Genomic DNA, 57,671 nt, shown 5'->3' with positions numbered 1-57,671 from the left:
GCCGGCAGCTATGGCGACGCCGGTAGGCATGGCGACGCCCGCACCTGGCGCGAAACGCACACGCACCCTCGGCCCCCGCCTGACGCCCGCACGCAAGACGACCCCCACGCACGCCTCGGCCGCCACGGCGCCTGGTTGCGCGGCGAGCCGCACGCACGCCCTGGCCGTCGCCCCGGCGTCTGGATGCGCGCCGAGCCGCACGCGCACCCCGGCCGCCGCCCCGGCGCCTGAATGCGGGGCGAGCCGCGCACACACCCTGGCCGTCAGCCTGACGCCCTCGCCCATGGCGAGACGCGGAACCGCACGGAGAGCGGCGCACCGGACGAAAACCTTCGCGGGCGTGAGAAGCATCGCGGGCGCCGGGGCGGGGACCTTCGCGAGCATGGAGACGTCCACACACGCGGCCACCGTCGGGAGCGCGAGGTACAGCAAACGGACCGGCCCCCACTCACCTGACCCGATCCTGACCCGGTTCCCGACGCTCACGCCGTTCCAGATCCCTATCCCTATCCCGATCCCGATGACTGACGGGGAGGCATGGTGAGCGGCGACACAGCGGTCATCATTCCCGCCAAGGACGAAGCCGGGCGCATCGGCGCCACCGTGACCGCCGCCCTGGCGTTGCCAGGTGTGGACCTGGTGGTGGTCGTCGACGACGGATCGTCCGACCAGACCGGCAAGGCGGCGCGTGCGGCGGGGGCGCGGGTGGTGCGCCACAGCCGCAACCGTGGCAAGGCCGCCGCGATGGAGACGGGCGCCGAGGCCGTGCGCCTGCTCGACGACGGCACCCCGCGCCACTTACTGTTCCTGGACGCCGACCTCGGGGACACCGCCCGCGCGGCGGCTGCCCTGATCACCCCCATCCGCGAGGGCAAGGCCGACATGTCCATCGCGGTGTTCGCCACGCGCGTCAAGCTCGGCGGCCACGGCGTGGTGGTCCGGCTCTCGCGTGACGGCATCCGGCGCGCCACCGGCTTCACGGCCGCCCAGCCGCTCAACGGCCAGCGCTGCCTGACCCGCGACGCCTTCGAGGCGGCCCGGCCGCTGGCTCACGGGTTCGGCGTGGAGACGGGACTGACCATCGACCTGCTGCGCAAGGGGTATCGCGTGGTGGAGGTCGAGGTGGAGATGAGCCATCGCGCGACGGGCACCGACTGGCGCGCCCAGCTCCACCGCGCCCGCCAACTGCGCGACGTGGCACTCGCACTCGCGGCGCGCGAGCCCCTAATCACCCAAAACCTCAACAAGCTCCGCCCCAACCGCTGACCCGCCATACGCAAACCCGGTCGATCCCCCGCACCCCCTCCACGTCCCGCCAAATCCCCGCACGAACACCCCCCGACCGGGCCCTTCGCCCGGCAGTTCTGCTGGGACGAGGAGCGTCTTGCTGGGAGAAAAAGAGGCGCCTTCGCCCGACTTGTCCGCCAAGGGCGAGGGGCCCGAGGTGAGGGGCCTGAGGTGAGCGGCTTGAGGTGAGCGGCGTCTTCGGCCGATGTCGCCGCTGAGCCGGGGGTCCCTTGCGTCCTCGACCGGCTTCCCGCCCGAACGGCTGTCCGGCTCCGGCGACTGGTCGGTCCTGTTCGCCGCACCCGCGCAGAAGCACCGTTCGCCACACTGGGGGAATCAGGACCGCCCGGAGCAAGCAGCTCGAACCCGCCCAGAATCAAGCATCCGACAGGACCGAAACCGATCCGGACGGTCCCAGACGGCCTAGAGCGCCCTCCCCACCCCCCTTCATCCACCAGAAACGCGAAGTTATCCACAGCCTGGGGACAGACGGACCAGATGCTCGGACCGGTGTGCTGGAATTTGCGGGTGACTTCGGAGAACGAGAGCGGAAAGCCGGCCCACCGGCTTCCGAGGCCGGCCATGATCGCGATCATCGCATCCATCCTGCTGACGATCGCCATCGGCCTCCTCGGTCCGTCCGCCATGGTCCCTGACCTTGGCGGTCCGGCCTGGCTGCCGCCGTTCTCGCTGGACGTCCGGCCCGACCCCCACCTGGTGATCGGCATGGCCGTGGCCGCCATCGTCCTCGGCGGCCTGGGCCTCTTCACCGGCCTGACCGCCACCCGCCACGTCTCGCGCCGTCCCTCAGCCGTCCCCGCCCACGTACAGAGCGCCCCTCACGCTGCCGCCAACGCGTCCCATCCCGCCACAGGCGGTGCCAACGACGTGGAGAGCGCTGTCACCGACCGCACAACCGCCGGCAGTCCCCCGGGGCACCGCACCGGCATTGGCGAACACGCGGAAGGCACCGCACCAGACCACATCACAGAAGATTCCAACCACGCAGAAAAGAGCACTTCGGGCCCCGCCGCCACAGCACACCGGTCAAGCCGTGACGGCCTGTCAGCCGCCGCCCGCCTCCTCGTCGTCGTCGGCTGCATAGCCGCCGGTCTGCTCGCGCTCCTGCCGCCCTCCGGCTCCGGCGATCACCTCAACTACGCCGCGTACGGCCGCATGGTCGTGCTGGGCGTCAACCCGTACACCCACGGCGCGGTGGACCTCCCCGGCGATCCCATCGCCCGAGCGGTGGAGGAGCCGTGGCGCGAGGAGCCCAGCGTGTACGGCCCCGTCGCGACCGGCGCGCAGGCGCTGGCGAGCTGGGTGGGCGGAGACTCGCTCAGGCTGACCATGTTCGTGCTGGCTGTGCTGAATTCCGCCGCGTTCGTCGGCACGGGCCTCCTGATCGACCGTTCCACCAGGCGTGATCCCGGCAGACGGCTCCGGGCGGCGTTGCTGTGGACGGCCAATCCGCTGCTGCTGTACCAACTGGTCGCCGGCATGCATGTGGACACCCTGGCCGTGGCCTGCATGATCGCGGCGCTCCTCGCCCGTGGCCGTCCGCTCCGCGCTGGGGCGTTGCTGGGGCTGGGTGTGGCGATCAAGGTCAACGCCGGGCTCGTGGCGCTGGGTCCCGCATGGGAGCTGCGACGCCGGCCGGGGCGGCTCGCGCTGATGGCCGGCGCGGCGCTGGCCGTGGTGATCGCCGGATACGCCGTCGTGGGCACGGACGCCATCGAGCCCGTGACCCGCACCAGCAAGGCGATCTCGCACGCCTCCTACTGGAAGCTCGTCCAGGGCTGGCTGCAGACGCTGGTCGGTCCGGGGAGCGCCTACCGGGGCGAGATCCAGATCGGCTCTCTGCTGGTCCTGGTCCTCGTCGCGTGGTCCCTGTTCCGCCTGTCGCACCGGCTCAATCCAGCGGGGACGCCGCCTGCCGGACCGGTACGGCCTCAACGAACACGAGCGCGCTCCCTGATACCGCCGTCACCGTCGCCCTCGTCGTCGGCGGTGGCGGCGTCGCCCTCGTCGTCGCCCCTGTCGTCATCGTCGCTGTCGCATGCGCCGAGCGCCGGGCAGGCCGCGGGTCTCCCGGCCGAGGTGGTGGCCGCCGTGCTGGTCAGCGCGTACGTGTTCGCCACCCCGTACATCCTGCCCTGGTACGACGGGATGGCGTTCGCGCTGCTGGCCCTGGTGGCGGCCACGGCGTTCGACGGCTTCCTGGTCGCGCACCTGCTGGCGCTGTCCCTGGCCTACCTCCCGGCGCGGGTGATCGTCCTCCCGGACGACCTCGGCTGGCTCAGGGACGTGGTCAGGCCCCAGATCGTTCCGTGGGTGCTGCTTGCTCTGACGGCTGCGCTGGTGTGGTGGGCCTGGAGAGCTGCAAGGCCCGTACGGACGCGGCCAGCGCCAGCGGGACGGCCATCGTGAGCGCCATGGCGGGGATGGCGATCCCCGAGTCGTTGATGAGGAACCCGATGAACGCGCACGTCAACGCCCCGAACAGCCCAGCCCGCAGGGGCGGGGCGAGCGCGTACGCCTGGCCGAGCGCCGAGGCTCCCCAGCGAGACGGGCGGTCCAGCACCAGGAAGAGGAAGGCCAGCGCCACCACCGACAGCAACGTCAGCGACCAGTTCCCGACGGTCACCCCGATCATGGCGCCGAATTTGCGGCCGACCACGGTCAACGCCTGGCCGTCGATGATCTGCTGGACGAAGTTGCCCAGATGGGTGCGCTGCGCCGCCGGCCGTAGCCAGTCGAAGAACGCGATGGCGCCGATCAGCGCGGCGCCCGCGAGCGCCACCAGGAACAGCTTCACGACGGAAACCCGGCGACCCGCGAGCATGATGAGGAAGACGGCCAGTCCGATCACGAAGGCCGGCACGCCGCCGAAGTCGGCTCCCCACGCCGGCCACCCGTCCGCGAAGACCGCCAGGCCCCCGTAGGCGGCGCAGACCAGCAGCGTCACGAGCCGTGGCACGCCCCTGCCGAGAAGCCAGTGGGCGATCCCGGCGAGGCCGAGGATGGTGCCGGTCGCGTAGACGGCGAAGGCGATGTTGCTGAAGCCGTAGAACCGGCCGCCGGTGACGGGCTCGTACCCGGTGACGGCGTTCACCTGGAGCGTGGAACCGGTCATCACGTCCGCGAGCAGAGCCACCGAGGTGACGGCCGCGACCACGGTCAGCGGCCCGAGCACGTGCGTCCGCCACGGCCCGCCGAACGCGACCCCGCTGATCAGCACGGCGATGCCCAGGATGGTGCCTATCACGCCCGCCATCGGCATCGGCAGGCTCCACCAGGGCACGAGCTGCGCCAGGAACGTGGACACGGCGATGGCTCCACTGACCACCGCCACGACCTGCACGACGCTCAACAGGCGAGACTCCCCGGCAACGTCACCGGCAGATCCCGCCCATCCCGCCGCGGTCAGGTTGGGGGTTGCTTTCGGGTCATGTGGTGACTGCAGGTTCTGGGGTGACCTTTGGTTGCTTGGTGAGCTTGGTGAGCTTGGTGAGCTTGGGGTGCGGGGTGAGGTCGGGTTCGGGCGTGGTGTTGGGCTAGAGGTCGGGGCTTCCCCTTGCTTCGCCTCCGCAGGAGGGACTCCCGTGGAGGCGGCCTCTACAGGCAGGATCTCCGTAGGAGTGAGCTCCGCAGCCGGGTTCTCCGTGGGAGTGAGCTCCCCGGGCGGGATCTCCGTGGGAGTGGCCTCCACGGCGTGGGTCGCCCCAGTCTCCGCGGCGGCCTGCACAGGCTGCGTCTTTGCTCGCTTGGCCTCCACAGGCTCGGTCTTCGCCGGGTTGGCGCTCACAGCGCCGGTCTCTGGAAGGTGGCTCTGTGCTTTCGGGGTGCCGTCTGCGAGGGAACGGGCTCCGTTGCCGGGGGACTTGCGGCGGCGGCGGAGGGCCAGGGCCGCGAAAGCGTAGAAGAGGAGCTGCACCGAGACGAAGACCGCGAAGAACGGGCCACGCACTTCGCGCAGCACCTGACTGGCCAGGTCGGCGTCCGCCAGTTCCGCCACCGTCTCGGCGGTCGTGGCGGGGGCGGGACCGCCGTTCTCCCAGACGCGGCCGACGACCTGGCGCGGAGGCTCCAGCCCGAGCGCCCCGATCGCCGTGGCCGTCAGGTCGGTGATCGTGACGAGGGCGTCCTGGCGCGTGGAGGTGGCGGTCAGGTGGCCGTGGCGGTAGGTGTCGGCAGAGCCGCGGCTCTGCTCGGCCGCGCTGGCAGAGGTGTGGGCCTGGTGAACCACGCCGGTGGCACCGTGGGTTTGGTCGCTCGCGCCGGTGAAGTCGTGGCTCTGGCCGGCCATGTCGGCGGCGCTGTGGGTTTGGTCGGTCGCGCTGATGGGGTTGTGGGTCTGGGCCGCGGTGTGGTCGGCGGAGAGAAGGGCCGCGCTGGGGTCGGCCAGCCGAAGGGCCGCGCTGGGGGCGGCTGGGGAGAGGGCCGTGGTGGGGTCGGTGGTGGCGGTTGGGCCGGTGGCGAGGGCCACGTGGAGGTGGGCGTTCGGGGTGACGTCCGAGATGCCTGCCACCAGAGTCGTCGTGCCCGCCGGGAGCCGGGACAGGAGGGTCCCGATCTGGCGGTCGGCCTGTGCGGCGGCCTGCCGTCTGGTGTCGGCCGGCATGGGCGTCGGCACGCCGTACTCGTCCAGGGGCCGGCGGAGCCAGGCGTCGGCCAGAGAGGAGACGTCCTGAACGATCAGGTGATAGGACGACAGGTCGGGCAGGGCTTCTGGGGTGTCCGCGTATGTGGTGATATTTCCGGCCTTGTCAGCGGCGGCCAGGGCCGCGCCCGGGCCGATGGCCGCGACCCGGCCCCCTCCCTCGGCCACCACCTGGCCGAGGGTGCCGAGCTGCGCGTCGTACCCGGTCTCCGACTGGTACGCGGCCAGCGCCGCCCATCCCGGGACACTGGCCCCCTCGCCGTTCCGCTGCGGCTTGGGCGCGGCGGGGCAGCCCCGGCCGGGCGTTCCGGAGCGCTGACCCGCCGAGACGGTCAGCCAGCCCGCCATGGGGCAGGTGATGCCGCGGTCCGGGGGCGGGACGGCGCGCGTGGACAGTGACGCGGAGCCGGCCTGTCCGGCGAGTTTCCACAGGTTGGGGGTGCGGGAGGGGTCGAGGTCGCTCCATTCGAGGCCGGGTACGCCGATGAGGGCCACCCTGCCGGTCAGTTCGCGCCGCGCTGCTTCGCCGGTCGATTCGTGCCGCGCTGCTTCGCCGGTCAGCTCGCCTCGCGCGATTTCGCCGGTCAGCTCGCTCCGTGCTGCTTCGCCGGTCCTGGCCTGGTTCGTTCCGCTGGTCCTGGTGTGCTGCGTTGCGCCGCTTGCGGCGTATGCGGTCCGGGTGGTCGGGAACGACACCGTCCCAAGGGCGCTCGTCCCACCACTGGGAGCGTGCCGCGTATCGCCGCCCGCCGTGAGGTCGGTCCTCTGGGCGGCCGTGGCGAAGGAGGGGGCGGCCGTCGCGGTCGCGGAGGCGGGCTCGGCGCCGAGGGGGAGGGCCCGGGCGCCCGGGTGACTCAGGAAGGCGGTGGTCGCCACTGCGCTGAGGGCGACGGCCGTGACTCTGGAGGCGGCGGACAACCACAGGGACCGCTGGGCACGTGAGCGCGCGCTGAACGTGGCATGCGGCATGTACGGGACCCCCGGTGTCTGACCCTCGATGGCAACAGCCACGGTAACGTGCCACACCGTGACAGGTGGCGAGACGTCGGTGCGCCGGCGGCAGTGGTGGGCGTGGGCCGTGGCGGCGGTCGTCGTGGCGTGGGCCGTGGCCCCCCTCGTGCTGCACTGGCTGACGAACCCCGACGACCAGCGCCTCGTCGACCTCGATGTTTACCGTACCGGCGGCCAGGTGCTCCTGGACGGCGGCGAGGTATACCAGTACTTCACCCCGGCGCCCCAGCTTCTCCCGTTCACCTATCCGCCGGTCGCGGCGATGCTGGCCGTGGCGCTGGCGGAGATGTCCTGGGGGACGGCCCAGTGGGTGTGGACGGCCGGGATCTTCGTCTCGCTGGCCGTGACGGTGGGATTCGCCTTCCGGGACGTGCTGACGCGGCCCCTGGCAAGCGCCCAGGGAGTAACCGGTGCGGACGTCCGTGAGGAGACGGGTGCACCGGGTCTTCCGGAAGCGGTCCGGCGGACCCGGGTCACGCTCCGGCGCGTCCTGACCGGCGGCACCCGGCACGCCCCCTGGCTGTTCGCGTTCCTGATGGTGGCGTGCACGTACCTGATGCCGATCCGCGACCAGGTGCGGTTCGGGCAGGTGGACATCATGCTGGTGGCCCTGTGCCTGGCCGACTGCGTGGCGCGGCGGCCGTGGTGGCCGCGCGGGTTCCTGATCGGGCTGGCCACCGCCGTCAAGCTCACCCCCGGCGTCTTCCTCGTCTACCTCCTGATCACCCGGCAGTGGCGGACGCTGTTCATGGCGTCGTTCGTGACGGCGCTGCTCACGCTGCTGCCCTTCGCGGTGATCCCCCGGGACGCGGCCGGCTTCTGGTTCTCGGCGCTGTTCGACCCCAACCGGCTCGGCTCGAACGCCGGCACCACCAACCAGTCCATCCGCGGCATGCTGATCCGCCTGTACATGAACGACACGTTCACGGCGGTCCTGTGGGTGGCGCTCGTGGCCGTGGTCGGCTGGTACGGCTTCCGCGCCGCCCGCGACGCGTACCGGGCGGGCGATCACGTCGCTGCTGTCGCGCTCGTCGGCCTGATGGCGGTGCTCCTGTCGCCCGTCGCGTGGATCCACCACCTGGCCTGGGTGGTGGTCGTGCTGGGCGCCCTGGTGGGCGACGGCCGCGATCCGGTACGGCTGCGCGTGGCCGCCGGCGTGTGGCTGTACTACGTGCTGCCCATCCCCTGGTGGGGAGTGGCGCTGAAGGCGGCCGAGGTTCCGGTGCTCAGTCCCGTGCTGGGCAAGATCGTGCAGAACGCGTACGGGCTCGGCGCGCTGGCGCTGGTCTGGCTGCTGGCGTCCTGGCTGCCGAAACGGCGGGCCGTCCAGCCCTCGCCAGGCGCCTTGCCCGCCCATTACCCTCTGTAGCGTGCTGATTGCCGTGGGGATGTGCCTCGCCGCCGCGACGGGCGGCGTGGTCATGGGCTACCTGACGCTCCGGCGGGCTCGCGAGGAGATCGACGACTGCCGCCGCATGCTCGTACGGCAGGCGTCCGCCGCCGCCGGCGACCTGAGGGCGATCCGCGACGTGGCCGTGTGCCGGTACGACGCGCTGGAGGAGATGGCCGGCCGCCTGTCGTTCTCCGTCGCGATGATCAACGGCCTGGGCGACGGCATCGTGCTGACCTCGATCAACGGCTGCTCCGAGACCCGCACGTACGTGCGGTGCGTGGTGGGCGGCAAGGGCGAGCAGCCGCTGTCGCCGGAAGAGGAGGAGGCGGTGCGGGCCGCCCGGCTCGGACTCGGGTCGGTCGCGGCAAAGCCGCGCGCAGCCCGACAAGCTGCGGATACTCTGTAGTCATGCCCAGACTCGCCTATCTCGGGCCCGAAGGAACCTTCACCGAGGAAGCCCTGCGGCTCCTCGACCCCGTCGCCGAGCGGCTGCCCTGCGCGACCGTGAGCGCCGCGCTGGCCGCCGCCCGCGGTGGCGAGGCCGACGGCGCCGTCGTGCCGCTGGAGAACTCCGTCGAGGGCGCGATCACCACGACGCTCGACGAGTTCGCCTGGGGCGAGCCCCTGCTGATCGACGCCGAGCTGCTGCTGCCGGTGCGCTTCTCGCTGCTGGCCCGGCCCGGCACGGAGATCCCGCACATCAAGCGCGTCTACACCCATCCCGCCGCGATCACGCAGTGCCGCGCGTTCCTCTCGCGCGAGCTGCCCGACGCGGTCGTGGTGGCGGCGCCTTCGACGGCCGCCGCGGCCCAGGAGGTGGCGCTGCCCGGCTCCCCGTACGACGCGGCGATCGCGGCGCGCATCGCGGGCGAGCACTACGGCCTGGTGGAGCTGGCCGGCGACATCGGAGACCGCACCGACACGGTGACGCGGTTCGTCAAGGTGGCCCGTCCCGGCCGTCCGCTGCCCGAGCCGACCGGCTCCGACCGCACCACGCTCGTCGTCTTCCTGGCCGACGACCACCCCGGCGCGCTGCTGGAGATGCTGACCGAGTTCTCCGTGCGCGGCGTCAACCTGACGCGCATCGAGTCGCGGCCCACCGGCGACGGCATCGGCCGCTACTTCTTCCACTTCGACTTCGAGGGCCACGTCGCCGACGCCCGGGTCGGCGAGGCCATCGCGGGGCTGCACCGCATCTGCGGCGAGGTGCGCTTCCTCGGCAGCTACCCGCGGGCCGACGGGGTCGCGCCGCGGGTCAAGCGCGGCACGACGGACGAGGAGTTCGCCGAGGCCGGCGACTGGCTGGCCAGGATCCGCGCCGGCCAGGTCTGACGCCGGTCCCGGGGGTCCAGGGCTGACGCACGTCCCGGACGCCAGGGCTGACGGCCGTCCCGGGCCCGGGTTCGCGCGGGTCAGGCCGGGTGCCGTTCACGGCGCGGGACACGGTAACGGGTAATCGAGAGGCGAGGAGACGCCTCGCGCCGGTAGCCTTTTCCTTGTGATTGACCTGCGTACCCTTCGTGAGGACCCCGACCGGCTCCGGGCGTCGCAGCGTGCCCGCGGTGAGGACGACGCCGTCGTCGACACGCTGCTCGACCTCGACGAGCGCCGACGCTCCGCGCTGACCAGGTTCGAGTCGCTGCGCGCCGAGCAGAAGAGTTTCGGCAAGTCGGTCTCCAAGGCGCAGGGCGAGGAGAAGGCCGCGCTGCTGGCCCGGGCCAAGGAGCTCGCGGCCGAGGTCAAGGCCGCCGAGGCGGAGGCCGAGGCGCTCGGGGCCGAGCTCGACGAGCTCATGCAGACCGTGCCCAACATCGTCGACGAGGACGCCCCGCACGGCGGCGAGGACGACTACGTCGTCCTGGAGACCTGCGGCCAGCCGCGGCGGTTCGACTTCGAGCCGCGCGACCACCTGGCGCTCGGTGAGCTGCTCGACGCCATCGACATGGAGCGGGGCGCCAAGGTGTCCGGCTCGCGGTTCTTCTTCCTCAAGGGCGTCGGCGCCCGGCTCCAGCTCGGCCTGCTCAACATGGCGCTGCAGCAGGCCATCGCCAACGGCTTCACGCCCATGATCACGCCGGTGCTGGTCAAGCCGGAGACCATGCAGGGCACGGGCTTCCACGTGGCCCACGACAAGGAGATCTACCGCCTCCCCGAGGACGATCTCTACCTGGTCGGCACCTCCGAGGTGTCGCTGGCGGGCTACCACGCCCAGGAGATCCTCAACGCCGACGAGCTGCCGCTGCGCTACGCGGGCTGGTCGTCCTGCTTCCGCCGCGAGGCGGGCTCGTACGGCAAGGACACCAGGGGCATCATCCGGGTCCACCAGTTCGACAAGGTCGAGATGTTCTCCTACGTACGGCCCGAGGACTCCCGTGAGGAGCACCGGCGGCTGCTGGCCTGGGAGAAGGAGATGCTCGACGCCCTGGAGCTGCCCTACCGGGTCATCGACACGGCGGCGGGCGACCTCGGCATGTCGGCGGCGCGCAAGTTCGACTGCGAGGCGTGGATCCCCAGCCAGGGCCGCTACCGTGAGCTGACCTCGACCTCCAACTGCACGGAGTTCCAGGCCCGGCGGCTGGCGGTGCGCTTCCGCGACAAGGACGGCAAGCCGCAGCACGTGGCGACGCTCAACGGCACGCTGGCCACCACGCGCTGGATCGTCGCCATCCTGGAGAACCACCAGCAGGCCGACGGCTCGGTCGTGCTGCCCAAGGCGCTGCGCCCGTACGTGGGCCTTGAGGTGCTGGAGCCGCCCAAGTAGCGGGACGCGCGGCCTGGGCACGTGACAGTCGTGCCCGGGCCGCGACCCGTCGTCCCCACCTGACGGGGGCTGCGTGAGGTGCGGTCCGCCTCGGAACGCGTCTCACAGTGGGGTGTCTCCCGGCGGGCGGCGCTCGTCGGGGCAGAAGCCCGGGACCGAGCGGTCCGTCCACAGGTTGAGGCCCGTGTGGAGCAGCCCGGCGCTCGCGATCGCGGCGCGGAGGGCGTAGGCGACGTCGAGCCGCCGCATCGCGGCTCCGCGGCGCCCAGCAGCACGACGAGGGCGACGGCGTACGCGGCCCTGCGCCCAGGGCCCAGCAGAGCCCACAGGTCCACCTCGAGCCCCTGGGACGCGCCGAGCCTCGCGCCGGCCGGTGGGACGACGCCCGGGACGACGCCGGCGGTGGCGGCCACGGCCGGCACCGCGAACGGCGCGGTCACCAGCACCCGTACGCGCCCCGGGCCGGCGTGGAGGGTGCGCCGCCGTGCCCACGCCCCAGGCGAGGGCGAGCGCGGGCAGGCGGCCAGGACGTCCGCGAGGTCGTCCAGGACGCGCGACGGACCCGCCACGAGGGTGAAGACATGGGAGGCGGCCTCAGCGCCCGTCTGCGTCGTCTTGACGAGCGCGCGGAGCACACCGGTGAGCACGGTGGCCGCCAGCTCGGCCCGTCCCCAGAACAGCAGGGCGACCGGCGGCGGCGCGACCACGAGCCCCGCGACGTCACTCAGCTTGCCCATGACGAACCCGAGGCCAGGCCTGCTTGAGCACGGGTCGTTGATGAGCGCGCCGCGGCCCGGGCGCAGCGGGTTCGGCGATCCGTGAGTTGAGTCACATTCGTGATCAGGAAGCCGGGCGGCCCCGGGAACGCGAAAGGCCGGGGTTCGCTGGAAGCGAACCCCGGCCTATCTCGCTGCTACAGGTCAGATGGAGCGGACCTGAGAGGCCTGCGGCCCCTTCTGGCCCTGGGTGATCTCGAACTCGACCCGCTGGCCGTCTTCAAGGCTGCGGTAGCCGTTGCCGACGATCTCGGAGAAGTGCACGAACACGTCCGGCGCACCGCCGTCCGGGGCGATGAAGCCGAAGCCCTTCTCAGCGTTGAACCACTTGACGGTTCCCTGAGCCATAAAAGCTCTCCCTCAGGATGTGAATCTATGGGACCCGCACCTCGCGAGTCCCGGTGTGTCGTACAGCAGGCACCCGGGGTGGCTCAGACAATGTCATGCTGGTTTTCACTACGGGATCAGCTAATACAACGCCTCCACATCTAACACCATTCTGGCGCGTCGGTGTTCCCGTCCCTGGGAAGATTTCTGGCCGGCGGCATCACCCGGCAAACTGGAACGTGTTATGCAGAGTCTCCCCGCGCCGCGTCTCGTGGCCACCGACCTCGACGGCACCGCCCTGCGCGCCGACGGAACCATCTCTCCCCGCACGGCCGCGGCGTTCGCCAGAGTCGAGGAGGCGGGCGCCATGCTGGTGTTCGTCACCGGCCGGCCGCCGCGGTGGATGAGCGGAGTGGCGGGTGCGCTGCGTCACCGGGGGCTGGCGATCTGTGCAAACGGGGCCCTGATCTACGACCTGCATACGGAACGCATAGTCGAATCACACCTGATCGAGGTGGATGTACTGGAACAAGTCGTCGCTCAGCTAAGAGCGAACGTGCCCGAACTCGCATTTTCGGTCGAGTATGAGGGGGGATTTGCGCATGAGTCCCAATTCCCGCTCGGCGGTTGGGACAGCAAGGCCGTCGGAGGTCTGCGGGTCGGCGCCGGCACGCTGACGTCGCAGCCCTGCGCCAAGCTGCTCGCCCTCCACCCCCGCATGGACCCCGACACCCTGCACGCGACCGTCCACGAGCTCGTGGGGCACCTCGTGACGGCCACGCACTCCAGCGGCCGCAGCCTCATCGAGATGAGCGCTCACGGTGTGACGAAGGCCACGGCGCTGGCCGTGCTCGCGGAGCGGCACGAGGTCAAGCCGTCGGAGGTGGTGGCGTTCGGGGACATGCCGAACGACCTGCCCATGCTGAGCTGGGCAGGCACGTCGTACGCCGTCGCGAACGCGCATCCCGACGTGCTGGCCGCGGTCGATCACGTGACGGCGGCCAACGACGACGACGGCGTGGCCCGCGTGCTGGAGCAGCTCTACGGGCCGCGCCCCTTGGACTACAGGTAGGGGCCGGAGCCGCCGGGCGGGACGTCGCCGTGCGGCACGCCGGGCAGCGCCCTGCGCATCTGCTCCAACTGGGCCCGGGCCGCCATCTGCTGCGCGAACAGCGTGGTCTGGATCCCGTGGAACAACCCCTCAAGCCAGCCCACGAGCTGCGCGTGGGCGATGCGCAGCTCCGCGTCGCTCGGCGGCGTGCCGTTGTCGTCGGTGAACGGCAGCGACAGCCGCTCCAGCTCGTCGACCAGCTCGGGTGCCAGGCCGTCCTCCAGCTCCTTGATCGAGGACTGGTGGATCTCCTTCAGCCGCTTGCGGCTGGCCTCGTCCAGAGGGGCCGCGCGGACCTCCTCCAGAAGCTGGCGGATCATGCTGCCGATACGCATGACCTTGGCGGGCTGCTCGACCAGGTTGGTGACCGAGCGCTCCTCTTCACCACTGTCACTCTGACCCTGGAAGTCGGGACCGACCACCACGATGCGAGAGGTGTTGTTGTCCTCAGCACTCATAGGTTTCACCGTACTAGCAGGATCTTGCCGATGTGTTCGCCGGAATCCAGCATGCGGTGCGCCTCGGCCGCGTCGCTCATCGGCACCCGCGCGTACACCACGGGACGCACCGCCCCCGCGCCGACCAGCGGCCAGACGTTGTCGGCGACGCTGCGGACGATGACGCCCTTCTCCTCGACGGGGCGGGCGCGCAGCGTGGTGCCGTGGACCGACGCCCGCTTGGTCAGCAGGACGCCGAGGTCGATCTCGGCCCTGGCGCCGCCCTGGAGGGCGATGATCACCAGCCGGCCGCCGGGGTTGAGCGCCTTGAGGTTGCCGGCCAGGTAGGAGCCGCCGATGATGTCGAGGATCACGTCGGCCCGCACCAGTTCCGAGAAGTCCTGCTCGCGGTAGTTGATGGTCTCGTCCGCGCCGAGCTCCCGCAGGCGCCGCAGCTTGGCCTCGCTCCCGGCCGTGGCCACCACCTGGGAGCCGAGCGCCTTGGCGAGCTGCACCGCGAACGTGCCGATCCCGCTCGCCCCGCCGTGGACCAGCAGCGTCTCGCCCTTGCGCAGCCGGGCCAGCATGAACACGTTGGACCACACCGTGCACGCCACCTCCGGCAGCGCCGCCGCGTCCACCAGCGGCACGCCCTCCGGCACCGGCATCACCTGCTCCCACGGCACGGCCACCCGCTCGGCGTAGCCGCCGCCGGCCAGCAGGGCGCACACCTGGTCGCCGGGCGCGAAGCCCGGCACACCCGCGCCGACCTCCGCCACCACGCCGGAGACCTCCAGCCCCGGGTACGGCGGGGCGCCGGGAGGCGGATCGTAGAAACCCTTGCGCTGCAGGACGTCGGCTCTGTTGACCCCGGCCGCGGCCACGTCGATGACGACCTGGCCCTGCTCGGCACGCGGGTCGGGCACCTCGCGCCACTCCAGGACCTCTGGGCCGCCCGGCCGGACGATCTCGATGGCTCGCATGGCACCACCGTAACCGGGCAAAGAAGTTGTGGGTTGGCTGCGACCATGGGAACACATGGCGTTAATCTTCAGAATATTTGCTGCCCCTTTACACCCACCCGAGGGGGAACACGGTGGCGAGACACGATCGCGAGGAATCGCTCGAGGAGCAGCTTGCCTGGCTCGACGCGATCAAGGAGACGGAGGAGGCGTCCGTCCCGGGCGGTTCCGCCGGCTCCGGTGACGAGCGGTCCGCCTCGCCGTACCCGCAGGACCCCTGGAGGTCGGTGACACCGCCGGAGGCGCCGCCGCAGCCGCTGTTCCGCGCCGCGGCCGGCTCGCTGTACGGCCCCGACCTGCCGTCCGGCGCGGGGGCCGGCGCGGACCAGGAGGCAGGGCGCGAGAGCGACGCCTCCACGCAGTGGCTGGAGCCGCCGTCGCCGTTCGGCCGCACGTCGCCCGGTTACGAGGAGACCTCCGGGTACGAGCAGACGTCGGGATACGAGCGGACGTCCGGGTATGAGCAGGCGTCCGGATACGACCGGTCCGGATACGGTGCGGAGCCCGTCGGGCGGCCCGGCGCGTTCGGCGAGGCGTCGGCCTTCGAGACGCCCGCGGCGCCGTTCGACGCGCAGCCACGGGACGTACGCGACGACCTGACGCAGGCCGGGCCCGACGCGTTCCTGGAGCCGCTCAAGCCGCTGCCCCGGGCCGACGACGCCGACACGTACCCCTCGCTGCCCGAGCCCCGGCCGGCGCGCGACGGCGACGACCCGGCGGCCGGCGGACGGTCGGCGGACGAGCGTGCCGGGTGGCCGGAGCCGCTGGAGTGGCCGCTGCCGCCGGAGCGCTTCAGCGCCTTCGACGCGCAGACGTCCGAGACCCATCCCTCCCTGACGCCTCCCTCCGCCGAGTCGGGCCCTTCCACGGGTTCCGCGGCTTCCCCGATGTCCGGCCTCGGCGAGACCTCAGGCCCTTCCGCGCCATCGGGCCCTTCGGCGACGTCCGGCCCTTCCGCGACGTCCGGCCCGTCCGAGGCGTCCGGCTCTGCCGAGACGCGGGCGCCCGAGGCGGGCTTCGCGGAGGCCCCTTCCGTCGCCGGCCACCCCTCCGAGGCGCGCGGCCGGGAAGAGGCGGGCGGCTCCGAGACGGCGCGCTCCGAGACGGCGGGCTCCGAGGCGGCGGGCGCGGCCGCCGATCAGGACTCCCCGGACGCGACCTCGCCCAATGTGCGGCCCCCGTCCGCGTGGGACCCCCGCCCGGTACCGCCGTCCGACACCCCGCTGTTCGCCCCCCGCCCGCCGGAGGGCCGCCCGTCGGAGGCTCGCCCGTCGGACGAGACGCACCAGTCCAGTGAGGTGCGTCCGTCCGGAGAGGTGCGTCCGCTGGGCGAGGGCCGTCCCGCCGACGAGGTACGCCCGTCGGACGACGCCCGGACCGCCGACAGCACAGGGCCCACCACCGACACACGGCCCACCACGGAGACGCGATCCGCCGCGGACGCACGTTCTGCCGCGGACGCACGTTCCGCCGAAAGCGCGACGACCGCCGCCGACGTGTGGTCCCTGGAGGACGCACACGCTCCCGAGGGCGGAGGAGTCGCCGACGACACCCGGCCCGCCCTGTCCCGCTTCCGTGACGAGCGCGCCCCATCCCGCCCCCGTGACGACGAGGCCGAGTCCGGCCACGCCGCGGGCCGCCTTCACGACGACGAGGACGGGCACACCGTCGATGTCAGGCCGCTCGCCCACCCGCCCGCGTTCGGCGCGCCGTCCGGCCGCCGGGCCGCGCAGGGCAGCGCACTGGACCGTCCCGAGCCGCCGGAGTACCCGGAACCGGCGCCGGACCGCTCCCGGCCGCCCGCGGCCTCTCAAACGCCTGCCGCCTCTCAGCCACCCACGGCCTCTCAGCCGCCCGTGCAGCGAGCCGAGCCGCCCGTGCAGCGAGCCGAGCCGCCCGTGCAGCGAGCCGAGCCGCCGGCGCCCAGGCCGCGCCGCCCCGCCCCCGTCCCGGTCTTCAGCGCGTCCCCGCGCCCGCCGGTCACCGGCAAGCCGACCGCCGAGAGCCTCGACCCCGAGACCCTGCTGCGGGGCCGCCGCAACGCCCCCTCCAAGGGCTGGCGGCGCCTGATCTACAAGGCGTCGGGCGGCTGGATCAAGCCGGGTGAGCCGCCGGAGGTGCGCCGCCGCCGCGAGCTGCTGTCCAGGGCCCGCACGCCGGTCGCCACGGGCCACCACCGCGTGGCCGTCCTCAGCCTGAAGGGCGGCGTCGGCAAGACGACGACCACGGTCGGCCTCGGCGCGACGCTCGCCTCGACGCGCGGCGACCGCGTCATCGCCGTGGACGCCAACCCCGACCGCGGCACCCTGTCCGACAAGCTGGTGCTGGAGACCTCGGCGACGGTCCGCGACCTGCTCAACGAGCGCGAGCAGGTCAAGAGGTACGTGGACATCAGGGCGTTCACCTCGCAGGCGCCCTCGCGGCTGGAGGTGCTGGCCTCCGACCGTGACCCGTCGGTGTCGGAGGCGTTCAGCGGCGCCGACTACCAGGCCGTCTCGCAGGTGCTGGAGAACTTCTACTCGATCTGCATCACCGACTGCGGCACCGGCCTGCTGCACTCGGCGATGGGCGGCGTGCTCGGCCTGGCCGACCAGATCGTGCTGGTCAGCTCGCCGTCGGTGGACGGCGCGCGGGCGGCGTCGGCGACGCTCGACTGGCTGGAGGCGCACCACTACGGCGACCTGGTGCGCAACGCCACCGTCGTGCTGTGCAGCGTCCGGCCGCGCACGAAGTCGGCGGTCGACATCAACAAGCTGGAGGCCCACTTCGCGGCCCGGTGCCGGGCGGTGATCCGCGTGCCGTACGACCCGCATCTGGAGGAGGGCGCGGAGATCGACCTGGACCGGCTGCAGGAGCCCACCCGCGACGCCTTCCTGCAGCTCGCGGCGTACGTGGGCGACGGTTTCGCCGGGACGAGGGAGGCGATGGCCGGCGCGCGCGACTAGGCCGCCCGAAGGCGGGAGGACCGAGCGGAGGGTGTGGGATTCGAACCCACGAGGCCATCGCTGACCTGGCCGCTTTCAAGGCGGCTGCACTCGTCCACTATGCGAACCCTCCAGTGCGCACACCACCTTAGCGGCTGCCGTGGCGCCGGGGTACCGGAGCGGCGGCTCCTACCGGTCGAGCTGTGACAGCAGCCACCTGGGGCCCACGGTGGTGGCGCCGAGGTCGGTGACGCGCTCCTTCAGGCCCCGGTCGGCGGTCACGACGAGCACCCGCTCCCACGGCCGCGCCCGGCGGACGACCTCCACGATGGCGTCGTCGCCGCTGCCCGTGGCCGCCACCACCTGGACGCCCGGAACGTCGGGCACCTCGCGGGCGCCGCCCTCGACGACGGCCACGATCCGCGGGTACCAGCGCTCCAGCACGGGGTGGGTCAGGCCGAGCCGTGACACGTCCTCCAGCAGGCGGGTGGCGGCGCCGAGCCGGTCCTTCCACCAGCCGTGCTGGGCGCGGGCGCCGACGATGTTGGCGACGTCGAGGACCAGCGTCTCGGGCCGCAGCTCCTCCTGGACCTCTCCCCAGGTCTCGGCGAAGCCGGGGTGCAGCCGCATCGCCGAGATCTCGGGCAGGCGCAGCCAGCGCAGCTCGACGCTCTCCCGGTTGGCGGGCACGGCGGGCAGCAGCTCGGACGCCTCGGCGATCACCGTCTCGAACGCCCACCCGCCGTGGTCGTCCACGTACACGCCCTTGACCCGCAGGGCGTCGCCGGGGACGGCCGCCTCCTCGCGGGCCTCGCGCAGCGCTCCGGCGACGGCGTCCTCGTGGCTGTCGAGCGCGCCGCCCGGCAGCCCCCACGTGCCGCCGTGGTGGCTCCACCACGAACGCTTCTGCATGAGCACGTACGGCACGCCGTGCGCGTCGTGGTGGACGGCCAGCAGCCCGGAGGCGCCGTGCAGCCCCCAGTGCCGGTGGCCCCGCCCGCACTCCGTCCACCCGTCGCCGTCGCCAGCCGCCATGGTCTTCGTTCCCCCTGTTCACGCCGCTCTCGTGGACCCCCAGGAACCCTCAGCCTAGGCGGACGCGGAGCCATCGGCCGCGGGGCGAGGTCATGTGTCCGTCAGCCGGGAGCGGCCGTGCTCGCGCGTACGACGAGGGTGGTGGGCAGCTCCACCCGGGCGGGGGCGTCGGCCGCCAGCAGGGCGGTCAGCGCGGCGGCGCCCAGGCCGTTCCAGGGCTGGCGGACCGTGGTCAGCGGGGGCGTGACGTGCGCCGCCGCCACGGAGTCGTCGAAGCCGACCACGCTGACGTCGGCGGGCACGCGGTGGCCGCGCTCGGCGAGCGCCTGCACCACCCCGGCGGCCATCGCGTCGGAGCAGGCGAACACGGCGGTCGGCGGGGCCGGCAGCCGGTCGAGCAGCTCGTGGGTGGCCCGCCGGGCGTCCTCGCTCCGGAAGTTGCCGCACGCCTCCCAGCGCGGGTCCGCGGGCAGCCCCGTGCCGGTCATGGCCTGCCGGTACCCGGCCAGCCGCTCGGCGGCGCAGGGCACGCCGGGACGGCCGGTGACGACGGCGATGCGCCGGTGGCCCAGGCCGATGAGGTGCTCGACGGCCGACCGGGCGCCGGCCTGGTTGGCGGAGACGACGACGGGCACGCCGGGCGGGGGATCGCGGCGCGGGTCCACGATCACCGCCGGGATCCCGCGGTCCTTGAGCCAGGAGCGCTGGGAGGCGGTCGGCGCGGTCCGCACGAGCAGGATGCCCGCGCTGTCGCGGGCGCTCATCCGGTCCAGCCAGGCGGCCGGCGGCTGGCCGTTCCTGGTGCGGCCGGTGGCGGCGGAGACGACGACGTCGACGCCCAGCCGCCAGGCCGCCGCCTCGACGCCGCCGAGGACCGCCAGCGCGTACGGCGAGTCCAGGCCCTGGAGCATGACGTCCACGAGGCTGCCGCGGCGCCGCTTGAGCCGCTGCCTGGGGTAGCCGCGGCGTTCCAGCACGTCGGCGACCAGACGGCGGGTGTGCGCGGAGACGTCGGACCGGCCGTTCAGAGCTTTGGAAACGGTTGCGACGGACACTCCGGCCTCGCGGGCGATGACTGCCAGCTTGGGCAACCGGGGTGGCGTGCTTTCGGCCGTCATGTCCCAACTGTGCCTGTAGCCTCGCGTCCAGGCCACCCCTGCGAGCGCGAAAATTTCGAGGTTCGGGCGTTTCCGCTGCTCGGCGCGGCGGGGGCGGTCGCGAGCCGTTGACGTCGCCCCGGCGCTCGCGCATCGTTCATGCAACCGGTTGCACCATTTTTTTGGCCCTGATCGACCCAGGAGACTTCCACCGTGGCGCCCCTCTACCGCAACCCCGTGCTCAACGCGGACTGGTCGGACCCCGACGTGATCCGCGTGGGCGACGACTTCTACCTGACCGCCTCCAGCTTCACCAAGGTGCCGGGGCTGCCGATCCTCCACTCCCGCGACCTCGTCAACTGGACGATCATCGGCCACGCCGTGACCCGGGGATACGACGACGTGCGACCCGGCTGCGGCGTGTGGGCTCCGTCACTGCGTCACCACGACGGCCGTTTCTGGATCTTCTACGGCGACCCCGACGTGGGGATCCACCAGGTGAGCGCCGTGGACCCCCGAGGCCCGTGGACCGAGCCGCACCTGGTCAAGCCCGGTCTCGGCCTCATCGACCCGTGCCCGCTGTGGGACGCGGACGGCCAGGCGTACCTCGTGCACGCCTGGGCCAGGAGCAGGGCGGGAGTGAGCAACCGGCTGACCCTGCACCGCATGTCGCCCGACGCCCGCGAGGTGCTCGACGAGGGCACCCTCGTCGTGGACGCCGACCTCCTGCCCGGCTACCGCACGCTGGAGGGGCCCAAGCTCTATCGGCACGACGGCCACTACTGGATCTTCGCCCCGGCCGGCGGCGTGGCGACCGGCTGGCAGTCGGTGTTCCGGTCCCGTTCGATCTTCGGCCCGTACGAGGACCGGATCGTGCTGGAGCAGGGCGGCACCGACGTGAACGGGCCGCACCAGGGCGGATGGGTGGACACGCCGTCCGGTGAGCACTGGTTCATGCACTTCCAGGACCGCGGCCCGTACGGGCGGGTCGTCCACCTCCAGCCCATGCGGTGGCGCGACGGCTGGCCGGTCATGGGCGCGAACGGCGTGCCGGTGCCGGGCGGCCCCGTGCCGGTGCCCGGCGGGCAGCCGGCCGCGCCGGCCACGTCCGACGACTTCGCCGGGCCCGGGCTCGGCCTGCAGTGGAGCTGGCAGGCCGAGCCCGACCCGTCCTGGTGGGAGCTGCGCGACGGGACGCTCCGGCTGACCTGCGTGCCCGGCCCCGCCGACCTGCGGGAACGCCCGGCCGTCCTCACGCAGCGGCTGCCCGGCGACCCCTGCACGGTGACCACGCGGGTCGTGCTCAAGGGCGCGGGCCGGGCCGGGCTGGCCGTCGTCGGCCACACCTCCGCGTCCGTGGCGGTCGAGCCGGCGCCGGACGGGTCCGCCGTCGTGCGCGCGGGCTCGGCCGAGGTGACCGTGCCCGGGGGGACGGCCGTCACCCTGGGCGCGCGCGTGAGCGAGGGCGCGGTGGTCACGTTCCTGGCCGACACCGGGGACGGTCCGCGCCCGCTCGGCGAGCCCTTCCACGCCACACAGGGCCGCTGGGTGGGGGCCGTGCTCGGCCTCTTCGCCGAGGGCGACGGGACGGGGCAGGCGATCTTCGAGGAATTCACCGTGCACATCGCAAGGTAGGCACCTCCGGTCAAGGCAGGCACCTCCGGTCAAGGCGGGCACCTCTGGTCAAGGCGGGCACCTCCGGTCAAGGAGCGCTCATGAGGTCCGTCCTCGCACTCGCGGCGGCGACACTGGTCGCCACCTCAGCCCTCACCGCCCCGGCCGCGGCGGCGGACACCGCCGCCCGGCGGGACCTCGTCGTGGCCGCCGACCGCCCCCAGCTCACCGCCGCCCAGGCGGCGACCTTCACCCCGCGGCGCTACCTCGCGGGAACGGACGGCTGGAACCCCCTGACATAAGATCGCGGACCGGCTGCAACCTTTCGCCCGCCGGGTGGCGTTGGCAACGGGCGAGAGGAGATCACCTTGGATCGTCACGACGGCTTCCGCGAGTTCGTGCTCGCCCGCCAGCAGGCGCTCATGCGCACCGCGTACCTGCTGACGGGCGACGCCCACCTCGCCGAGGACCTGCTGCAGAGCGTCCTGATGAAGGTGGTGCGGCAGTGGCACAAGCTGTCGAAGGACGGCAACCCCGAGGCGTACACCCGCAAGGCGCTGGTCAACCAGTACATCTCCTGGAAGCGGCGGCCCCGCCCCGAGGTGCCGAGCGGCGAGCCGCCCGAACGCGGCGTCTCGCACGACGACGCCACGCTCGACCGCATGGTGCTGCGCCAGGCCCTGGACAGGCTGGCGCCCAGACAGCGGGCCGTGATCGTGCTGCGCTTCCGTGAGGACCTCAGCGAGGCCCAGACGGCCGAGCTGCTCGGCTGCTCCGTCGGCACCGTCAAGAGCCAGACCCATCACGCGCTGGCCCGGCTGCGCGCCGTGGCGCCCGAGCTGGCGCACCTGCTGTCCGAACCGGAGATCGTGGAGGTGGCCCGATGACGCGGCTGCGGGAGACGCTGAACGACATCGCCGACGAGGCGCCCCTGGTGAACCTGGCCGACGTGGCCATCGCCGGCTACCGCAGGCGCCGCCGCTTCACCACGGGCGCGGCGGCCCTGGGCACGGCCCTGGTGCTGGCGGCGGCGACGGCCGCCACCACGGTTCCCTGGCAGCGCCAGCAGCCGGTCGCGTCCCAGGGCGCCGGCACGGTGCCGGACCTGCCGGCCGGGAAGGTCGGCCCGCTCGGTCACGCGTACCAGACGCGGTGCAAGACAGTCGGGCAGCACCTGAACTGCGACGATGTCGAGTGGCGGGTGGTCACCGCCGCCGGCGCCACGTACCGCCTGCCGCAGGCGCTCGCCTGGACCACCAAGGAGGGGAGGGCGCCGGTCTCGATCAGCCGGGACGGGCGCATGCTCGCCTACTACAGCCGACAGGCGCAGGCCCACGTGGTCCGTGACCTGATCATGGGCACCGAGGTGACCTCTCCCGTCACGATCAAGGAGGACCGGATCGGCATGGGCTCTATGCTGGTGGTCTCCGACGACGGCCGGTACGTGGCCTTCGACCCCCGCGAGGGCAGCAAGGACCCCGGAACCCTGATCGACATGCGCACGGGCAGGACGGTGCCGCTGAACGGCAAGTACGAGGTGGTCAGCGTCAGGGGCGGCGTCGCCGAGCTGGTCCGGTACGCCAGGACGGACCTGTGGCTGATGCCCGTCACCGGAGGCGGCGAGCCGGTGCGCTTCAAGGGGCCGTACATCATGTTCAACGAGGTGGGGCCCGACGGCCACACGGTGGTCGCCGTGCGCTGGGACCGGCGGAACCGTGACCTGGCGACCGGCACCGTGACCATGCTCGACGTCAGGACCGGACGGGTCGCGCGCAGGCTCCCCATCCGTGGCCTGCCGAAGGGCAAGTACGCCAGCCTCATGAGCACGGGTCCCTGGACGAGCGGGCACGAGTTCACGGTGGTGTACGCGACGAAGGGGAGCGTGGCCACGTACGCGGTGGACGCCGGTACCGGGCGCGCCCGGCGGCTGGCCGGCTACCAGGGAACCTTCGACGGACTGGTCCTGCCGGGCGTCGCCGAGCCCGTCCGATAGCGCGGGCCGCTCACCCTGAGGGGGGTGAGCGGCCGGAATCGCCGAGAGGCGACAAGGCTCGTCGTCGAGCCCCAGCCCACCACTGACCCGCGCTGAGTGGCCTCGGGAGCGGGCCGCGATCTCGGCGTCTCGTGGGAGCCGGGCCGTTTCGGTGCCGATGTCCCGGTTGATGCCCTTGGCGTACCACCTCATGGAGATCGGATCCGGATTGAGCGCAATGAGGAGCGACATCCGGTGCCCCGCGGCGCGACCTCGATCGTGACCGCGCCGGCCGCGTGCTGGGCGGCTTACGCCAGGGCATCGCCGGAACGGTCGCGTCGCAGCAGCGTGCGGAACATCAACCGGGTGCGCTGCCCGGACCGGATGCAGATCAGCCCGGCAAGACCCACCCGCCCATTCCCCTTGCCGGTGACCCTGACGGCGGCGAAGCTGCAAAGCGACAAATGGTATTTAAAGCCACAGCAACCGTTGGAGCGGAAGGCTTAATTCTGACAATCGGCACAGATTGACATCAAATAATCACTATGAGTGAAATTAGCCGACAAAACGATGCGAAACTATTGATCTACTTCTTTTCTGGCTTCTATGATCAAGGCGGCCACGAAGCCGTGCGACACACTCACGTCAGGGAGAGGGCTATGCTGCAAGTCATTGCAAAAACCGCCGACAGGCTGCTGTCCGCACTCGCCCCCAAGGTCGAGGCCGAGGCGGCCTGCATTTACCTCGGCCGATCCTGCAGCTCGGGGAGTTGCAACCAGGTGTGCTGTGACTACTACGACAACTGCCCTGCGAACAATTGTGAAACCAGGTGGATCTGCTAATCCGGGACTCCGTCATCGAGTTCGGTCGTCCTGGGGGTCACCTGGTGTCGAGTCTTTCGACGCCGAGGCGGGCAGCGAGGTCAATGTGCGGCGAAACGGGATAGGTATTGTTCCACGCCTTCCATGACGGTTCATGAGTCGGCCATGGGTCGGCTCATGAACTCGGCGTGGACGGACTTGATGTGAGGATGATGGTGTTCAGGGTTTCGCTCGCCGGCTTACGGCACTCGTGGCGGCGAGCGTTCTTTCTCGGTCTTGGAATCCTCGTAGCGAGCAGCAGTTTTCTGCTGCTGACGGCTGCCGTCCGGACAAGCCGGCTGGAAACTGTTGGCCTAGTGCAGGGAAATAGCCGGTCGGCCTACGATGTGCTGGTCCGACCGAGGGGATCTCAATCCGCGCTGGAGAGAAAGCGCGCGCTGGTTCAGGCTAATTACCTTTCTGGCATCTTCGGTGGCATCACGCTGGACCAATACCGCGCCCTGAAGCGTCTTCCGGGAATCGATGTCGCCGCGCCCGTCGCGAACCTCGGCTACATGCTGGTAGACGGTCGGCTCCGTATGGACGTCACACCGTTTCTCACCAAGGCGCCTCGCCAGCTTTTCCGGCTGAAGCCGACATATGTCGTCGGCTCCGGATTGCGCACCTATCCCGAGCAGAACCTCTATCTGTATGTCACTGAGAGTCCATTGCGCGAGGATCGCGGTATTCCGGCTCTCGAACCGAGCAGCCGCCTGGTCGAATCCGGAAAACACCAGGTCTGCTGGTACTTCAATCAGAACCCATCCGGAGGCGATGACAAGCCGACAGACCGCACGCTCAACCCGTTCGGGGTCCTCAGCCAGGCATCGTCGCCTTTCGACCCGAAAGTCCGGTCGACCATGACGTGCCAGTCGCTAAACGGGGACGGGAGGCCAGCGCGACCTATGGTGCTCGAGATTCCCGTGACCTATCCCGTTCTGCTCTCCGCCGTCGACCCGGAGCAGGAGGACCGGCTCGTCGGGCTGAGTACGGCGCGGGTCGCCGGCCGCGCCCTGACGGGGAACGACACGGTGAAGGCGACCGTCGACCCGGCCTTCCCCGACATCGTGGACCTGAAGGTACCCGTCCAGATGAGCGTCCGCCCGCCTGTCGACGGGACGATGACGGCCGAAGTGGAGAGGCTGGAGATCGGGAGCCCCGGCGCTGTCCCCGCGAAGCTCGGTTCACCGTCGGCCAGACGTTGGGCTGAGCACTTGACGGGCGAGGTGGTCGGCCGTCAGAAGGTGTCGATCACCCAAGGTTATCCAAGGATCGACGACTCGACCGCGCGGCAGTGGCGAAGTCAGTACTGGACCGTAGGACCCGTCTCCTACCGGGAGAGTGGTCAGAAGCTGACGCTCACCACACAGGCGGCACAAAACCCCGCCATCTGGTCCGTCGGTGAGATCGACAAAATCTGGGAGACCGCGGTCCCCGTCGAGAACACCGGTGTGCAGGCCCGAACCGTGACGCGGAACGGACACGCCAGCGACTCTGGCGCGCGACGGTGGAAGGACACCAAAGGTATTCCGTTCCCCCATGTGGAACTGGTCGGCGCCTTCGATCCGCAACGGCTGAAGGGCTTCTCGTCGCTGACCAAGGTGCCGTTGGAGACTTACCGCTCTCCCGACGTCGACGGCGCGGATGCGGCGAGCCGGAAGGCATTGGGAGACCGGCCGCTAAGCCCGGACCGCAATCTCGGTGGCTACCTGGCCCAGCCGCCCGGCCTGCTGACCACACTCGCCGCGATCGACGCGTTCACCAAGACACGCGTGGACAGGAACACCCTCCAGGAGCGAGCTCCGATCAGCGCCATCCGGATCCGCGTGGCGGACGTGAACGGTGTCGACGAGCTGTCAAGAGCACGGGTCAACGCGGTGGCGACGAAGATACGCCGAGCCTTCCCCGACCTGGACGTCGATGTCACGATGGGTAGCTCGCCCGCGCCGCAGACGGTGGAACTGCCCCCCGGCGTCGCGGTTGACGGAACGGCGATCCGGGTGAACGAGTACTGGGTGAAGAAGGGGGTGGCGCTCCAGCTCGTCAGTTCCGTCGACCGCAAGAGCCTCATGCTCAACCTCCTGGTGCTGACTGTGTGCGCGCTCTTCCTGGCCCAGGCGGCGTTCGCCTCGGTTCGAGCGCGGCGCCAGGAGATCGCCACCCTGCGCTGCCTGGGGTGGAGCAAGGGACGGGTCTTTTTGCTGATCTCCTCCGAACTGGTCGTCGTGGCATCCATCGCCGGCGTCGCCGGCGCAGCCCTGTCTCCCCTCATCGGTGCTGTCTTCGGTGTCGAGCCGTCATGGAAGCGGTCGGTTTCGGTCGTCCCGCTGGCATGGGGCCTCGCGGTGCTGGCCGGGGCCTTCCCCGCGTGGCGGGCGGCGCGCATGACGCCGATCGAGGCTCTCACCCCGCCGGTGTCGCCCTCGGGATCGGGACGGAGCATTGGTTCCGTCGCGGGCCTGGCGATGGCCAACCTTCGACGGGTACCGGGCCGTACCGCGATGGGCGCACTGGGCCTGGCCCTCGGGGTGGCCGCGGTCACGATCCTGTTGGCCATCACGTTCGCCTTCCGCGGGGAGGTCATCGGCTCGATGCTCGGCGACGCCGTCGTCGCGCAGGCGAGGACCGTCGACTACATCGCGATCGTCTTGACGGTCCTTCTGGGCGCGGCGGGGGCGTTGGACCTTTTGCTGATCAGCCTTCGCGAGCGGGCCGGCGAACTGGCCGCGCTACGGGCCCTGGGGTGGAGCCGTGGCGATCTGGTGCGGCTGGCTTCGCTGGAAGGTGCGGGCATCGGTGCCTTCGGCGGGGTGCTGGGAGCGATTGCGGGGGTCCTGGTCGTGTGGTCGTTCAGCGGAGCAGTACCCGGGGACGCGCTCGTCGTCGCGGGCGTGTCCGGGATCGCAGGCTTCGTCTTGCTGATGGTCATGCTGGCGCTTCCGGTGTGGCGATTCGCGGGGCTGGAACCGGCGGTTGCGCTCTCTGGAGAGTGAAGTGAACGGGTGGAACGAGGGAAACCGTGATGAAACAGGCGCCGATGACAGGTCGGATCGAGCTACGCCAGGTGACGAAGGTGTACCGGCGTGGCACAGACCAGGAGGTTCGCGCGCTGGACGCGGTCGACGTGAAGATAGACCCGGGATCATCGGTCGCCGTGACCGGACCTTCAGGAGCGGGAAAGTCCACGATGCTCCACCTGATCGGTGCGATGGACCGCCCCGACAGCGGCGAGGTAGAGGTGGACGGCGAACGGCTGGAATTGATGCGGGACCGGCAGTTGGATGACTACCGCCGCAGGATCGGTTTCGTGTTTCAGAGATTCCATCTTCTGCCCGCGCTCACGGCCCTGGACAACGTGCTCGCACCCGTCATCACCGACCGCCGACGGGCCAAGGCAGCCAGAGCAAGGGCCACGGACCTGCTCCGGCTTGTCGGGCTGCGGGATAGGGCTGCCTCGCTTCCCTCCCAGCTGTCCGGCGGTCAGATGCAGCGCGTCGCCATCGCCCGAGCCCTGATCGGAGCCCCTCGGTTGCTGCTCGCCGACGAGCCCACCGGCAATCTCGACAGTGACACGGGCAAGGAGATTCTGGAGCTGCTGCTTTCCCTGTGTGAGTCCGAGAACATGACCCTGGTCATGGTCACGCACAACGACGAAGTCGCAGCCGCCTGCCAGCGGACCATCGTGTTGCGCGACGGCAGGATCACCTCTGACACCCGTGGATCCGGTGGCTAGCTTTCGCGATTCTTCGAAGTCCTGGTTCAGTCCGCGTTGGAATCGAATAATCCCTGAGGCGGTACGTGGTGCCCTATCTCGTCGTTGCCGTTGCCCTGGTCGGCGTCCTCTGCCTGCTGAACCTCCTGCTTCTGTTCGGGGTGATCCGTCGGCTGCGGGAGCAGTCGTCGATGCTCGAACCGCCTTCACTGACGCTGCCCGTGGGGGGAGCCGTCGGTGACTTCTCCGCCGTCACCACGACGAGAGAAACGGTGTCCATGGATTCACTGGGAGACGGCACCCTGGTCGGCTTTTTCTCATCCACGTGCCAACCGTGCCATGAGAAGCTTCCCGAGTTCGTGGCGTTCGCCGAGACCACCGCGGCGCGCTCCCTGGCAGTGGTGGCCACCGCACCCGACGAGGGAGCCGAGATGATCTCCGCGCTGGAGTCGGTGGCAGACGTCGTGGTGGTCGAGTCGCTCGGCAGCCCCGTAGCCAAGGCGTTCGATGTTCGAGGCACACCGGCTTTCGTAACGGTCGAGAGAGGCAAGGTGTCGGCGACGGGGCTGCCGGCCAGTCATTTGCGGGCCTGACTCATGTCGACGCGCATCTCTGTCCGCGGCTCGTCGTCCTGGTTGAAGGGAGTCCTGTCGGCCACGGGCCTGGCGTGGAAGGCCGGCCCGGATTCTGTGACCCTCCTGACGCTGCTCACCGTTATGGCGGCTGTGCTCCCCGTGGGCATGGCCTGGCTGACGAAGATGACGATCGACAGCATCGTTGTCGGTGATGACGTGATTCCGCTGGCCGTCGCTCTGGCCGTCGCTGGGTTGCTGTACGGGCTGGTACCGAATGCCAACCGCTTTCTGCGGGCGGAGTTGGAGCGCGCCACGGGTGTGCTGGCTCAGGGGCGGTTGTACACGGCAGTCAACGCTCTCCCCGGTCTGGCTCGTTTCGAGGATCCTGCTTTCCTGGACCGGCTACGGCTGGCAAGCCAGTTCGGAGGGCGGACCCCCGCCCAGTTACTGGACGGCACCTTGGGCCTGTTCGGAGGAGTTCTCACGATCAGCGGCCTCCTCGGCTCCTTGTTCACCCTCTACCCACTTCTCGCGGGAGTGGCGCTGACTGGGACCGTGCCGATGCTCATCGCGGAGATCGCTCTGGCCCGTCGTCGAGCGGCTCTGATGTGGGGACTGGAGCCGGCGCAGCGGCGGGAGTTCTTCTACGGTCAGCTGTTGTCGGATGCCGAGGCCGCGAAGGAGGTCCGCCTGTTCGGGCTAGGGGCTTTCCTGCGTGACCGTATGCTGTCCGAACGGAGGCAGGCCGACGTTCAGCGGCGCCGTCTGGACCGTCGTGAACTTCTCGTGCAGAGCGTCCTCGCGGCGCTGGCGGCTGCTATTTCCGGTGCTGGAGTGGTATTCGTCGTGGCCGCGACCACGGCCGGCGGTCTCGGCGTAGGAGACGTTTCGATGTTCCTACTCGCGATGACTGGCGTGCAAAGCGGGGTGGCCGGTCTGGTCGCGCAAGCGGCCGGTGCTCACCAGCAGTTGCTTCTGTTCCGGCATTTCCAGGACGTGGAGACGGTCGAGCCGGATCTCGCTGCTCCCGAGCGTCTCACTGTCACCCTTCCGCTGCAGACCGCTATAGAATTGCGCGACGTCTGGTTTCGATACAGCCCAGAACACCCGTGGATCCTGCGCGGAGTGAACCTTGTCATTCCTCGCGGCAAGGCGGTCGCACTGATAGGACGAAACGGTTCAGGGAAGAGCACCATCGTGAAGCTTCTCTGTCGATTCTACGATCCGGAGCGGGGTAGCGTTTTCTGGGACGGTACGGATATTCGGATGCTGGACCCAGCAGAACTACGGAAGCGCATCGGGGCTGTCTTCCAAGATTTCATGGCCTACCACCTCTCCGCTGCCGAGAACATCGGATTGGGTGACCTATCGCTGATGGCGGACCAGGAGCGCATAGAGGAGGCCGCCAGGCGCGCGGGCGTGCACGACGAGCTGAGCGCTCTGCCTCGCGGCTACGACACATTGCTCACGAGAATATTCGCCGATAACGCGGACAAGGACGACCCCACCACAGGTGTTTTCCTCTCCGGAGGCCAGTGGCAGCGGGTCGCACTCGCTCGCGCGATGCTCGGCGAGGATCACGACTTGCTCATTCTCGATGAACCCAGTTCGGGCTTGGACGCGGAGGCTGAGCACGAGATCCACGTGATGTTGAAGGAACATCGGCGCGGCAGGACGAGCCTGCTGATCTCCCACCGGCTGGGTGCGGTCAGAGACGCCGACTCCCTGGTCGTGCTGGACGGCGGGCAGGTCGTCGAGCAGGGCACTCACGACGAGCTCATGAGGAAGGGCGGGGTCTACACACGCCTCTTCACGCTTCAGGCGTCTCGTTACCAAGGAGAACAGATGGAGGTCGGCTGATGTGGACGTGGATCGCGGCCGGAGGCGTCGTGGTCGTGGCCACCGCGCTGTTGACCATCCGGCTGCACCTGCTCATCGCCTCTGTGAGCGGGCCGAGCATGCTTCCCGCGTACAAGGACGGGGACAGGTTGCTCGCCGTGCGTCTACGCCGTCCGGCTCGGTTCGTCGTGGGAGAGGTCGTAGTGCTGCGCAATCCACGGCTCGCCGGGATACGAGGATCGTCCAGGACACCTCTTCTGGTGAAGAGGATCGCGGCGGTCGCGGGTGAGGCCGTCCCAGTGGGGATTCCCGGCGATGTGGTCCCACGAGAGCATGTGGTGGTCCTCGGGGACAACCGTGAGCAGAGTCTCGATTCTCGGCACCTCGGGGTCATTCCGGTCGATCACATCGTCGCTCGCGTTGTTGGCCGGCTGGATCGCTGATGGGCTACGTCTGCTACCGCAGGCCTGGATGTGGAGTCGGAGTACTGGCGATTGTTGCTGTCCGGCGTGGGAACGGCCGAGGCGCGTCGAGCCACTTCCGGTCCTCGGCCACGCCCTTTCGCTTCACTCGTGATCAAGTGCTCAGGGCAGGGACCGTTGCGAAGCCGTCGGCGAGATCGGCCATGGAGGAGACGGCCACCGCGTCGGGGGGAGCGGCGAGGTGCTTGCGGGGGCCACGCTTGTTGACCACTCCGAGAGAGCGGATCCCGGCGAGCCTGGCCACGAGCGTGGACTCCGGGCTCAGGGTGACCAGGGCGCAGTCGGCGGGCTTGGCGTCGAGCGCGTGCGCGGCCTTCTTCAGGAGGGTCTCGCCCGTCCGGTCGCCGGCGGGCAGTGGGAAGAGGCTCTCGCGGCCGACGACCGCTCCGACGAACTGCCGGAGGCCGTGCAGGTCCAGGTAGGTTTCCATCGCGTGGGAGGAGGTGTCGCCGACCACCGCGATGCCTCTGCCGCTGGCGTGGCAGGCGTGCAGCGCTTCGCGCACTCCTGGTACGGGCATGGCCGTGCGTGCGGCCGCGATCTCGGCGTCGCGCACGAGCCGGGCCGCTTCGGTGCCGATGTCGCGGTTCACGTCCTGGGCGTACCACATCCTGGCGATCGGGTCCAGGTTGAGGGTGACGAGGAACGGCATCCGGTGCCCCGAGGCGAGGAGCCGGTCATGGATCTCCCAAGCGATCGGTGCCGGGTCCATCTGGTGAGAGAGGCCACAGACCGCGTCGTCGAAGACGAAGAGGGCGGCACGGGTCTGCTCCAGGACTCGGGCGACATGGGGTCGGGGCGTCCTGACTGTCAACCGGACTCCTCACCGAGTCATGCCGCGATGCACCGGATCGGGTTTCCGGCCGCCTGTGTACTGGAAGGTATCGCAAGCACCTCCGGCGATACCTTCCAGGCGCAGGGCACAACGAGGGCACACGAGGGTGTGAGGCGACCGGAGAAGCCGAGAAACGGTGAGTGACCGCACCGCAGGTCAACGGCTGGGTCGCGGCATCGCCCCAGCTCTCAACGCCCGCTGCGGGAGAAGTGCTGGTAGTCCTTGGTGCCGGACCAGGAGCCGCCCCAGCCCCAGCCCACCGAGGCGAACGCGCGCACCACGCGGTCGCCCGGGTTGATGACGCCCTCCCCGCGCATCGGCCGGTGGGCGTACTTCTTGGCGTTGGCGTGGGCGGTGCCGCCGGAGGCCGTCACGTACGGGTTCTCGCGCGGGTTGAGGTCCACGGCCTCCCCGTACGCGTGGTTGGACCAGTTGCTCGAACCCGTGGCGGCGCGGCAGTTGAAGGCCGAGGTGTTGTCGGCGTCGATGGAGTCGTAGTCGTCGCCCTTGTAGACGTCCACGAGCCGCATCTGCCTGATCGGGTAACGCATGGCGTACAGCTTCTTGAAGACGGTCACGACGTCGTCGGTGACGGTCTTGCGCACGACCAGCTCGCCGGTGTGGGCGCGGTCGTCGAAGCCCCAGTACGTCATCGTGATCAGGCGCAGGTCCCGGTAGGAGACCGGGCAGCCGGGACGCCAGGAGTACGGCAGGCGCTTGCGGGCGATCGGGGTGACCTTGGCGGTGAACGGCGGCGGACCGGTTCTCGTGGGTGACGGGGTGGGTGCCGGTGTGGTGGCGCCCGCCCCGCTGGCCGAGGACGTGGGAGCGGCCGGCGGGCTCTGCGTGGACGGAGCCGCCGAGGACCCGGCCGGGGCCTGCTGGCCGCCGCCGCACGACAGGGACGCGAGCACCACGAACGCCATGGTGGCAGCACCTTTCATCTGGCCACCCTACGCGAAGCCGGTCAGGAGCCCCACTCGGGAGACGACGGCCCGGCGGGAAACAGGCAATCCCCTACCAGGTGACCGCAAACCGGTATTGACATCCGCATTCCGCACCCGCACTCTGTTGCGTATAGCGCTAGACGTTGCTCTTTGTGAAACCGGGGTGTGCCACGATGATCCCAGCGTGCCCTCTCGCGTCACTGCCGCGAGGCGAGGCCCTCCGCCTCGACGTCGATCCGCCCATCGCCGTCTTCCACACCGACGACGGTGAGATCTTCGCGATCGACGACACCTGCACCCACCAGGACGCCTCGCTGGCGGACGGCTGGCTGGAGGGCTGCGAGGTCGAGTGCCCGCTGCACGCCTCGCGCTTCGACCTGCGGACCGGGCAGGTGGACGCTCCGCCCGCCAAGCGGCCGGTCCGCACCCACGAGGTCGTGGTCGAGGACGACACCATCTACGTCGTGCCGTCGGACGCGCCGCCCAACCTCCCGCCCGGCGTCACCCTGAAGGGGCAGGCGTGAACACGGTCTGCGTGGTCGGCGCCTCGCTCGCCGGGCTGCTCACCGCCCGCGCCCTGCGCAGCCAGGGCTACGGCGGACGGCTCGTCGTCATCGGCGAGGAGCCGCACCGGCCCTACGACCGCCCCCCGCTGTCCAAGGACTTCCTCAAGGGCGCCATCGGCGAGGCCGACCTGGCCCTGGAGGGCGAGGACGAGGAGCCGGGCATCGAATGGCGGCTCGGCGTGGCCGCCACCCGCCTCGACGCGACCGCCCGCCGCCTCACGCTGAGCGACGGCACCTCCCTCGCGGCCGACGGCGTCGTCATCGCGACCGGCGCGTCCGCGCGCACGCTGCCCGGCACCGAGGGGCTGGCCGGGGTGCACACGCTGCGCACCCTGGACGACGCCCGCGCCCTGCGCGCCGACCTCGGGACCGCCAGGCGGCTGGTGGTGATCGGCGGCGGCTTCATCGGCGCCGAGGTCGCCGCCACCGCCCGCGAGCTCGGCCTCGACGTCACGCTCGTCGAGTCGGGTCCGGCGCCGCTGGCCGGCGTCATCGGCCTCACGATGGCGCAGGCCCTGGCCGGCCTGCACGAGCAGCGCGGCGTCCGGCTGGTCCGCGGCGTCCAGGTGACGGAGGTGACCGGCGCGGACCGCGCCGACGGCGTGCGGCTGTCGGACGGCACGCACCTGCCCACCGACGTCGTGGTCGCCGGGATCGGGGCCGTGCCCAACATCGCCTGGCTGCGCGGCAGCGGGCTGGAGCTGGGCGACGGCGTGCTCTGCGACGAGGGCGGCGGCACCTCCGTCCCCGGCGTCGTGGCCGTCGGCGACTGCGCGGCCTGGTGGGACCCGGCACGTGGCAGCCACCACCGGATCGAGCACTGGACCGGCGCCCGCCAGCGGTCCGTCGTCGCGGCGGCGAGCCTGCTGTCCGGCGGCACCGCCCGCCCCGAGCCGGCGCGGCCCGCCTACTTCTGGTCCGACCAGTTCGACGTGAAGATCCAGTTCATCGGGCACGCCCGCGACGCGGACACGGTGACCGTGGAGGAGGGCGACCCGGCGGGCGGCAGCTTCCTGGCCGTCTACCGGCGGGGAGACCGTCCGGTGGCGGTGCTGGGCGTCAACCAGGTCCGGCTGTTCACCCGCTGGCGCCGCCACTTGGAGACCGCGCCGGTGCAGGCCGGCTGAGACAGGAGTGAAGCATGGCTCATGAAGTACGCGGAGTGGTCGCGACGGGCAAGGGCAAGCCGGTCAGCCTGGAGACGATCCTGGTGCCGGACCCGGGTCCGGGCGAGGCGCTGGTCAAGGTGCAGGCGTGCGGCGTCTGCCACACCGACCTGCACTACCGCGAGGGCGGCATCAACGACGACTTCCCGTTCCTGCTCGGCCACGAGGCGGCCGGCGTGGTGGAGGCCGTCGGCCCGGACGTCACCGAGGTCGCGCCCGGCGACTTCGTCGTCCTCAACTGGCGGGCGGTCTGCGGGTCGTGCCGCGCCTGTCTCAGGGGGCGCCCGCAGTACTGCTTCGCCACCCACAACGCCACCCAGAAGATGACGCTCCTGGACGGCACGCCGCTCAGCCCGGCGCTGGGCATCGGCGCGTTCGCGGACAAGACGCTGGTGGCGGCGGGGCAGTGCACCAAGGTCGATCCGGCGGCCTCCCCGGCCGCCGCGGGCCTGCTCGGGTGCGGCGTGATGGCCGGTCTCGGCGCGGCCGTGAACACCGGCGCGGTCGGCCGCGGCGACTCGGTCGCGGTTATCGGCTGCGGCGGCGTCGGCAACGCGGCGGTCGCCGGGGCGCGGCTGGCCGGCGCCACCACGATCATCGCCGTCGACGTGGACGACCGGAAGCTGGAGTGGGCGCGCGGCTTCGGCGCCACGCACACCGTGAACGCCAAGGAGAGCGACCCCGTCGAGCGGATCAGGGAGCTCACCGGCGGGTTCGGCGCGGACGTGGTAATCGACGCCGTCGGGCGTCCCGAGACGTACAAGCAGGCGTTCTACGCCCGCGACCTGGCCGGGACGGTCGTGCTCGTCGGCGTGCCGACGCCGGAGATGACGCTGGAGCTGCCGCTGCTGGACGTCTTCGGCCGCGGCGGCGCCCTGAAGTCGAGCTGGTACGGCGACTGCCTGCCCAGCCGCGACTTCCCCATGCTGGTCTCCCTCTTCCTGCAGGGGCGCTTCGAGCTGGACGCCTTCGTCACCGAGACCATCGGCCTGGAGGACGTCGAGGAGGCGTTCGCCAAGATGCACCACGGCGAGGTGCTGCGGTCGGTGGTGGTGCTCTGATGATCGACCACATCATCACGAAGGGGACGTTCTCCCTCGACGGCGGCACCTGGGACGTCGACAACAACGTCTGGCTGATCGGCGACGACGACCAGGTGCTCGTCATCGACGCGGCCCACGACGCCGACGCGATCGAGCGGGCCGTGGCCGGCCGGCGCGTGGCCGGGATCGTGTGCACGCACGCCCACGATGACCACGTGAGCGCCGCGCCCGAGCTGGCCGCGCGCACCGGCGCCCCCGTGCTGCTGCACCCGGACGACGAGGTGCTGTGGAAGCTCGCGCACCCGTCGGCGACGCCCGACCGGGCGCTGGCCAACGGGCAGATCCTGCGGGTCGGCGACCTGGCCGTGCATGTCCTGCACACCCCGGGGCACGCTCCGGGAGCGGTCTGCCTGTACGTGCCCGAGCTCGGCGCGCTGTTCTCCGGCGACACCCTGTTCCAGGGCGGGCCGGGGGCCACCGGCCGGTCGTACAGCGACTTCCCGACGATCATCGCGTCGATCAGCGGGACCCTGCTCACCCTCCCCGCCGAGACGGTGGTGCACACCGGCCACGGCGACGACACCACCATCGGAGCCGAGGCTCCCCATCTCGAGGACTGGATCCGCCGAGGACACTGACCCGGCCCGTACCAGAGGAGTACTCCCGTGACCGCCTCAACATCCACGACCTCCAGCGTGATCCCCACCCTGCCGGGCCGCTACTACACCGATCCGGAGCTCTTCGCGCTGGAGCAGAAGAACATCTTCGAGGCGATGTGGTTCTGCGTGGTGCGCTCGTCCGACCTGCCCAAGCCGGGCTCGTTCAAGACGGTGCAGGTCGGCACCGAGAACTTGATCATCAGCCGGGCGCGGGACGGGTCGGTCCGCGCCTTCTACAACGTGTGCCGGCACCGCGGCGCGACCCTCTGCACGGAGGAGTCGGGCGAGGTGAAGCGCGCCTTCCAGTGTCCGTACCACGCGTGGACCTACGACCTGGACGGCAAGCTGATCGCGGCGCCCAACCTGAGCAAGATGGCCGACCTGGACCGGGTGAAGTACGGGCTGGTCAAGGCGCACGTGCGGGAGTGGCTCGGCTACGTGTGGGTGTGCCTGGCCGAGAACCCGCCGTCGTTCGAGCGGGACGTGCAGGGCGCGGTGGCGGAGCGGCTGGGCTCCGTGGAGCTGATCGACAACTACGGCATGGCCGAGCTGGAGGTGGGCCGGCGCGTCGTCTACGACGTCAAGGCCAACTGGAAGCTCATCGTCGAGAACTTCATGGAGTGCTACCACTGCGCCACGATCCACCCTGAGCTGACCGAGGTGCTGCCGGAGTTCGCCGACGGCTACGCCGCGCAGTACTTCGTGGGCCACGGAGCCGAGTTCGGCGAGCAGATCGAGGGCTTCACCGTGGACGGCTCGGCCGGGCTGGACCGCATCCCGGGGGTGAGCGAGGACCAGGACCGCCGCTACTACGCGATCACCATCAAGCCGCAGGTGTTCATCAACCTGGTGCCCGACCACGTCATCCTGCACCGGATGTTCCCCCTCGCGGTGGACCGCACGGTGGTGGAGTGCGACTGGCTGTACCTGCCCGACGTCGTGGCGAGCGGCAAGGACCTCGACAAGTCCGTCGAGCTCTTCCACCGGGTCAACGTGCAGGACTTCGACGCCTGCGAGCGCTGCCAGCCGGCGATGAACTCGCGCACGTACGCGGAGGGCGGCGTGCTCGTCCCCAGCGAGCACCACATCGGCGCCTTCCACGAGTGGGTCCAGGACCGGATCGGCTAGCGGTGAGCGCAGAGGACGAGGAGGAACCGCGCGTCCGCCCGCCCAAGGACTGGGCGGGCGGGCTGCCCGCGGTGGGGCACGCGATGCGGATCGCCCACCGCCAGATGGGCGCCGCCCGCTCCGTGCGGACGCTGGCGCTGGTCAACCAGAAGAACGGCTTCGACTGCCCCGGCTGCGCCTGGCCGGAGGGCGAGCACCGCAGCCCCGCGGAGTTCTGCGAGAACGGCGCGAAGGCCGTCGCCGAGGAGGCCACCACGCGCCGGGTCGGGCCGGAGTTCTTCGCCGCCCACCCGGTGGACGACCTGGCGACCCGCACCGACTACTGGCTCGGCCAGCAGGGACGGCTGACCGAGCCGATGCACAAGCCGCCCGGCTCCGACCGCTACGTGCCGATCGGCTGGGCGCGGGCGTTCGAGATCGTCGCCAGGGAGCTGCGCGCCCTGGACAGCCCTGACGAGGCCGTCTTCTACACCTCGGGCCGCACCTCGAACGAGGCGGCCTTCGCGTACCAGTTGCTCGTGCGCCGGCTGGGCACCAACAACCTGCCGGACTGCTCGAACATGTGCCACGAGTCCAGCGGCTCGGCGCTGACCGAGACGCTGGGCATCGGCAAGGGCACGGTGTCGCTGGACGACCTGCACCGCGCCGAGCTGATCCTCGTGGTGGGGCAGAACCCCGGCACGAACCACCCCCGCATGCTGACCGCGCTGGAGCGGGCCAAGCGCGGCGGGGCGCGGATCATCGCCGTCAACCCGCTGCCCGAGGCGGGCCTGCTGCGCTTCAAGAATCCGCAGCGCCCCTCGGGGCTGGGCGGCGGCACCGCGCTGGCCGACCGTTTCCTGCAGATCCGCCTCAACGGGGACATGGCGCTGTTCCAGGCGCTGTCCCTGCTGCTGCTCGACACCGCCGACCGGCGCTTCATCGACGAGCACACGTACGGGTTCGAGGCGTGGGAGAAGCACCTGCGCGACCTCGACTGGGAGAAGGTCCTGGCGGCGACCGGCCTGTCGCGGGCGGAACTGGAGGAGACGGCCCAGGACGTGCGGGCGGCCGGCTCGGTCGTCGTCTGCTGGGCCATGGGCCTGACGCAGCACCGCAACTCGGTGGCGACGATCAGGGAGGTGGTCAACTTCCTGCTGCTGCGCGGCAACGTCGGCCGCCCCGGCGCGGGCGTGTGCCCGGTGCGCGGCCACTCCAACGTGCAGGGCGACCGGACCATGGGCATCTACGAGAAGCCCTCGGCCGCCTTCCTCGACGCGCTGGGCGGGGAGTTCGGCTTCGAGCCGCCGCGCCGCCACGGCCTCGACACGGTGGACGCGATCCGCGCCATGCGCGACGGGTCGGTCAAGGTCTTCTTCGGCATGGGCGGCAACTTCGTCAGGGCGACGCCCGACAGCGACGTGACGGAGGCGGCGCTGCGCCGTACCCGGCTGACGGTGCAGGTGTCCACCAAGCTGAACCGCTCGCACGCGGTGTGCGGCGAGGAGGCGCTCATCCTGCCGGTGCTGGGACGCACCGAGCGCGACGAGGCCGGCTACGTCACCGTCGAGGACTCCATGGGGCTCGTCCACACCTCCCGGGGCAGGCTGAAACCCGCCTCGCCGCACCTGCTCTCGGAGGTGTCGGTCGTCTGCCGGCTGGCGCGCGAGCTGTTCGGCGCGGACCCGCACGTGCCATGGGCGGAGTTCGAGCGCGACTACGGCGCGATCAGGGACCGCATCGCGCGGGTCGTGCCCGGCTTCGAGGACTTCAACGCGCGGGCGCCCGGCGGGTTCGCCCTGCCCAACGCGCCGAGGGACGAGCGCCGCTTCCCGACGGCCACGGGCCGGGCCAACTTCACCGTCAACGAGCTGGAGGTGCTGGACGTGCCTCCCGGGCGGCTACTGCTCCAGACGGTCCGCAGCCACGACCAGTACAACACCACGGTCTACGGGCTCGACGACCGCTACCGCGGGGTCAAGGCGGGCCGCCGGGTGGTCTTCGTGCACCCCGGCGACCTGGCCGAGCGCGACCTGGCCGACGGCGACCTGGTGGACCTGGTCAGCGAGTGGCCCGACGGCGAGCGCACGGCCCCGGGGTTCAGGGTGATCGCCTATCCCACGGCCCGCGGCTGCTGCGCTGCCTACTTCCCGGAGACGAACGTGCTGGTGCCGCTCGACTCGGTGGCCGAGACGTCCAACACCCCGACCTCGAAGAGCGTGGTGATCCGGCTGGTGCGGGCTAGCCCGCGTAGCCCAGCCGGCGGCTGATCTCCTCGGCCCCGGCGACGAGGACGGGGGCCAGCTCCCGCATGCGCTCGCCGCTGAAGCGGTAGGCGGGCCCGGACGCGCTGACCGCGGCGACGACCTCGCCGTGGTAGGCGCGGATGGGCGCGGCCATGGCGTTCAGGCCGTCCTCCAGCTCCTCCAGGGTGTAGGCGCAGCCCGTCGCGCGGACCTCGGCGAGCTGCTCCTGGAGCTTGTCGACGTCGGTGACGGTCCGCGGCGTGAGGCTCTCCAGGTGGGCGCCCGACAGCAGCCGGGCGCGCTCGTTGTCGGCGAGGTAGGCGAGGAGCACCTTGCCGCTGGAGGTGGCGTGCAGCGGGGTGATCTGGCCGACCCAGTTGTACGCGGTGACGGCCGACGGGCCGCGGACCTGGTCGAGGTTGACCGCGTAGGCTGAGCGCAGCACGGCGATGTTGACCGTCTCGCCGATCTCCTCGGCCAGGCGGTGGCAGACGGGCCGGGCGCGCTGGGTGACGTCCATCTGCGTGCTGACCCCGCCGGCCAGGCGGATGATGCCGAAGCCGAGGCGGTACTTGCCCCGGTCCTCGGCCTGCTCGACCAGGCCGCGCGCCTCCAGCGCGCCGAGCAGCCGGAACGCCGTCGACTTGTGCACGTCGATCTCGGCCGCGACCTCGCTCACTCCCGCCTCGCCCCGGCGGGAGAGGATCTCCAGGACGCTGATCGCCCTGTCGACCGACTGCACACCGCCACTGCCCGACTCGTTGCTCATAGCGAAACTGTAAGTGCTTTGAGGAACTTCCGTCGATCGCAGCACGAAAAGATCTCTTGTTGCGACTAGTGAAACGCAGTGCGTATGGCGCTACGATTTGGTGAAACGTGCGATGAGACGAGGCACTATGACGTCACACCACTACGACTTCGTCATCGTCGGAGGCGGCTCGGCCGGCTGCGCCCTGGCCAACCGGCTGTCCGCGGATCCCGGCACGCGGGTGCTGGTCCTGGAGGCCGGCCGGCCGGACTATCCGTGGGACGTGTTCATCCACATGCCCGCCGCCCTCCCCTTCCCCATCGGCAACCGCTTCTACGACTGGCGCTACGAGTCCGAACCGGAGCCGTTCATGCACGGCCGGCGGATCTACCACGCCCGCGGGAAGGTGCTCGGCGGCTCCAGCAGCATCAACGGCATGATCTTCCAGCGGGGCAACCCCATGGACTACGAGCGCTGGGGCGCCGACCCGGGGATGAAGAACTGGGACTACGCCCACTGCCTGCCGTACTTCAAGCGGATGGAGAACTGCCTGGGCGACCCGGGCACGCCCTTCCGCGGCCACGACGGACCGCTGGTCATGGAGCGCGGGCCGGCCACCACGCCGCTGTTCGGGGCGTTCTTCGAGGCCGTCCAGCAGGCCGGCTACCCCCTCACGGACGACGTCAACGGCTACCGCCAGGAGGGCTTCGCCCGCTTCGACCGCAACATCAGGAACGGCCGCCGGCTCAGCGCGGCCCGCGCCTACCTGCACCCCGTGCTCAAACGGCCCAACCTCACGGTCAAGACCCGCGCGTTCGTGTCGAGGATCCTCTTCGAGGGCACGCGGGCGGTCGGCGTGGAGTACGACGGCGGCACCGTGCGGGCCAAGGAGGTCATCCTGGCCGGCGGCGCCATCAACTCCCCGCAACTGCTCCAGTTGTCCGGCGTCGGCAACGCCAAGGAGTTGGCCGCCCTCGGCATCGACGTGGTCCACGACCTGCCGGGCGTCGGCGAGAACCTCCAGGACCACCTGGAGGTCTACATCCAGCACGGCTGCTCCCAGCCGGTCTCGATGCAGCCCAACCTGCAGAAGTGGCGCCATCCGTGGATCGGGGCGCAGTGGCTGTTCCTGCGCAGGGGACCGGGGGCGACCAACCACTTCGAGGCGGGCGGGTTCGTCCGCAGCAACGACGACGTCGACTACCCCAACCTGATGTTCCACTTCCTGCCCATCGCCGTGCGCTACGACGGCTCGGCGCCCGCGGGCGGGCACGGCTACCAGGTGCACGTCGGGCCGATGTACTCCGACGCCCGCGGCTCGGTGAAGATCAAGAGCACCGACCCCCGGGAGCATCCGGCCCTGCGGTTCAACTACCTGTCCACCGAGCAGGACCGCAGGGAGTGGGTGGAGGCCGTCAGGGTCGCCCGGAGCATCCTCGGCCAGCCCGCCCTGGGGAAGTTCAGCACCGGCGAGCTGTCGCCCGGGCCGTCCGTGGAGACCGACGAGGAGATCCTCGACTGGGTCGCGCGGGACGGCGAGACGGCGCTGCACCCCTCCTGCACGGCCAGGATGGGGATCGACGAGATGTCCGTGCTCGACCCGGAGACCATGCGGGTCCACGGCGTCGACGGGCTGCGCGTGGTGGACGCCTCGGCCATGCCGTACGTCACGAACGGCAACATCTACGCGCCGGTCATGATGCTGGCGGAGAAGGCGGCCGACCTGATCCTCGGCAACACCCCGCTCCCGCCCGAGACCACCGAGTTCTACCGGCACCGCGCCCAGGCATAGAAAGGAGGCGGTGGGGGCCCGCCGCGGTCCCCACCGCCTCCTTGCCTGTTTCTTCCGCCTCAGCGGAAGACGACTGTGCGGTCCCCGTTGAGCAGGACGCGCTGCTCGCTGTGCCACTTCACGGCGCGGGCGAGCACCTGCGCCTCGACGTCCCTGCCCACCGCGCTCAGCTCGTCGGGGTCGAGCTCGTGGTCCACCCGCGCGACGTCCTGCTCGATGATCGGGCCCTCGTCGAGGTCCGCCGTGACGTAGTGCGCGGTCGCGCCGATGAGCTTCACGCCGCGCTCGTGCGCCTGGTGGTACGGCTTGGCGCCCTTGAAGCCCGGCAGGAACGAGTGGTGGATGTTGATGGCCCGGCCTTCCAGCCGCTTGCACGTGTCGTCGGACAGGATCTGCATGTAGCGGGCCAGCACGACGAGGTCGGCCTCGTACTCCTCGACCAGCTCCAGCACCCTGGCCTCCGCCTCGGCCTTGGTGTCCGGGGTGACCGGCACGTGGTGGAACGGCACGCCGTAGGAGGCGGCGAGCGGTTCCAGGTCGGGGTGGTTGGAGACGATCGCCGGGATCTCGATGTTCAGGCCGCCCACCTGCTTGCGGAAGAGCAGGTCGTTCACGCAGTGGCCGAACTTCGAGACCATGATGAGCGACCTGGTGGGCGTCGCGGCGTCGTTGAGCTGCCAGGTCATCTGGAACGACTCGCCGACGTAGGCGAAGCCGGCGCGCAGCTCGTCGAGGCCGTGCCGGGCCGCGAAGTGCACGCGCATGAAGAAGCCGCCGCCCCTGCGGTCGTTGAACTGCTTGCTCTGGAGCATGTTGCCGCCGTGCTGTACCAGGAAGCTCGTCACCGCGTACACGATGCCCGGCTTGTCGGCACAGGAGACCGTGAGGATGAACTCGCGTCCAGGATCGGGCCGAGGAGACATCGCACCTCCTGGGTGTTGCGTGTTGCGTATGGCGCAAGACGGTGATGTATACGCAACAGCGTGATGTCCTGGCACGCTCCAGTCAAGAGGGGACGGCGAAGAGCGAAAGCGCAGCGTAAGGATTCGGCGGGGATTTGCCCCAGGTCTTGACGAATCGGGAACGGCCGTCGATTCTGTTCCCCATTAAGCATTGCCTTGCGCAGTACGCAACGATCAAAGGTGTGCCGATGACCGATCTCTACATCGGCGGCACGTGGACCAAGCCAGCCGACGGTGGCCAGCGCAGCATTCACTCGCCCGCCGACGGCAGTCTCGTTACCACGGTCGCAGAAGCCACCGCGACCGACGCCGTGGCCGCGATCCAGGCCGCCAGGCAGGCGTTCGACCACGGCCCCTGGCCGGCCACCCCGGCCCGCGAGCGCGGCGCCCTCCTCCACCGGGTCGCCGACCTGCTGGAGCGCGACCGGGCGCAGTTCGCCCGCGCCGAGTCGGGCGACACCGGCAAGCGCATCGTCGAGAGCGAGTACGACGTCGACGACTCCGTCGCCTCCCTACGCTACTTCGCCGGCGTCGCCGGCACCGACGCGGGACGCGTGGTCGACACCGGCCGCGACGACGCGATCAGCCGGATCGTCTACGAACCGGTCGGCGTGTGCGGCCTGATCACCCCGTGGAACTACCCCCTCCTGCAGGCGACCTGGAAGGTCGCCCCCGCGCTGGCGGCGGGCAACACCTTCGTCCTCAAGCCCAGCGAGCTCACCCCCAGCACCGCGATCCTGCTGATGCGCGCGCTGGAGGAGGCGGGGCTGCCCGCCGGTGTCGCCAACCTGGTGCTGGGCGCCGGGGCGGCGGCCGGCGCGCCGCTGGCCGAGCACCCGGACGTGGACCTGGTGTCGTTCACCGGCGGCCTGGCCACCGGGCGGCGCCTCATGGCCGCGGCCTCGGCCACGGTCAAGCGGGTGGCGCTCGAACTCGGCGGGAAGAACCCCAACGTGGTCTTCGCCGACGCCGACTTCGAAGCGGCGGTCGACTTCGCGCTCACGGCCGTGTTCCTGCACTCGGGGCAGGTGTGCTCCGCCGGCGCCCGGCTGCTCGTCGAGGACTCCCTGCACGACGCGTTCGTCGACGAGGTCGTCCGGCGGGCCGAGCTGATCCGCCTGGGCGGGCCGGACGACCCCGACGCCCACACGGGCCCGCTCATCTCCGCCGCGCACCTCGCCAAGGTGGAGGAGTACGTGGCCGCGGGCCTGGCCGAGGGCGCCGTCCTGCGCTGCGGCGGTCACCGGCTCGACGGCCCCGGCCACTTCTACCGGCCCACCGTCCTCGACGAGTGCAAGCAGGGCATGCGCGTCGTGCGGGAGGAGTCGTTCGGTCCCGTGCTGACCGTGGAGCGCTTCACCACCGAGGACGAGGCCGTCCGCCTCGCCAACGACACCGAGTACGGCCTGGCCGGCGCCGTCTGGACCCAGGACGCGGGCAAGGCGCAGCGGGTGGCCGGCCGGCTGCGCCACGGCACGGTGTGGATCAACGACTACCACCCCTACGTGCCGCAGGCCGAGTGGGGTGGCTTCAAGCAGTCCGGCGTCGGCCGCGAGCTCGGGCCGACCGGGCTGGACGAGTACCGAGAGATCAAGCACGTGTGGCAGAACATCCGCCCGCGCGCCCAGAAGTGGTTCCCAGCGAACTGACGCTCCGAAGACCAACGCTCTGAGAGGTGGTCATGACCGCACCGTCAGTGGCCGAACGTAGTGCACCCGACACCGATGTCCCCCCGATCCTCTCCGTGCGCGAGCTGTGGAAGGTGTTCGGCCCGAAGGCGGAGAGCGTCGTGGGCAGCTCGCTCAGCCGCAAGGAGCTCAAGGAGCAGTCGGGCTGCGTCGCGGCCGTCCGTGACGTCTCCTTCGAGGTCCGGCGGGGCGAGGTGTTCGTCGTCATGGGACTGTCGGGCTCCGGCAAGTCCACCCTGGTCCGCTGCCTGACCAGGCTGATCGAGCCCACGGCCGGCGAGATCCTGCTGGACGGCGAGGACGTGCGCAAGGCCGACGAGCGCCGGCTGCGCGAGCTGCGCAGGCACCGCATGGCGATGGTCTTCCAGCACTTCGGCCTGCTGCCGCACCGGTGCGTGCTCGACAACGTCGCCTTCGGGCTGGAGATCCGCGGGGTGGCCAAGCAGGACCGCTACGCGCGGGCCCGCGAGGTCGTCGGCCTGGTCGGGCTCAACGGCTTCGAGAACTCCTACCCCGACCAGCTCTCCGGCGGCATGCAGCAGCGCGTGGGCCTGGCCCGGGCGCTCGCGGCCGACCCCGAGGTGCTGCTGTTCGACGAGCCGTTCTCCGCGCTGGACCCGCTGATCAGGCGCGAGATGCAGAACGAGGTCATCCGGCTGCACCAGGAGGTCGGCAAGACGATGATCTTCATCACCCACGACCTGAGCGAGGCGCTGAAGCTGGGCGACCGGATCCTCATCATGCGCGACGGCGAGGTCGTCCAGGTCGGCACGCCCGACCAGGTCGTGGGCGCCCCGGCCGACGACTACGTGCGCGACTTCGTCAGCGACGTCCCCCGCTCCCACGTGCTCACGCTGCGCTGGGTCATGCGCCCGCCGCAGCCCGGCGAGCCGCTCGACGGTCCCGAGCTCGGCCCCGACGTGGTCATCCGCGATGCCGTCCACGCCGTGCTCTCCGCCGAGCGGCCGGTGCGCGTGACGGACGGCGGACAGCTGCTGGGAGTGGTCACGAGCGCGGAGATCCTCGAGGTGATCGCCGGGAAGGCGGAGGGATGACGGCCCTCTCCGCGACCAGGGGGGTCGCCGCCAGGCTGCCCGCCCGCAGGTACCTGATCGCCCTGGCGCTCGCGGTGTGGGCGGCGGGCTGGGCGCTGCTGCGCGGGCACGACACGTTCGCCCTGGGCGGGGCCGAGCTGACCCCGCTGCACGGCGCGCTGAACGAGGCGATGGACGCGGTCGACGACAGCCGCAACAGCAACCCGCTGTTCCTCTACTTCATCAACTACATCCGGCTGTTCATCGACCAGGCCGTGACGGCCGTCCAGGCGCTGATCAGCCAGCCGGCGCTGGGCCGGCCGGTCCCCGTGCTGGGCTGGCTCGGCGTGACCGGCCTCGCCACCGCCGTCGCCCTGCTGTACGGCAACAGGAAGGTCGCGCTGCTGACCGCCGCCGGGTTCCTGTCGTTCGGCGCGCTGGGCCTGTGGCAGGAGAGCATGGACACGCTGGCGCTCACGCTGACCGCGGTGGCGCTGTCGCTGGCGGTGGGCATCCCGCTCGGCATCTGGGCCGGGCTGAGCGACCGGTTCAACCGGCTGGTGACGCCGGTGCTGGACTTCATGCAGACCATGCCGACGTTCGTCTACCTCGCGCCGCTCACCCTGTTCTTCCTCATCGGCCCGGCCAGCGCGACGGTCGCGACGATGATCTACGCGATCCCGCCGGCCATCCGCATCACCGCGCACGGCATCCGGCAGGTCTCCTCCGACACGCTGGAGGCCGGCACCTCGCTCGGCGCCACGCCGGCTCAGGCGCTGCGGCACGTGCGGCTGCCCATGGCCAAGCAGACGATCATCGTGGGCGTCAACCAGACCATCATGGCCGCCCTGTCCATGGCCACCATCGCGGCGCTCATCGACGCGCCCGGCCTGGGGCAGACGGTGCTGAAGGCGCTGCAGACGCTCGACGTCGGCACCGCCTTCAACGCCGGGCTGGCCATCGTGATCATGGCGGTGGTGCTGGACCGGGTGACCTCCGCGGCCAGCCGCCGGGTGGAGGTCCAGCGCCGGGCCGGACGGCTGCGCACGACGCGGGGACGCCGCCTGGAGGTGGCGGGCGTCCTGGGCGTCGCCGGGGTGCTCGCGTACCTGTCGTACACCTACGTGTGGGCGGCGGAGTTCCCCGTCGCGGCGAACGCCGGCCCGTACGTGCGCCGCGCGGCCGACGCCGCGAGCCAGTGGGTGCAGGACAGCCTGGTCGCCTACACCGACGCCGTGAAGAACCTGCTGACCAACCAGTTCCTCAACCGGCTGGAGGCGCTGCTGACCGGCACGCCCTGGTGGCTGGTCACGATCGTGGCCGTGGTCCTCGCCCTGCTGGTGGGCAGCGTGCGCGCCGCGCTGGTGACCGCGGCCGGGCTGCTGCTGCTGGTGCTGCTCGGGCTGTGGCAGGACAGCATGGTCACGCTGGCCTCGACCATCGTCGCGACGGTCCTCGTCATGCTGCTCGGCGTGGTCGCCGGGGTGTGGATAGGCCGCAGCGACCGGGCGGACACCGTGCTGCGGCCCGTGCTGGACGCCGGCCAGACCATGCCGGCCTTCGTCTACCTGGTGCCCATCCTCGGCCTGTTCGGCGCGACGCGGTTCACCGCGATCATCGCGGCCGTGGTGTTCGCGGCGCCCGTGGCGATCAAGCTGGTGGCCGAGGGCATCAGGGGCGTCTCGCCCACCACCGTCGAGGCCGCCACCTCGGCGGGGGCCAGCACCTGGCAGCTCATCTCCAAGGTCCAGCTCCCGATGGCGCGCAGCGCCGTGACGCTGGCGGCCAGCCAGGGGCTCATCTACGTGCTGTCGATGGTGGTCGTGGGCGGTCTGGTCGGCGCGGGCGCGCTCGGCTACGACGTCGTGGCCGGCTTCTCGCAGCACCAGCTGCGGGGCAAGGGGCTGGCCGCCGGGCTGGCGATCGTCGTGCTCGGCATCGTGCTCGACCGGGTCATGCGGGCCGCCACCCAGCGGGCGGACGTGGCGGCTCACGGCGGGCCGCACCACAAGTGAACGACACCGGCCGGTTCTCGGCCCGAGACACCCAGGAGGACCAGGTGGCAGTTACCAGGAGCGGAAAGGTCAGGGTCGCCGCGCTCGTGACGGGCGCCGGCCTCCTGCTCACCGCGTGCGGCGGAGCGAAGGTCGGCGAGACCGGCGGCACCGCCTCGGCCGGCGGCTCGAAAGGCTGCGGCACGTTCAACCTCGCGGTCAACCCGTGGGTCGGCTACGAGGCCAACGCGGCGGTGATCGCCCACGTGGCCGAGAAACAGCTCGGCTGCAAGGTGGTGAAGAAGGACCTGAAGGAGGAGGTGGCCTGGCAGGGCTTCGCGACCGGCGAGGTGGACGCGATCGTCGAGAACTGGGCCCACGACGACCTGAAGAAGAAGTACATCGACGACCAGAAGGTGGCCGTGTCGGCGGGGCCGACCGGCAACAAGGGCGTCATCGGCTGGTACGTGGCGCCGTGGATGGCCAAGAAGTACCCGGACATCACCGACGGCAAGAACCTCAACAAGTACGCCTCGCTGTTCAAGACCTCCGAATCCGACGGCAAGGGCCAGTTGCTTGACGGCGATCCCTCGTTCGTCACCAACGACGCGGCCCTGGTGAAGAACCTCAAGCTCGACTACAAGGTCGTGTACGCGGGCAGCGAGACCGCGCTCATCACCGCCTTCCGCCAGTCGGAGAAGCAGCAGAAGCCGGTCATCGGCTACTTCTACGAGCCGCAGTGGTTCCTGTCGGAGGTGAAGCTGGTCAAGGTCAACCTGCCCCCCTACACCGAGGGCTGCGACGCCGATCCGGCCAAGGTGGCGTGCGACTACCCGCCGTACGAGCTGGACAAGATCGTGAGCAAGAAGTTCGCGGACTCCGGCAGCCCCGCCTACACCCTGGTCAAGAACTTCACCTGGACGAACGACGACCAGAACCTGGTGGCCAAGTACATCGCCGAGGACAAGATGTCGGCCGACGAGGCGGCCGCCAAGTGGGTGGCCGACAACCCCGACAAGGTCAAGGCCTGGCTCCCCACGAGCTGACGCCTGCCCGCGCCGTCCCGCGCCCGGCCCGATCGACGACTCGCGATCGGGCCGGGCGCGTTGGCGTTCCGGGGCGGCCGGAGAACCGCCTGGAAATCCGCCCGAAAAACCGTACGGAATCCGACGAACACCCCCTTGACACCCGGAATGCGGCGGGTGACTCTTGTTGCGGAAAGTGCGCTTGGTTGCATATATCGCAACAACGGAGGTGGCTATGACGGTCCCGAGCGTCGTCATCATCGGCGCGGGCGTGGTCGGCGCGGCTCTGGCCGACGAGCTGTCCGCCCGCGGCTGGACCGACGTCACCGTCGTGGACCAGGGAGACGTGCCCGCCACCGGCGGCTCCTCGTCGCACGCCCCTGGGCTGGTGTTCCAGATCAACGGGTCGAAGACCATGACCGAGATGGCCCGTTACACCGTGGAGAAGTTCGTCGAGCTGGACAGCTTCCACCAGGTGGGCGGGCTCGAAGTGGCCACCACCCCCAAGCGGCTCGCCGAGCTGCACCGCCGCCACGGCTGGGCGACGGCCTGGGGGATCGAGACCCACCTGCTCACGCCCGAGGAGTGCGCGGCCAGGCACTCCCTGCTCGACGCCGGCAAGGTGCTCGGCGGGCTGCACATCCCGACCGACGGCCTGGCCAAGGCGGTCAAGGCGGTCGACGCCCAGCTCACCCGGGCCCGCGAGCGCGGCGTGCGGGTGCTCGCCCGCCACGAGGTGCTGGACGTCAGGACCGAGGGCGGCAGGGTCGCCGCGGTGGTGACCGACCAGGGCGAGATCCCCGCCGACATCGTGGTGTGCTGCGCCGGGATCTGGGGCCCGCGCGTGGCCCGCATGGTCGGCATGAACCTGCCGCTCACCCCGCTCGCCCACCAGCTCGCCTGGACCGGGCAGGTGCCCGGCCTGGCCGGCCAGACGGTCGAGTGCTCCCGGCCGATCCTCCGCCACCAGGACGCCGACCTCTACTTCCGCGAGCGCTTCGACACGCTCGGCATCGGCTACTACGGCCACCGGCCCATGCCGATCAGCGCCGACGACATCCTGTCCGTGGACGAGGCCGAGGTGATGCCGTCGGTGCTCACCTTCACGCCCGACGACTTCGCCGAGGCGTGGAGCGAGACCCAGGAGCTCCTGCCGTCCACCCGCTCGGCCAAGGTGGAGGAGGGCATCAACGGCCTGTTCTCCTTCACCACCGACCACCTGCCGCTGATGGGCGAGTCGCCCGACGTCAAGGGCTTCTGGGTGGCGGAGGCCGTCTGGGTCACCCACTCCGCCGGGGTCGGCCGCGCCATGGCCGAGTGGCTGGTCGACGGCCACTGCACGACGTTCGACCTGCACGAGTGCGACGTCAACCGGTTCGAGCCGCACCAGGTCGCCCCCGACTACGTGCTGGCCCGTGGCTGCCAGAACTACGTCGAGGTCTACGACATCATCCACCCGCTCCAGCCGATGCGGGAGCCCCGGCCGCTGCGCACCAGCCCGTTCCACCCGCGTCAGCAGGAGCTCAGCGCCGCCTTCCTGGAGGCGTCGGGCTGGGAGCGCCCGCAGTGGTACGCGGCCAACGCGCCGCTGCTGTCCGGACGCGACATCCCCACGCCGGGGGACTGGGCGGCCCGGTACTGGTCGCCGATCGTCGGCGCGGAGGCGCAGGCCACCCGCGAGGGCGTCGCCATGTACGACATGACCGCGCTCAAGCGGCTGGAGGTCTCCGGACCGGGAGCCGTCGCCTTCCTCCAGCGCCTCACCACCGGCGACGTGGACAAGTCCATCGGCTCCGTGACGTACTGCCTGCTCCTGGACCATGACGGCGGCATCCGCAGCGACGTCACCGTGGCCCGGCTGGGCGCCCAGGAGTTCCAGGTCGGCGCCAACGGCAACCTGGACCTCGACTGGATGGAGCGCCACCGGCCCGCCGACGTGTTCGTCCGCGACATCACGGCCGGCACCTGCTGCGTCGGCGTCTGGGGCCCCAAGGCGCGGGACCTGGTCCAGCCGCTGACCGACATCGACCTGACCGCGTTGCGCTACTTCCGCGGCGCCCGCGGCTACATCGGCAACGTGCCGGTCACCATGCTGCGCCTGTCGTACGTGGGCGAGCTGGGCTGGGAGATCTACACCACCTCCGACATGGGGCTCAAGCTGTGGGACACCCTGTGGGAGGCCGGCCGGGACCACGGCGTCATCGCCGCCGGCCGCGGCGCCTTCACCAGCCTGCGGCTGGAGAAGGGCTACCGCTCCTTCGGCACCGACATGACCTTCGAGCACGACCCGTACGAGGCCGGGCTCGGCTTCGCCGTCAAGCTCGACAAGGGCGACTTCATCGGGCGCGAGGCGCTGCTCGCCCGCAAGGAGTCGGTCACCCGCAGGCTCACCTGCCTGCTCACCGACGAGGTCGTCATGGGCAAGGAGCCCGTGTACGACGGTGAGCGGCCCGTCGGCTACGTCACCAGCGCCGCCTACGGCTACACGATCGGCAAGGGCGTCGCCTACGCGTGGCTGCCCGCCTCGCTCGCCGACCCGGGCCAAGCGGTCCAGATCGGCTACTTCGACCGCAGGGTGGACGCGGTCGTGGCCGAGGAGCCCCTGTTCGACCCGGCGATGACCCGGCTGCGCGGTTAGGAAAGGACCTGCAGATGATCGACACCCCGCTGGACGTGGTGGACCCGGAGATCCACGCCGCCATCGGCGCGGAGCTGGCCCGGCAGCGATCGACGCTGGAGATGATCGCGTCGGAGAACTTCGCGCCCCAGGCGGTCATGGCCGCCCAGGGCTCGGTGCTGACCAACAAGTACGCCGAGGGCTACCCGGGCCGGCGCTACTACGGCGGTTGCGAGCACGTGGACGTGGTCGAGCGGCTGGCCGTCGACCGGGTGAAGGCGCTGTTCGGCGCGCAGGCGGCCAACGTGCAGCCGCACTCGGGCGCCCAGGCCAACGCCGCCGCCATGTCGGCGCTGCTGGAGCCGGGCGACACCATCCTCGGCCTCGACCTGGCCCACGGCGGGCACCTCACCCACGGCATGCGGATCAACTTCTCCGGCCGGCTCTACAACGTCGTCGCCTACCACGTGCGCGAGAGCGACCACCTGGTCGACATGGACGAGGTCGAGCGGCTGGCCCGCGAGCACCGGCCCAGGCTGATCATCGCCGGCTGGTCGGCCTACCCCCGCCACCTCGACTTCGCGGCCTTCCGCCGGATCGCCGACGAGGTGGGCGCGTACCTGATGGTGGACATGGCGCACTTCGCCGGCCTGGTGGCGGCGGGCCTGCACCCGTCGCCCGTGCCGCACGCCCACGTGGTCACCACGACCACGCACAAGACCCTCGGCGGCCCCCGCGGCGGCGTGATCCTGTCCACCGAGGACCTCGCCAAGAAGATCAACTCGGCGGTGTTCCCGGGCCAGCAGGGCGGGCCGCTGGAGCACGTCATCGCCGCCAAGGCCGTCGCGTTCAAGATCGCGGCGGAGGAGGCGTTCCGCGAGCGGCAACGGCGGACCCTGGAGGGCGCGCGGATCCTCGCCGACCGCCTGCTCGCCCCCGACGCGGTCGCCGCCGGCGTGAAGGTGCTCACCGGAGGCACGGACGTCCACCTCGTCCTGGTGGACCTGCGCGACTCCGAGCTGGACGGCAAGCAGGCCGAGGACCGGCTGCACGCGGCGGGCATCACGGTCAACCGCAACGCCGTGCCGTTCGACCCGCGCCCGCCGATGGTCACCTCAGGGCTGCGCATCGGCACGCCCGCCCTGGCCACCCGCGGATTCGGCGCCGCGGACTTCACCGAGGTCGCCGACGTCATCGCCGGCGCCCTGACGCCGGGCGCCGACCTGGACCACCTGCGCGGCCGGGTCGAGGCGCTGGCCGGCAAGCACCCGCTCTACGGAGCCGGCCTCTGCGGAGAGCCCCGATGAGCCCCCGCCCGCCCGGCGCCGACCTGCCGGACCACCCCGACCGGCTGTGGAGCGCCGCCGAGCCGAAGTCGTCCTACGACGTGGTCATCGTCGGCGGCGGCGGCCACGGCCTGGCCACGGCGTACTACCTGGCCAGGAACCACGGCATCACCAACGTCGCGGTCCTGGAGCGCGGCTGGCTGGCCGGCGGCAACATGGCCCGCAACACCACCATCATCCGCTCCAACTACCTGTGGGACGAGAGCGCCGGGATCTACGAGCACGCCCTGAAGCTCTGGGAGGGGCTGGAGGAGGAGCTGGACTACCCGCTGTTGTTCAGCCAGCGCGGCGTGCTCAACCTGGCGCACAGCCTGCAGGACGTGCGCGACAGCGTCCGCCGGGTGGAGGCCAACCGGCTCAACGGCGTGGACGCCGAGTGGCTGGACCCGCGGCAGGTCAAGGAGGTCTGCCCGATCGTCGAGATCTCCCCGGACGTGCGCTACCCGGTGATGGGGGCGACGTTCCAGCCCCGCGCCGGCATCGCCAAGCACGACTACGTCGCCTGGGGGTTCGCCCGCGCCGCGGCGGCGCTCGGCGTCGAGTTCATCGAGAACTGCGAGGTCACCGGGCTGCGGGTGAGCGACGGCCGGGTCACCGGCGTCGACACCACCCGCGGGAGCATCGCGGCCGGCCGGGTGGCGCTGTGCGCCGCCGGGCACACCTCGGTCGTGGCCGCCACCGCCGGCATCGACCTGCCGCTGCAGAGCCACCCGCTCCAGGCGCTGGTCTCCGAGCTGCTGGAGCCGGTACACCCGACGGTCGTCATGTCCAACGCCGTCCACGTGTACGTCAGCCAGGCCCACAAGGGCGAGCTGGTGATGGGCGCGGGCATCGACGCGGCCAACTCCTACCGGCAGCGCGGCGCCTTCCACATCATCGAGCGGCAGATGGCCGCCGCGCTGGAGCTGTTCCCGATCTTCGCCAGGGCGCACGTGCTGCGCACCTGGGGCGGCGTCGTGGACGTCACGCCGGACGCCTCGCCGATCGTCGGGCTGAGCCCGGTCGACGGCCTGTATCTCAACTGCGGGTGGGGAACCGGCGGGTTCAAGGCCACCCCCGGCGTGGGCTGGTGCTTCGCCCACACGGTGGCCCACGACGAGCCGCACCCTCTCGCCGCTCCCTTCTCTCTTGACCGATTCGTCACCGGGGCGCTCGTCGACGAGCACGGCGCCGCCGCGGTCGCGCACTGAGGACGTCACATGCTGCTGATTCCCTGCCCATGGTGCGGCCCTCGCGAGGAGGCCGAGTTCCACTACGGCGGACAGGCCCACGTCGCCTACCCGGAGGACCCGGCCGCGCTCTCCGACGAGGAGTGGGCCCGCTACCTGTTCTTCCGCGACAACCCCAAGGGCGTCTTCGCCGAGCGGTGGAGCCACTCCGCGGGCTGCCGCCGCTGGTTCAACGCCCTGCGTGACACCGCGACCAACCGGATCCACGGCGTCTACCGGGTCGGCGAGCCGCGGCCGGTGGCGTCGTGAGGCGCGACGACGGCGGCCGGATCGACCGCTCCCGCGTGCTGCGCTTCCGGTTCGACGGGCAGGAGTACACCGGCCACCCCGGCGACACCCTGGCCTCCGCGCTGCTGGCCAACAGCGTGCGCCGGGTCGCGACCAGCGTCAGGCTGGGCCGCCCGCGCGGCGTCTTCGCCGCGGGCGGCGAGGAGCCCAACGCGGTCGTCCAGATCGAGGAGCCGTTCCCCGAGCCGATGCTGCCCGCCACCACCGTCGAGCTGTACGACGGCCTGGTGGCGAGCAGCCTCGCCGGGCAGGGACGGCTGGCCGCCGGGCCCGACCCGGCACGCTACGACGCCGTCCACGCCCACTGCGACGTCCTGGTGGTCGGCGCCGGTCCGGCCGGACTGGCCGCGGCCCGGGCCGCCGCCGCCACCGGCGCGCGGGTGATCCTCGCCGACGACCAGCCCGAGCCGGGCGGCAGCCTCCTCGGGACCCGCGACGAGGTGGACGGCGTGCCAGGCGCCGACTGGGCCGCCGCGACCGCGGCCCACCTGGAGGAGCGGCCCGAGGTCCGGGTGCTGCGGCGCACCACCGTCTTCGGCTACTACGACGACAACTACCTCGTCGCCGTCGAGCGGCGCACCAACCACCTGGGAGCGGCGGCTCCCGCTCATATGGCCCGTGAGCGGATCTGGCGGATCCGGGCGCGGCGCGTGGTGCTCGCCACCGGGGCGCACGAGCGGCCGATCGCCTTCGCCGGCAACGACCTGCCCGGCGTCATGCTGGCCGGCGCGGCCCGCACCTACGCCACCAGGTACGGCGTGCTGCCGGGCCGCCGGGCCGTGGTGTTCGCCGCCAACGACGGCGCCTACGCCGCCGCGCTCGACCTCGCCGACGCGGGCCTCGACGTGGCGGCGGTCGTGGACCCGCGGCCGGCTCCCGGCGAGCTCTGGGCCGCCCGCCTGCGCGAGCGCGGCGTCGAGCTGCTGTCCGGGCACGTGGTGACGGCGGCCCGGGGCGACGGACAGGTCTCCTCGGTCGAGGTCTCCCCGGTGTCCTCGGTGTCCTCGGGTGGCGTCTCTTCCATCGACGCCGACCTGCTGCTCGTGTCGGGCGGCTGGAACCCCGTCGTCCACCTGTACAGCCAGTCGGGCGGAACGCTGCGCCACGACGAGGCGATCGGCACGCTCGTCCCCGACGCCTCCACCCAGGCGGTCGAGGCGGCCGGGGCGGCCAGGGGCGTGTTCGCGCTGCCGGGCTGCCTGGCCGACGGCACCGGCGCGGGCGCCCGCGCGGCGTCGGCGTCCGCTCCCGCGCGTCCCGTGGACGTGCCGCGGGCGGAGGAGCCGCCGGAGGCCGCTCCGCTGGCGTACTGGCTGGTCCCGGCCGCCGACTACGCGGGCCACTTCGTGGACCTGCAGCGCGACGTGACGGTGGCCGACGTGCGCCGGGCGACCGGCGCCGGGCTGCGCTCCGTCGAGCACGTCAAGCGCTACACCACCGCCGGCACGGCGCACGACCAGGGCAAGACCTCGGGTCTGCTCACCTCGGCGGTCGTGGCCCACGCCCTGGGCGTCCCGGTGGCCGAGCTGGGCACGACCACGTTCCGCGCCCCGTACCAGCCCGTGAGCTTCGCGGCGCTGGCCGGGCGGGACCGCGGCGCGCTGCACGACCCGGTCAGGGTGACGGCGCTGCACGAATGGCACGTCGCCAACGGCGCGCTGTTCGAGAACGTCGGCCAGTGGAAGCGGCCCTGGTACTACCCGCGTCCCGGCGAGGACATGGAGGCCGCGGTGCTGCGCGAGTGCGCCGCCGCGCGCGAGGGCGTGGCCGCCATGGACGCCTCCACACTCGGCAAGATCGACGTGATCGGGCCCGACGCCGGGGAGTTCCTGGACCGCCTCTACACCAACCTGATGAGCTCGCTGAAGGTCGGCTCCATCCGCTACGGCGTGATGTGCCGGCCCGACGGGATGGTGTTCGACGACGGCACGGTGATCCGCGTCGCCGACGACCACTTCCTCGTGACCACCACGACGGGCAACGCGGCGGCCGTGCTCGACTGGATGGAGGAGTGGCTGCAGACCGAGTGGCCGTGGCTGCGGGTCCACCTCACGTCGGTCACCGAGCAGTGGGCCACGGTCGCGCTCGTCGGCCCCGGCTCGCGCGAGGTGCTGGCGGGCCTGGCGCCCGGCCTCGCGGTGGGCGTCGACGACTTCCCGTTCATGACGTGGCGCGAGGCGGAGGTGGCCGGCGTCCCCGCGCGGGTGTGCCGGATCAGCTTCTCCGGCGAGCTGGCCTTCGAGATCAACGTGACGTCCTGGGACGGCCTGCGCCTGTGGACAGCGATCATGGACACCGGCCTGGTGACCCCGTACGGGACCGGGACCATGCACGTGCTGCGGGCCGAGAAGGGGTACCCGATCGTCGGCCAGGACACCGACGGCACCGTCACGCCGCACGACCTGGGCATGTCCTGGGTCGTGTCGAAGAAGAAGCCCGACTTCGTCGGCAAGCGGTCCTTCTCGCGGGCCGACACCATGCGGGCGGACCGCAAGCAGCTCGTCGGCCTCCTGCCGGAGGACCCGGACGTCCTGCTGCCCGAGGGGACCCACCTGGTGGCCACCGGCACGCTGCCGGAGCCGCCCGTGCCCATGCTCGGCCACGTGACGTCCAGCTACCGCAGCGCGGCGCTGGGCCGCACGTTCGCGCTCGCGCTGGTGCGCGGCGGGCAGGGCCGGCACGGCGAGCGCCTGTACGCGCCCGTCGGCGACGCGCTGGTGCCCGTCACCGTCACCTCCCACGTCCTGTACGACCCGGAAGGAGCGCGCCGTGATGGCTGAGCGCAGGAGTCCGGCCGCGGCCTACGCCGGCCGGTTCGAGGCCGCGTCCCGGGGTGAGGCGCTGCGGCTGGCGGAGCTGCCGTTCCTCACCCAGATCAACGTGCGCGTCGATCCGTCGTCCCCGGCGGCCGGGGACCTCGGGGACGCGCTCGGCGTGCCCCTGCCGGTCGAGCCGAACACGGCCGTACGGGCCGGGTCGGGGGCCGACGAGGTGACCGTGGCGTGGCTCGGCCCGGACGAGTGGCTGGTCGTCGCGCCCGAGGGCTACCGGCTGGAGCTGCTGCGCAAGGCGCGCGGCGACCGGCACGGGTCGATCGTGGACGTCTCGGCCCAGCGCACCACCCTGCTGGTCACGGGCCCCCGCGCGCGGGACCTGCTGGCCCACGGCTGCGCCCTCGACCTGCACCCCGGCGTGTTCGGGCCGGGCGCGTGCGCGCAGACCACGCTGGCCCGGGCCCAGGTCGTGCTGATCCCGCGGGAGGACGGCTTCCTCGTGCTGGTCCGCTCGTCCTTCGCGGCGTACCTGGCGGAGTGGCTGCTGGACGCGGCGGCGGAATACGTGGCATGAGCATCGGCGTCTTCGACCTGTTCAAGGTCGGCATCGGCCCGTCGAGCTCGCACACCGGCGGCCCGATGGCCGCCGCGCACAAGTTCGCGCGCGGCCTCGACCAGGACGGCCTGCTGGACCAGGTCGCCCGCGT

46 protein-coding genes and 1 tRNA gene are annotated in these 57,671 nt (G+C 71.3%); 35 read left to right on the top strand and 12 right to left on the bottom strand.

Annotated elements, in window-relative coordinates; translation table 11 throughout:
* The first annotated feature begins 537 nt into the window (after positions 1-537).
* Together HT134_RS30220 and mptB are read left to right on the top strand one after the other, a co-directional pair.
* Positions 538-1,266 carry a glycosyltransferase family 2 protein gene (locus tag HT134_RS30220; protein WP_175603890.1) on the top strand — a complete coding sequence of 243 codons (729 nt, stop codon included), beginning with the start codon at positions 538-540 and terminating at the stop codon, positions 1,264-1,266.
* Between the two features lie 603 nt (positions 1,267-1,869).
* On the top strand, positions 1,870-3,717 hold the full coding sequence (gene mptB / locus HT134_RS30215; protein ID WP_175603889.1) for a polyprenol phosphomannose-dependent alpha 1,6 mannosyltransferase MptB: 1,848 nt from the start codon (positions 1,870-1,872) through the stop codon (positions 3,715-3,717).
* Here mptB and HT134_RS46120 read toward each other — a convergent pair.
* On the bottom strand, positions 3,599-6,445 hold the full coding sequence (locus tag HT134_RS46120) for a hypothetical protein (protein ID WP_246365886.1): 2,847 nt from the start codon (positions 6,443-6,445) through the stop codon (positions 3,599-3,601). The genes mptB and HT134_RS46120 overlap by 119 nt on opposite strands.
* Positions 6,446-6,977: 532 nt before the next feature.
* Here HT134_RS46120 and HT134_RS30205 point away from each other — a divergent pair.
* From HT134_RS30205 to serS, 4 genes are all read left to right on the top strand, one after another.
* Positions 6,978-8,330 (top strand): glycosyltransferase 87 family protein, encoded by a 1,353-nt coding sequence (locus HT134_RS30205; RefSeq protein WP_312888553.1) that lies wholly within the window; start codon positions 6,978-6,980, stop codon positions 8,328-8,330.
* Between the two features lies 1 nt (position 8,331).
* On the top strand, positions 8,332-8,760 hold the full coding sequence (locus HT134_RS30200) for a DUF4446 family protein (protein ID WP_312888552.1): 429 nt from the start codon (positions 8,332-8,334) through the stop codon (positions 8,758-8,760).
* Positions 8,761-8,762: 2 nt separating this feature from the next.
* The gene (gene pheA / locus HT134_RS30195; protein WP_175603887.1) at positions 8,763-9,686 is read left to right on the top strand and encodes a prephenate dehydratase; all 924 of its coding nucleotides are present in this window, start codon (positions 8,763-8,765) and stop codon (positions 9,684-9,686) included.
* Positions 9,687-9,852: 166 nt separating this feature from the next.
* Complete coding sequence (gene serS, locus HT134_RS30190; protein WP_175603886.1) at positions 9,853-11,115, top strand: serine--tRNA ligase; 1,263 nt, start codon at positions 9,853-9,855, stop codon at positions 11,113-11,115.
* A gap of 102 nt (positions 11,116-11,217) precedes the next feature.
* Here serS and HT134_RS30185 read toward each other — a convergent pair whose 3' ends face one another.
* On the bottom strand, positions 11,218-11,364 hold the full coding sequence (locus HT134_RS30185) for a hypothetical protein (RefSeq protein WP_175603885.1): 147 nt from the start codon (positions 11,362-11,364) through the stop codon (positions 11,218-11,220).
* A 671-nt stretch (positions 11,365-12,035) separates the two neighbouring features.
* On the bottom strand, positions 12,036-12,239 hold the full coding sequence (locus tag HT134_RS30180; RefSeq protein ID WP_101787411.1) for a cold-shock protein: 204 nt from the start codon (positions 12,237-12,239) through the stop codon (positions 12,036-12,038).
* Between the two features lie 250 nt (positions 12,240-12,489).
* On the opposite strand from HT134_RS30180, the gene HT134_RS30175 reads away from it, so the two are divergent.
* Entirely contained in the window at positions 12,490-13,290 is an 801-nt protein-coding gene (locus tag HT134_RS30175) for an HAD family hydrolase (protein ID WP_312888551.1), read from the top strand.
* Here the strand turns inward: HT134_RS30175 and HT134_RS30170 are convergent.
* On the bottom strand, positions 13,281-13,787 hold the full coding sequence (locus tag HT134_RS30170; protein WP_175603883.1) for a bacterial proteasome activator family protein: 507 nt from the start codon (positions 13,785-13,787) through the stop codon (positions 13,281-13,283). The two genes, HT134_RS30175 and HT134_RS30170, sit on opposite strands and share 10 nt — an antisense overlap.
* Before the next feature lie 5 nt (positions 13,788-13,792).
* On the bottom strand, positions 13,793-14,749 hold the full coding sequence (locus HT134_RS30165) for an NAD(P)H-quinone oxidoreductase (protein ID WP_175603882.1): 957 nt from the start codon (positions 14,747-14,749) through the stop codon (positions 13,793-13,795).
* A 113-nt stretch (positions 14,750-14,862) separates the two neighbouring features.
* Between HT134_RS30165 and HT134_RS30160 the strand changes: the two genes are divergently transcribed.
* A complete protein-coding gene (locus tag HT134_RS30160; RefSeq protein ID WP_312888550.1) occupies positions 14,863-17,733 on the top strand; it encodes a nucleotide-binding protein in 2,871 nt (956 codons plus the stop codon).
* 25 nt (positions 17,734-17,758) lie between these two features.
* Here the strand turns inward: HT134_RS30160 and HT134_RS30155 are convergent.
* From HT134_RS30155 to HT134_RS30145, 3 genes are all read right to left on the bottom strand, one after another.
* Positions 17,759-17,845: transfer RNA gene (locus HT134_RS30155), tRNA-Ser, on the bottom strand.
* A gap of 56 nt (positions 17,846-17,901) precedes the next feature.
* Positions 17,902-18,747 (bottom strand): NUDIX hydrolase, encoded by an 846-nt coding sequence (locus tag HT134_RS30150; protein WP_175603881.1) that lies wholly within the window; start codon positions 18,745-18,747, stop codon positions 17,902-17,904.
* A 101-nt stretch (positions 18,748-18,848) separates the two neighbouring features.
* Positions 18,849-19,865, bottom strand: coding sequence for a LacI family DNA-binding transcriptional regulator (locus HT134_RS30145; RefSeq protein WP_175603880.1), 1,017 nt, complete (start codon positions 19,863-19,865; stop codon positions 18,849-18,851).
* A gap of 192 nt (positions 19,866-20,057) precedes the next feature.
* Between HT134_RS30145 and HT134_RS47825 the strand changes: the two genes are divergently transcribed.
* The 9 genes from HT134_RS47825 (at position 20,058) to HT134_RS30100 (ending at position 30,859) form a co-directional block, all read left to right on the top strand.
* Positions 20,058-21,479, top strand: coding sequence for a glycoside hydrolase family 43 protein (locus HT134_RS47825; protein WP_175603879.1), 1,422 nt, complete (start codon positions 20,058-20,060; stop codon positions 21,477-21,479).
* An 80-nt stretch (positions 21,480-21,559) separates the two neighbouring features.
* On the top strand, positions 21,560-21,760 hold the full coding sequence (locus HT134_RS30135; protein WP_175603852.1) for a hypothetical protein: 201 nt from the start codon (positions 21,560-21,562) through the stop codon (positions 21,758-21,760).
* Between the two features lie 66 nt (positions 21,761-21,826).
* Positions 21,827-22,345, top strand: coding sequence for a SigE family RNA polymerase sigma factor (locus HT134_RS30130; protein WP_175603878.1), 519 nt, complete (start codon positions 21,827-21,829; stop codon positions 22,343-22,345).
* Positions 22,342-23,451 carry a hypothetical protein gene (locus HT134_RS30125; RefSeq protein WP_175603877.1) on the top strand — a complete coding sequence of 370 codons (1,110 nt, stop codon included), beginning with the start codon at positions 22,342-22,344 and terminating at the stop codon, positions 23,449-23,451. Before HT134_RS30130 ends, HT134_RS30125 begins: the two co-directional genes overlap by 4 nt.
* Positions 23,452-24,460: 1,009 nt before the next feature.
* Entirely contained in the window at positions 24,461-27,283 is a 2,823-nt protein-coding gene (locus tag HT134_RS30120; protein ID WP_175603876.1) for an ABC transporter permease, read from the top strand.
* Between the two features lie 29 nt (positions 27,284-27,312).
* Positions 27,313-28,023, top strand: coding sequence for an ABC transporter ATP-binding protein (locus HT134_RS30115; RefSeq protein ID WP_175604170.1), 711 nt, complete (start codon positions 27,313-27,315; stop codon positions 28,021-28,023).
* A 68-nt stretch (positions 28,024-28,091) separates the two neighbouring features.
* Positions 28,092-28,595, top strand: a complete 504-nt coding sequence (locus HT134_RS46105; protein WP_175603875.1) for a TlpA disulfide reductase family protein — start codon at positions 28,092-28,094, stop codon at positions 28,593-28,595.
* 3 nt (positions 28,596-28,598) lie between these two features.
* On the top strand, positions 28,599-30,437 hold the full coding sequence (locus HT134_RS30105) for an ABC transporter ATP-binding protein (RefSeq protein WP_175603874.1): 1,839 nt from the start codon (positions 28,599-28,601) through the stop codon (positions 30,435-30,437).
* Complete coding sequence (locus tag HT134_RS30100; protein ID WP_175603873.1) at positions 30,437-30,859, top strand: S26 family signal peptidase; 423 nt, start codon at positions 30,437-30,439, stop codon at positions 30,857-30,859. Before HT134_RS30105 ends, HT134_RS30100 begins: the two co-directional genes overlap by 1 nt.
* 133 nt (positions 30,860-30,992) lie before the next feature.
* Here HT134_RS30100 and HT134_RS30095 read toward each other — a convergent pair whose 3' ends face one another.
* On the bottom strand, positions 30,993-31,610 hold the full coding sequence (locus HT134_RS30095; protein ID WP_175603872.1) for an HAD family hydrolase: 618 nt from the start codon (positions 31,608-31,610) through the stop codon (positions 30,993-30,995).
* A 311-nt stretch (positions 31,611-31,921) separates the two neighbouring features.
* The gene (locus tag HT134_RS30090; RefSeq protein WP_246365884.1) at positions 31,922-32,677 is read right to left on the bottom strand and encodes a M15 family metallopeptidase; all 756 of its coding nucleotides are present in this window, start codon (positions 32,675-32,677) and stop codon (positions 31,922-31,924) included.
* 176 nt (positions 32,678-32,853) lie between these two features.
* Between HT134_RS30090 and HT134_RS30085 the strand changes: the two genes are divergently transcribed.
* The 6 genes from HT134_RS30085 to HT134_RS30060 are packed head-to-tail and all read left to right on the top strand — an operon-like array spanning position 32,854 to position 39,491.
* Complete coding sequence (locus HT134_RS30085) at positions 32,854-33,204, top strand: bifunctional 3-phenylpropionate/cinnamic acid dioxygenase ferredoxin subunit (RefSeq protein WP_175603871.1); 351 nt, start codon at positions 32,854-32,856, stop codon at positions 33,202-33,204.
* Positions 33,201-34,373, top strand: coding sequence for an NAD(P)/FAD-dependent oxidoreductase (locus HT134_RS30080; protein WP_175603870.1), 1,173 nt, complete (start codon positions 33,201-33,203; stop codon positions 34,371-34,373). The genes HT134_RS30085 and HT134_RS30080 overlap by 4 nt, the downstream gene beginning before the upstream one ends.
* A gap of 14 nt (positions 34,374-34,387) precedes the next feature.
* A complete protein-coding gene (locus HT134_RS30075; RefSeq protein ID WP_175603869.1) occupies positions 34,388-35,473 on the top strand; it encodes an S-(hydroxymethyl)mycothiol dehydrogenase in 1,086 nt (361 codons plus the stop codon).
* Entirely contained in the window at positions 35,473-36,093 is a 621-nt protein-coding gene (locus HT134_RS30070; RefSeq protein WP_175603868.1) for an MBL fold metallo-hydrolase, read from the top strand. Before HT134_RS30075 ends, HT134_RS30070 begins: the two co-directional genes overlap by 1 nt.
* Before the next feature lie 27 nt (positions 36,094-36,120).
* Positions 36,121-37,242 carry an aromatic ring-hydroxylating oxygenase subunit alpha gene (locus tag HT134_RS30065; protein ID WP_175603867.1) on the top strand — a complete coding sequence of 374 codons (1,122 nt, stop codon included), beginning with the start codon at positions 36,121-36,123 and terminating at the stop codon, positions 37,240-37,242.
* Between the two features lie 2 nt (positions 37,243-37,244).
* Entirely contained in the window at positions 37,245-39,491 is a 2,247-nt protein-coding gene (locus HT134_RS30060; RefSeq protein ID WP_175603866.1) for an FdhF/YdeP family oxidoreductase, read from the top strand.
* On the opposite strand, the gene HT134_RS30055 is transcribed toward HT134_RS30060, so the two are convergent.
* Positions 39,463-40,236, bottom strand: coding sequence for an IclR family transcriptional regulator (locus tag HT134_RS30055; protein WP_217708567.1), 774 nt, complete (start codon positions 40,234-40,236; stop codon positions 39,463-39,465). The genes HT134_RS30060 and HT134_RS30055 overlap by 29 nt on opposite strands.
* Positions 40,237-40,363: 127 nt before the next feature.
* Here HT134_RS30055 and betA point away from each other — a divergent pair, with 127 nt between their 5' ends.
* Positions 40,364-42,007, top strand: a complete 1,644-nt coding sequence (gene betA, locus HT134_RS30050; RefSeq protein WP_175603865.1) for a choline dehydrogenase — start codon at positions 40,364-40,366, stop codon at positions 42,005-42,007.
* Between the two features lie 59 nt (positions 42,008-42,066).
* Here the strand turns inward: betA and purU are convergent, their stop codons facing one another.
* Positions 42,067-42,930, bottom strand: a complete 864-nt coding sequence (gene purU / locus HT134_RS30045; RefSeq protein WP_175603864.1) for a formyltetrahydrofolate deformylase — start codon at positions 42,928-42,930, stop codon at positions 42,067-42,069.
* A gap of 227 nt (positions 42,931-43,157) precedes the next feature.
* Here purU and HT134_RS30040 point away from each other — a divergent pair, with 227 nt between their 5' ends.
* From HT134_RS30040 to HT134_RS29990, 11 genes are all read left to right on the top strand, one after another.
* The gene (locus HT134_RS30040; RefSeq protein ID WP_175603863.1) at positions 43,158-44,618 is read left to right on the top strand and encodes an aldehyde dehydrogenase family protein; all 1,461 of its coding nucleotides are present in this window, start codon (positions 43,158-43,160) and stop codon (positions 44,616-44,618) included.
* A 32-nt stretch (positions 44,619-44,650) separates the two neighbouring features.
* The gene (locus tag HT134_RS30035; RefSeq protein ID WP_175603862.1) at positions 44,651-45,712 is read left to right on the top strand and encodes a quaternary amine ABC transporter ATP-binding protein; all 1,062 of its coding nucleotides are present in this window, start codon (positions 44,651-44,653) and stop codon (positions 45,710-45,712) included.
* Complete coding sequence (locus tag HT134_RS30030; RefSeq protein ID WP_175603861.1) at positions 45,709-47,706, top strand: ABC transporter permease; 1,998 nt, start codon at positions 45,709-45,711, stop codon at positions 47,704-47,706. Before HT134_RS30035 ends, HT134_RS30030 begins: the two co-directional genes overlap by 4 nt.
* Before the next feature lie 44 nt (positions 47,707-47,750).
* Positions 47,751-48,731, top strand: coding sequence for an ABC transporter substrate-binding protein (locus tag HT134_RS30025; protein ID WP_175603860.1), 981 nt, complete (start codon positions 47,751-47,753; stop codon positions 48,729-48,731).
* Positions 48,732-48,945: 214 nt separating this feature from the next.
* Positions 48,946-51,348: a GcvT family protein gene (locus HT134_RS30020; protein WP_175603859.1), complete on the top strand. Its 2,403-nt coding sequence runs from the start codon at positions 48,946-48,948 to the stop codon at positions 51,346-51,348.
* 14 nt (positions 51,349-51,362) lie between these two features.
* On the top strand, positions 51,363-52,634 hold the full coding sequence (glyA, locus tag HT134_RS30015; protein WP_175603858.1) for a serine hydroxymethyltransferase: 1,272 nt from the start codon (positions 51,363-51,365) through the stop codon (positions 52,632-52,634).
* Positions 52,631-53,863, top strand: coding sequence for a sarcosine oxidase subunit beta family protein (locus tag HT134_RS30010; protein ID WP_175603857.1), 1,233 nt, complete (start codon positions 52,631-52,633; stop codon positions 53,861-53,863). The genes glyA and HT134_RS30010 overlap by 4 nt, the downstream gene beginning before the upstream one ends.
* Positions 53,864-53,872: 9 nt before the next feature.
* A complete protein-coding gene (locus tag HT134_RS30005; RefSeq protein WP_175603856.1) occupies positions 53,873-54,151 on the top strand; it encodes a sarcosine oxidase subunit delta in 279 nt (92 codons plus the stop codon).
* Complete coding sequence (locus HT134_RS30000) at positions 54,148-56,970, top strand: sarcosine oxidase subunit alpha family protein (protein ID WP_175603855.1); 2,823 nt, start codon at positions 54,148-54,150, stop codon at positions 56,968-56,970. Before HT134_RS30005 ends, HT134_RS30000 begins: the two co-directional genes overlap by 4 nt.
* On the top strand, positions 56,963-57,538 hold the full coding sequence (locus HT134_RS29995; RefSeq protein WP_175603854.1) for a sarcosine oxidase subunit gamma: 576 nt from the start codon (positions 56,963-56,965) through the stop codon (positions 57,536-57,538). The genes HT134_RS30000 and HT134_RS29995 overlap by 8 nt, the downstream gene beginning before the upstream one ends.
* The coding region (locus HT134_RS29990; RefSeq protein ID WP_281387753.1) for a serine dehydratase beta chain at positions 57,535-57,671 on the top strand (137 nt) is incomplete at its 3' end. The genes HT134_RS29995 and HT134_RS29990, both read left to right, overlap by 4 nt.

Source organism: Nonomuraea rhodomycinica (genome assembly GCF_013363995.1).
Classification (GTDB): Bacteria; Actinomycetota; Actinomycetes; order Streptosporangiales; family Streptosporangiaceae; genus Nonomuraea; species Nonomuraea rhodomycinica.
This window is presented reverse-complemented; position numbering and strand designations above follow the sequence as displayed.

Coding starts and splice junctions, on each gene's coding strand:
- HT134_RS30170 (WP_175603883.1), bottom strand. CDS start 13,787: ATGAGTGCTGAGGACAACAACACCTCTCGCATCGTGGTGGTCGGTCCC.
- HT134_RS30220 (WP_175603890.1), top strand. CDS start 538: ATGGTGAGCGGCGACACAGCGGTCATCATTCCCGCCAAGGACGAAGCC.
- mptB (WP_175603889.1), top strand. CDS start 1,870: ATGATCGCGATCATCGCATCCATCCTGCTGACGATCGCCATCGGCCTC.
- HT134_RS30120 (WP_175603876.1), top strand. CDS start 24,461: ATGATGGTGTTCAGGGTTTCGCTCGCCGGCTTACGGCACTCGTGGCGG.
- HT134_RS30010 (WP_175603857.1), top strand. CDS start 52,631: ATGAGCCCCCGCCCGCCCGGCGCCGACCTGCCGGACCACCCCGACCGG.
- HT134_RS30055 (WP_217708567.1), bottom strand. CDS start 40,236: ATGAGCAACGAGTCGGGCAGTGGCGGTGTGCAGTCGGTCGACAGGGCG.
- HT134_RS30090 (WP_246365884.1), bottom strand. CDS start 32,677: ATGAAAGGTGCTGCCACCATGGCGTTCGTGGTGCTCGCGTCCCTGTCG.
- HT134_RS30100 (WP_175603873.1), top strand. CDS start 30,437: ATGTGGACGTGGATCGCGGCCGGAGGCGTCGTGGTCGTGGCCACCGCG.
- HT134_RS30180 (WP_101787411.1), bottom strand. CDS start 12,239: ATGGCTCAGGGAACCGTCAAGTGGTTCAACGCTGAGAAGGGCTTCGGC.
- betA (WP_175603865.1), top strand. CDS start 40,364: ATGACGTCACACCACTACGACTTCGTCATCGTCGGAGGCGGCTCGGCC.
- HT134_RS30070 (WP_175603868.1), top strand. CDS start 35,473: ATGATCGACCACATCATCACGAAGGGGACGTTCTCCCTCGACGGCGGC.
- HT134_RS30075 (WP_175603869.1), top strand. CDS start 34,388: ATGGCTCATGAAGTACGCGGAGTGGTCGCGACGGGCAAGGGCAAGCCG.
- HT134_RS30040 (WP_175603863.1), top strand. CDS start 43,158: ATGACCGATCTCTACATCGGCGGCACGTGGACCAAGCCAGCCGACGGT.
- HT134_RS29995 (WP_175603854.1), top strand. CDS start 56,963: ATGGCTGAGCGCAGGAGTCCGGCCGCGGCCTACGCCGGCCGGTTCGAG.
- glyA (WP_175603858.1), top strand. CDS start 51,363: ATGATCGACACCCCGCTGGACGTGGTGGACCCGGAGATCCACGCCGCC.
- HT134_RS30185 (WP_175603885.1), bottom strand. CDS start 11,364: ATGCGGCGGCTCGACGTCGCCTACGCCCTCCGCGCCGCGATCGCGAGC.
- HT134_RS30020 (WP_175603859.1), top strand. CDS start 48,946: ATGACGGTCCCGAGCGTCGTCATCATCGGCGCGGGCGTGGTCGGCGCG.
- HT134_RS30035 (WP_175603862.1), top strand. CDS start 44,651: ATGACCGCACCGTCAGTGGCCGAACGTAGTGCACCCGACACCGATGTC.
- pheA (WP_175603887.1), top strand. CDS start 8,763: ATGCCCAGACTCGCCTATCTCGGGCCCGAAGGAACCTTCACCGAGGAA.
- HT134_RS30085 (WP_175603871.1), top strand. CDS start 32,854: ATGATCCCAGCGTGCCCTCTCGCGTCACTGCCGCGAGGCGAGGCCCTC.
- HT134_RS30150 (WP_175603881.1), bottom strand. CDS start 18,747: ATGGCGGCTGGCGACGGCGACGGGTGGACGGAGTGCGGGCGGGGCCAC.
- HT134_RS30125 (WP_175603877.1), top strand. CDS start 22,342: ATGACGCGGCTGCGGGAGACGCTGAACGACATCGCCGACGAGGCGCCC.
- HT134_RS30095 (WP_175603872.1), bottom strand. CDS start 31,610: ATGGACCCGGCACCGATCGCTTGGGAGATCCATGACCGGCTCCTCGCC.
- HT134_RS30165 (WP_175603882.1), bottom strand. CDS start 14,749: ATGCGAGCCATCGAGATCGTCCGGCCGGGCGGCCCAGAGGTCCTGGAG.
- HT134_RS30145 (WP_175603880.1), bottom strand. CDS start 19,865: ATGACGGCCGAAAGCACGCCACCCCGGTTGCCCAAGCTGGCAGTCATC.
- purU (WP_175603864.1), bottom strand. CDS start 42,930: ATGTCTCCTCGGCCCGATCCTGGACGCGAGTTCATCCTCACGGTCTCC.
- HT134_RS30005 (WP_175603856.1), top strand. CDS start 53,873: ATGCTGCTGATTCCCTGCCCATGGTGCGGCCCTCGCGAGGAGGCCGAG.
- HT134_RS30030 (WP_175603861.1), top strand. CDS start 45,709: ATGACGGCCCTCTCCGCGACCAGGGGGGTCGCCGCCAGGCTGCCCGCC.
- HT134_RS30105 (WP_175603874.1), top strand. CDS start 28,599: ATGTCGACGCGCATCTCTGTCCGCGGCTCGTCGTCCTGGTTGAAGGGA.
- HT134_RS30115 (WP_175604170.1), top strand. CDS start 27,313: ATGAAACAGGCGCCGATGACAGGTCGGATCGAGCTACGCCAGGTGACG.
- HT134_RS30135 (WP_175603852.1), top strand. CDS start 21,560: ATGAGGTCCGTCCTCGCACTCGCGGCGGCGACACTGGTCGCCACCTCA.